Genomic DNA, 57,372 nt, shown 5'->3' with positions numbered 1-57,372 from the left:
GGCCCGGATCAACTCCGCGGGCGTCTTCATCGAGCTGATCGCCGCCGTCGCCCTGATCATCTTCCTCGCCGCCCACATCACCCGGGGACCCAGCACCGCCCTGACGGAGACGTACGGGCTGGGCAGCGGCACCGGCCTCGGCTACCTGGGCGCGTTCCTCACCGCCTCGCTGGCCTCCGCGTACGTCATGTACGGCTTCGACACCGCCTCCTCCCTCGGTGAGGAGTCGCACGACCCGGGCCGCAACGCGCCCCGCGCCATCCTGCGGGCGCTCATCGCCTCGTTCCTGATCGGCGCGTTCATCCTGCTCTTCGCGCTGCTCTCGGTGCCGGACCTGAAGGCGGAGGAGCTGTCGACGGGCGGACTGCAGTACGTGGTGCTGGCGACGCTCGGGGAGACCGTCGGGGAGATCTTCCTCTGGGCGGTGGTCGTCGCGATCACCGTCTGCGTCCTCGCCGTGCAGGCGGCCGGCATCCGGCTGATGTTCGCCATGGCCCGGGACAACAACCTGCCCGCCGGATCGAAGCTGGCCCGGGTCAGCCCCCGGTTCCGGACGCCGGTGGTGCCCGCCGTGGTGATCGGGGTGGTCGGCGTGGTGATCCTGGTGGTCAACATCAACCAGCCGCAGATCTTCTCGGTGATCACCAGCATCGCGATCATCATGATCTACGTGGCCTATCTGATGGTCACCGTGCCCATGCTGCTGCGCCGGCTGCGCGGCACCTGGCAGCCGCGCGAGGGCGCGTTCTCGCTGGGCCGCTGGGGGCTGCCGGTCAATGTGCTCGCGGTGCTCTGGGGCACGGCGATGGCCCTCAACCTGGCCTGGCCGCGTGCCGAGGTCTACAACGCCACGGGGCCGCAGCACTGGTATCTGCGGTGGGGCGCCTTCCTGTTCATCGGGGTCGTCGCGCTGGGCGGCTTCGCCTACTACTGGTTCGTCCAGCGCCACCGTACGGGCGTGCTCGCCGAGCACCGGTCCCAGCCGGCGGACCCCACCGTTCCGCCGTCCCGCCCCTGAGCCCCCGCTCCCCCGACCCGGCCCTCTCGACCCCGGCCCCTGAACCCTCCCCCTGGATCCCTGGAGACGCGATGCCCGAGGAGAGTCCTGTGCCCACCTACGACTACGTCGTGGTCGGCGGCGGTACGGCGGGTGCCGTCGTCGCCGCCCGGCTCAGCGAGGACCCGGACGTCACCGTCTGCGTCCTGGAGGCCGGGCCCTCGGACGTCGGGGACGACAGCGTCCTGCGGCTGGACCGCTGGATGGCGCTGCTGGAGTCCGGCTACGACTGGGACTATCCGGTCGAGCCGCAGGAGTACGGCAACAGCTTCATGCGCCACGCCCGCGCCAAGGTGCTCGGCGGCTGCTCCTCGCACAACTCGTGCATCGCCTTCTGGGCCCCGGCCGAGGATCTCGACGAGTGGGGCGCCCTGGGGTGCACGGGGTGGAGCGCGGCGGAGTGCTTCCCGCTCTACCGGCGGCTGGAGACCAACGACGCGCCCGGCGACCATCACGGCCGTTCCGGCCCGGTCACCATCCGCACGGTCCCGCCCGCCGACCCGTGCGGCCGGGCCCTGCTGGAGGCGTGCGCCGAGGCCGGCATCCCCACCACGCCGTTCAACACGGGCTCCACGGTGGTCAGGGGTGCGCACTGGTTCCAGATCAACGCCCGCGAGGACGGCACCCGGGCCTCGGCCTCGGTCTCGTATCTGCATCCCGTCCTGGGGAAGCGGCCCAACCTGGAGGTGCGGACGGGGCTCCAGGCGAAGCGGCTGCTCTTCGAGGGGGAGCGCTGCGCCGGAGTGGAGTACCTGGAGCCCGACACCGTCCACAGCGGCCGGGTGCGCGCCCGGCGCGAGGTGGTCGTGGCCTGCGGGGCGATCGACTCCCCCAAGCTGCTGATGCTCTCCGGGATCGGCCCGGCCGAGCACCTGCGGGAGAGCGGGGTGGAGGTCCGGGTGGACTCCCCCGGCGTCGGCTCGCACCTCCAGGACCACCCGGAGGGCGTGATCATGTGGGAGGCGAAGCGGCCGATGGTCACCGCCTCCACCCAGTGGTGGGAGATCGGCGTCTTCGCGGACACGGAACCGGGGCTGGACCGGCCGGACCTGATGTTCCACTACGGCTCGGTGCCGTTCGACCTCAACACCTACCGGCGCGGCTACCCCACCTCGGAGAACGCCTTCTGCCTCACCCCGAACGTCACCCGCGCCCGCTCCCGGGGCACGGTCCGCCTCCGCACCCGGGACTTCCGGGACAAGCCGCGGGTCGATCCGCGCTACTTCACCGACGAGCACGACGTACGGGTGATGACGTACGGGCTCCGGCTGGCGCGGGAGATCGTCGCGCGGCCCGCGATGGCCGACTGGGCGGGGACGGAGCTGGCCCCGGGCCCGGGCGCCACCACGGACGCGGAGCTGTTCGCGTACATCCGCGAGACCCACAACACCGTCTACCACCCGGCGGGGACGGTCCGGATGGGTCCGGCCGGCGACCCGGACTCGCCGCTCGACCCGCAGCTGCGGGTCAAGGGGGTCACCGGACTGCGGGTGGCGGACGCGTCGGTGATGCCGCTGCTGACCACGGCCAACCCCTGCATCACCACCATGATGATCGGCGAGAAGTGCGCCGATCTGATCAGGGGGAAGTGAGGGCGCGGGAGCGCCGATCCGGTGGCGGAGGGCCGAGGGCCCGCCCGGGGAGCGCGTGTTCGCACATGTGTGCGAAAAAGCGCTACGCTCGCCCCATGGCCCTTCATCTGCAGACCTCGCTCTTCGACCAGACGGACGAGGTCGCCGTCCGCCCCCTGGACGGGGTGCGCCGCGAGCAGCTGGGCGACGGCGCCTGGATCGACGTGTTCCCGCAGTGGCTCCAGGGGGCCGACACCCTGTTCGAGGCGCTGGTCCGCGATGTGGCCTGGCGCGCCGAGGAGCGGGTCATGTACGAGCGGGTGGTGGCGGTCCCCCGTCTGCTGGCCTTCTTCGGGCGGCGCGACCCCCTGCCGCACCCCGCGCTGGAGACCGTCCGCACGGCGCTGGGGGCGCACTACGGGGCCGAGCTCGGGGAGCCGTTCACCACGGCCGGGCTCTGCCTCTACCGGGACGGCCGGGACGGGGTCGCCTGGCACGGCGACACCGGCGGCCGGGGGTCCACGGAGGACACGATGGTCGCGATCCTCTCGCTGGGCGCCCCCCGCCATCTGGCGCTGCGGCCCCGCCGCCCGGGCCCCGTCCCCGTACGCCGGCCGCTCGGCCACGGCGACCTGATCGTCATGGGCGGCAGCTGCCAGCGCACCTGGGAGCACGCGGTCCCGAAGACGGCGCGGGCAGTGGGGCCCCGGATCAGCGTCCAGTTCCGCCCCGACGGGGTGCGCTGAACGCTCCGGCGTACGCCGGGCGTCGCACGGCCGACGGCAGGCCCGGGCCCCCTCGATCGGCCCCGGCGGGGGCGCACCGCAGTTGTGCCGACCCCCGGCAGGGCGGATTCTGAAGACCATGGACCAGGCCGGTGTGGCGCGGTGAGCGCGACCAGAGCGGCGGACGCCGCCGACTTCCGCGGCCCCCTGGACATCAGCAGGGCGGCCACGGTGGTCCTGGACGGCCGGGACACGGTCGTCGGGTGGAGTCCGGCCGCCACCGCGCTGCTCGGCTACAGCCCGCGGGAGGCCGCCGGACGGCCGCTGAGCGCGTTCCTCGGGCCCCCGCCGGCCGAGGGCACGCTCCCGGGCGTCTCGGACCGCCCGGCCGCGGCGGGCGCACCGGCCGCCTCGGGCTCCCCGGCGCGCCCCGGGCCCGGTCCGCCGCCCACCGGCCATGAGATCCGCGTCGCCCGTCACCGGGACGGCCACGAGCTGCTGGTGGTGACGGCCCTGTGCCCGCTGGCCGGTGCGGGGGACGGCGGGGCGCCGGGGCGGGTGCTCGTCGCGGCCGGGCTGGGCGGGCTGCGGCAGTGGGAGTCCCGGCTCGCGCTGCTCCAGGGGCTCGCCACCCAGTCGCCCGTCGGGCTGGCGATCTACGACACCGACCTCCGGCTGACCTGGAGCAACACCGCCTACGAGCGGGAGATCGGCAAGCCGCTCGCGGAGTACCTGGGGAAGCGGGCCGACGAGCTGTACTCCGGGGGCCGCTTCGTGACCCCGGGGTATCCCGCGACGCTCGACGCCGTGATGCACCACGTGATCGACACCGGTGAGCCCGTCCTCGACCTGCACTTCCAGGGCATTCCGCCGAGCGACCCGGGCACCGAGCACCTGTGGTCGTGCTCCTACTACCGGCTGGAGGACGCCCAGGGCCATGTCTTCGGGGTCTGCGAGGACTCCTTCGACATCTCCGACCGGCAGCGGGCCCAGCGGCGTCTGGCCCTGCTGGTGGAGGTCGGCCGCCGGATCGGGACCGTCCTGGACGTGGTCACCACGGCCGAGGAGATCGCCGAGGTGACCGTGCCGGAGTTCGCCGCCGCCGTACGGGTCGACGTCGCGCGGGTGACGGTGATGAGCGGGGAGCTGCCCGCGACCGGGGGTCCGGCGGCGATGGACCTCCTGCGGGTGGGCGAGCACTCCGTGGACCCGGCGGCGGCCGACGCGGCAAAACCGCTGCGTCCGGGGGCGCCGGGGAATCCGGCCGACCGCTACCCCCCGGTCGCCTATCCCCCGGGCTCTCCGCAGGACCGCAGTCTGGCCTCGGGCGGTCTGGTGCTCGACGACAACGTCCTGGTCGTGCCGTTGCGCGTCGGCGGCAGCGTGCTGGGGCTCGTCACCTTCGTCCGGAGTCCGCGCCCCCGGGTCTCCGGCCGGCCGCTCGCCCACGGCCCCGCCACCACCTTCGACAACGGCGAGGTCGCCCTGGCCGACGAGCTGGCCGGCCGGGCGGCGGTCTGCATCGACAACGCCCGCCGCTTCACCCGGGAACGCTCCGCCTCGCTCGCCCTCCAGCGCCAGTTGCTGCCCCACCATGTGCCGCCGCAGTCGGCGGTCGACATCGCCTACCGCTATCTGCCCTCGGACGATGTGACGGGGGTCGGCGGGGACTGGTTCGACGTGATCCCGCTCTCCGGCACCCGGGTCGGTCTGGTGGTCGGGGACGTGGTCGGCCACGGCCTCCAGGCGGCCGCCACCATGGGGCGGCTGCGCACGAGCGTGCGGGCCTTCGCCCAGCTGGACATGGCCCCGGACGAGCTGCTGACCCGGCTGGACGACCTGGTGGGGCAGCCGGGCGTGCCGCAGGGCCCGCCCTCGGACGCGTACGACGAACTGACCACGGGGGCGACCTGTCTGTACGCGGTCTACGACCCGGTCTCGCGGCGGTGCGTCATGGCGCGGGCCGGGCATCTGCCGCCCGCGGTGGTGCACCCGGACGGGCGGGTGACCTTCCCGGACCTGCCGGCCGGGCCGCCGCTGGGGCTCGGGGGGCTGCCCTTCGAGTCCCTGGAGATCGAGCTGCCGGTGGGGAGCCTGCTGGCGCTGTTCACGGACGGGCTGGTGGAGGCCCGGGACCATGACATCGACCAGGGGCTCGCCGCGCTGGGCCGGGTGCTCGGCACTCCGGCCGCCTCGCTGGACGAGCTGTGCGACCGGGCGGTCTCCGCGCTGGTGCCGGACGCCACGACCGCCGACGACACCGCCCTCCTGCTGGCCCGGACCCGGCAGCTGGACGGGAGCCGGGTCGCCGAGTGGGAGCTGCCCGCCGAGGCGGTGACGGTGGGCCGGGCGCGCGAACTGGCCACCGGGCGGCTCGCCGCGTGGGGGCTGGAGGAGCTGTCGTTCGCCACCGAGCTGGTCGTCAGCGAGCTGGTCACCAACGCGGTGCGGTACGGCGGCGGGCCGCTGCGGTTGCGGCTCATCCGGGACCGCACGCTGCTCTGCGAGGTCGCGGACACCGGCCACACCTCGCCGCATCTGCGGCACAGCGCGGAGGACGACGAGGGCGGGCGCGGGCTGTTCATCGTCGCCCAGCTCGTCCAGCGGTGGGGCACGCGCTACACCCCGGCCGGAAAGACCATCTGGACGGAACAGGCCTTCCCTCCCGCCGAGTTCGGCTGATTCCGGCCACTTTTCCCGGCCCTGGCGGACCCCTTTGTTGACAACATCAACTTCTTTGGACTTAGGTGTGCCTTACCTAAGTCGACTGGGTGTCCGTGGTTCTGGTTCCGATGCCGAGAAAGGTGCTCACCCGATGAGTGCTGTCCCCTCCACCCGTACCGTCGCCCGCACGGGCCTCGCCCTCTTCTCCGCCGCCGCCCTGGCGCTCACCCTCTCCTCCACCGCCGCCGCGGCGACCGGGACCCGCACGATCACCGACGGGGGCACCACCTACAACCTGTCGCTGACCGCCCCCGACACGGCGAACGCCGCCGGGCAGAACATCACCGTCACCGGCAGCGGTTACAACGGCTGGCAGGGCGTCTACGTCAGCCTCTGCGTGGTGGACGGGGCGCAGGGCGCCAACAAGCCCTCCCCGTGTCTCGGCGGCCAGGACGAGTCCGGCACCACCGGCGCCTCGCACTGGGTCTCCAACCTGGGCGGCGGCGTCCTGCCCAACAGCTCGGCCTTCGGCACCGGCGGCACCTTCAGCGTCCAGATCCACGTCAAGGCCGACCTCGGCGGCGGCAACATCTGCGGCGACACCGTCGAGTGCGCCATCGTGACCCGCGCCGACCACACCGACACCAACGACCGCAAGTACGACGTCCACGCACCGATCGACTTCGTGTAGGACACCAGCCATCGGCCCGGTCCCGGCGTCTCCGCCGGGGCCGGGCTCCCCGCGTCGTGACGAGGAATGACATGACACCCACTCCGGGCACCCCGCCGGCCGGCACCGGCCGGCCCCGCAGACCCGGCCGCCGGCTCTCCGCGGCCGCCGTCGCCGCCCTGCTCCTCGCGGCGGTCCCCGCGGGCGCCGCGGTCAGCGCCGACGCCTCCGCACCGAAGAGCGCGACCGGCCCCCGGGGCCAGAAGCTCACCGTCTCGGCCGGCACCGGGCTCGACCCGGCGGGCCAGAAGATCCGGGTGACCGGCGAGGGGTACGGCACGACCGCCGGGATCTACGTCGCGCTCTGCAAGGACAACGGGGCGAACCGGGTCCCCTCCCCCTGCCTCGGCGGCGCCGACATGAGCGGCGGCTCGAAGAACTCGCAGTGGATCGTGCCCCCGGGCGACCCGTACGAGGGTGAACTCGCCCTGCCCTTCGGCCCCGGCGGCACCTTCGACGTGGAGATCGAGATCAAGGCCAAGGGCGACGGGCTGGACTGCGCCGACGTGCCGTGCTCCGTCGTCACCCGGGCCGACCACCGGTCGAGCGGCGACCGGAGCCAGGACGTGCGGATACCGGTGGCCTTCGCGGGCCAGGAGCCGGGCGAAGGGGGCGGCGAGGGGGTCGACGTGCCCGCCGGGACCGTCTCGTACAAGCCGGCCGCGGAGTTCACCTCGGCGGGCAAGCCGCTGGACCTGCTGCTCCACCCCGAATCCAAGAAGCTGTACGTCGGTGCGGACAACCTCCCCGACACGGCCGACGTCGACGAGCGCGGCCTCTACGTGCTCGACCCCGCCGACGGCAAGGCCGAGAGCTGGATCAGCGACGCCCCCGGCTCGACCGGCGCCCTGCGCGCCTCGGCGGCGGCCCGGATCTCCGGCCCCCTGCCGGGCGACGGCGTGGTCTACAACTACCCGCTGCGGGGCGTCGGGAGCGCCAAGGCGGGTGACGCGGCGGCCTCGGGCGTCTGGCTCGCCGGGTCCACGATCACGGACATCGCCCCCGGTACGGCCGCGGGCACGGTGCTGGTCGCCCAGGGGAGCAAGCTCTCCGAGATCGAGACCGCGACCGGCGCTGCCACCCGGAGCCTCACGCTGCCGGGCGGCAACCAGTTCGCCGCCGACCACGAGCGGGACGCGGTCTGGTTCAGCGACTTCGCCGCCGGGAAGCTGCACCGGGTCGACCTCGACTCCTTCACCGTGACCGGCTCCTTCGACCTGCCGGGTGCCGACGGCATGACCGGGTTCACCGAGACGGACCCGGTGAGCGGGGCGGTCTGGGTCGGGGTCAACCGGTCCGTGCTGGTCTTCGACGCCACGGGCAAGCTGGTGAAGACGCTGGTCGGCAAGGACCTGGCCCGGGACGCCGCCTTCGACGCGGAGAGCGGGCGCGCCTTCGTCGTCCGGCAGGACGGCGGCGACCTCTCGGACCCGGCCAACGACAACAACGGCACGCTGACGGTGTACGGCACCGAGGACTTCGCCCCGGCGGCGGAGGAGCTGTCGCTGCCCGGCAACCACTCGCAGTCGGGCGCCGCCGCGGTCGCCGTCGAGCCGGGCGGGGCCACGGTCTTCGTCTCCAGCCCCGCCGAGGGGAAGGTCACCCGGCTCGTCCGGCAGGTCTCGCCCCTGGTCACCCAGGCGCCCGCCGACCGCTCGGTGAAGGACGGCGAGGAGGTGTCCCTGACCGCCCGCGCGGAGGGCACCCCGGAGCCCTCGGTCCGCTGGCAGGTGAGCACCGACGGCGCGCAGACCTGGCGGGAGGTGGAGGGGGCCGCCGAGCCGGTGCTCACGTTCACCGCGCGGACGGCCCAGGACGGCTACCGCTACCGCGCCGAGTTCCGCAACGACGTCGGCACCACGCGTACGGCCCCGGTCACGCTGACGGTCACAGCCGCCGCGGGCGGCACGGAAACGGGCGGCTCCGACGCCTCGGGCGGCTCCGGTGATGCCGCAAATGGTGGCGGAGACACGGGTGGTGACGGCTCGACAGGTGGCGACACCACCGGCGGCGGCACGGACGGCGGCTCGTCCGCGGGCGGTTCGGGCGGCGGGTCCGGCCCCGGCGGAGCATCCGGCTCCGGTGACTCCGCGGCCGGTGGGACCGGTTCGACCGTCGGCGGCGGCGGTGTCGCGGGCGGCTCGGGCGCACAGACGGCGTCCGGGGGCAGCCTCGCGGCGACCGGACTCACTGTGATCTCGGTAACTCTCCTTGCCGCCGCGCTCGTTGGCGGCGGCGCACTGCTCCATCACCGGGCCCGGAGGCGCGCGACCGGTCTCGCATGACCCCGTGGGCGCCCCCTTCCACCCCGGGTGGGCCGCCCACGGACCACGAACCCCCTGACTGCGCAGGTCGCGGCCAGGGGGTTTGTGATTTCACTCCGGCGCGCGCCGGAGTGAATGCTTCCGGCACCGACTGCCACTGGACGCGCCCCACAAGCGCTTGCCAGTCTGTTGACCCGTCAACAGGCACCCTGGGCAGGGGAGATCAGCGGGTTGCGGCAGAACGCGTGAGTCTGGGCCGAGCCGTCTGAACTTCACGAGAACTCCAGCGAAATGGCACGTGTGTGGATATCGTGCACCGAGCGAAGGCGCATCCGTCTGTCCATGGGATCGGCGGATGCGTCGCGTTTGTGGGGGTGCGACTGTGACTGGGGGGTTCATGGGGCATGTCGAGATACCGGAGACCGACATATCCGGGCCGGTGGGGATCCGGGGCGCACCACGCCCCCGTACCGCCGCCTCCCGGAATCGTACGGCGGCACTGGAGCAGCTGTGGAGGGCCCCGTCGGCCGAGCGCGGCCCGTCCGCGGGCCGGCCACCGGCCCGGCGGCGGCCGGTCCACCGCCCCGCGGTCGGCGTACTGACCGACCTGCTGGGGCTGGCCGGGCCCGCCTGGCTGCTGCTCCACCTGGGCGGGCAGCCCCGCCCCTGGGCGGCGGCGGCCGTCGCGGGCGTGGTGTGGACCGGGCTGCGCGGTGCGCGCGGGCGGTACGCGGACCCGTGGCGGGGCGAGCCCGGCGGTGCCTTCGGCGCCCTCGGCGACTGGCTGGCGCTGCTCGGGGTGCTGGCGGTGCTGCACGCGGCGGCGGGGGGGCCCGTCGACCCGGCGGCGGCCGTCCTGGCCGTGGTGCCGGGGCTGCTGGTCGCCACCGCCGTGGAGGGGGTACGGCGCCGGGCGCGCACCGGACGGCGGGGCCGGGGGGTCCGCCGGGTGCTCCTGGTGGGCGAGGCGGCGGGGATCGACCGGGCGGCGGTGCTGCTCAACTCCCGTACGGACCACGCCTATCAGCTGGTGGCGGCGGTGCCCGTCGGGCCCGGCCGGCCCGGGCAGGACTCCGTGCAGGTGCCGGGGCGGCTCGCCTCCAGCCCGGCGGACGACGATGTGACGACCGTGCTCGGCGGGGCCTACGCTCATGAGGCGGACCTCGTGCTGGTGGCTCCCGGGCCCCAGCTGACCGGGGACCGGCTGCGGCGGCTGGGCTGGGGGCTGCACGACGCGGGCGTCGCCCTGTGCGTGCTCTCCGAGCTCTCGGGCATCGGCGCCTCCCGGGTCCGCCCGGTGACGGCGGCCGGGCTCACCCTGCTGCACATCGCGCCCCCGCTGCGCGGCGGCCCGCAGGGGATCCTCAAGAGCGTGCTGGACCGGGCCGGCGCCCTGTTCGGGCTGCTGGTGCTCTCGCCGCTGCTGCTCGCGGTGGCGCTGAGCGTACGGGTCTCCTCGCGCGGCCCGGTCTTCCACCGGCAGATCCGCCAGGGCCAGCACAACCGGCCCTTCACCATGTGGAAGTTCCGCACGATGGTGGCGGACGCGGAGGCGCGCAAGGCCCAGCTGACCGAGGACAACGAGGTCGACGGGCCGCTCTTCAAGATGCGCCGGGACCCGCGGGTGACCCCCGTGGGGCGGACGCTCCGGCGGACCTCCATCGACGAACTGCCGCAGCTGTTCAATGTGCTGCTGGGGCAGATGTCGCTGGTGGGGCCCCGGCCGCCGCTGCCCGAGGAGGCCTCGCGCTACGACGAGCGGGAGCACCGCAGGCTGGCCGTGAAGCCGGGGCTCACCGGGCTCTGGCAGGTGAGCGGGCGCTCCGACCTCTCCTGGCAGGAGACCGTCGCCCTGGACCTCTGGTACGTCGACAACTGGTCGGTGGCCACGGACATGGGGCTCCTCGTCCGGACGGTGCGTGCCGTCACCGACGGCCGCGGGGCCTACTGAGAACGGCGGACGGTCCATGCGAGGAGTTCCGGTGCGCCACCGCGCGCCGCGTGCGCGCGGTGGCGGACGGTCAGGCCGCGGGCGGGAGTTGGCCCAGCCACCAGGCGTAGGTGCGGGCGATGCCGTCGCGGAGCGGGATCTGCGGCTTGAAGCCGAGGGAGGTCAGACGGGAGACGTCGAGCAGCTTGCGCGGGGTCCCGTCGGGCTTCGAGGTGTCCCAGCCGATCCGTCCCTGAAAGTCCGTCACCTCTGCTACGGTCTCGGCCAGTTCGCGGATGGTGAGGTCCTCGCCGCAGCCGATGTTGACCGGCTCGTCACCGTCGTACGCCTCCAGCAGGCGGACGCAGGCGGCGGCCAGGTCGTCGACGTGCAGGAACTCCCGGCGCGGCGAGCCGGAGCCCCAGAGGGTGACCTCGGGCAGCCCGTCGCGCTGGGCCTCGTGGAAGCGGCGGATCAGCGCGGGCAGGACGTGCGAGGTCTCCAGGTCGAAGTTGTCGCCGGGCCCGTAGAGGTTGGTGGGCATGGCGCTGATGTAGGAGGCGCCGTACTGCCGGCGGTAGGACTGGGTCTGGACGATGCCGGCGATCTTGGCCAGCGCGTACGCCTCGTTGGTGGGCTCCAGCTCGCCGGTGAGCAGCGACTCCTCGCGGATCGGCTGGGGGGCGAGGCGCGGGTAGATGCACGACGAGCCGAGGAAGAGCAGCCGCTCGGTCCCGGCCGCGTGCGCCCCGGCGATCACGCTGAGCTGGATGCGCAGGTTGTCCTCCAGGAACTGCACCGGGTAGGTGCTGTTGGCCATGATCCCGCCCACCTTGGCGGCGGCCAGCACCACGGCGTCCGGGCGGACGTCCCGCAGATACGCCTCGGTCCGCGTGCCGTCGCGCAGGTCGAGGAGGTCCCGGCCGCGGGTGAGGACCTCGTGGCCGTCGTCGGCGAGGCGGCGGGCCACCGCCGAGCCGACCAGGCCGCGGTGGCCCGCGACGAATATGCGGGAGCCGGGGCGCAGTAGGGGACGGGCGGATTCCTGGGGTGGGACGGGGAGTTCGGTCGTCATGGCTCGGATTGTGCCAGCAGTAACGGACTGCGGAGATGTTTTGCCGCAGAACGCTCCAATTCCGATATGTCGGTGACTTGTTCGTCGCACAGACGGACAGCAGAGAAGGGGGAAACGTGGCGAAGACCGCGCTCATCACGGGAGTGACCGGCCAGGACGGCTCGTACCTGGCGGAGTTGCTGCTCGACAAGGGGTACACGGTCCACGGCCTGATACGTCGCTCGTCGAGCTTCAACACCGAGCGGATCGACCACATCTACCAGGGCCCCGAGGAGCCGGAGCGCTCCTTCGTGCTGCACCACGCGGACCTCTCCGACGGGGTGGCGCTGGTGAACCTGCTGCGCGACATCCGGCCCGACGAGGTCTACAACCTGGGCGCCCAGTCCCATGTGCGCGTCTCCTTCGACGCCCCGCTCTACACCGGCGACGTCACCGGGCTCGGCACCATCCGGCTGCTGGAGGCGGTGCGGGCCAGCGGGATCGAGACCCGGATCTACCAGGCGTCGTCCTCCGAGATGTTCGGCGCCAGCCCGCCCCCGCAGAACGAGAAGACCCCGTTCCACCCGCGCAGCCCGTACAGCGTGGCGAAGGTCTACGCGTACTGGGCGACGGTCAACTACCGTGAGGCGTACGACATGTTCGCCGTCAACGGGATTCTCTTCAACCACGAGTCGCCGCGCCGCGGGGAGACCTTCGTGACCCGGAAGATCACCCGCGGGGTGGCCCGGATCAAGGCGGGGCTCCAGGACCGGCTGCATCTGGGCAACCTGGACGCCGTCCGGGACTGGGGGTACGCGCCGGAGTACGTGGACGCCATGTGGCGGATGCTCCAGTGCGACACCCCGGACGACTACGTGGTGGCGACCGGCGAGGGGGTCAGCGTCCGGCAGTTCCTGGAGTTCGCCTTCGAGCACGCGGGGCTCGACTGGACCGAGCACGTCCGCTACGACCCCAAGTACGAACGCCCCAGCGAGGTCGACGCGTTGATCGGTGACGCCTCCAAGGCAGAGGAACTGCTGGGCTGGAAGCCCGAGGTGAAGTCGAAGGAACTGGCCCGCATCATGGTCGACGCGGACATCCGCCTGCTCTCGGACCAGCTGACCGGTGCCGCCGTCCGGGTGGACAGGTGAGCGGGCCGGGACGCCGGGAGAGCGATCCCGCCCGGCCCCCGGCCACCCCGGCAGACCGGCGCGGCGGGCCCTTCACCGCCGTGACCGCACCGGCGGACGGGGTCCCCGCTCCGGCCGCCGCTCCGACCGCCCCGGCCGGCTCCGCCGCAGCCCGGACCGGGTGCGCGGTCGCCCACGACTCCCGGCCGGCGCCCAGCGCGTCCGAGCCGGGGAGCACCACCGGCGCAACCGCCGTTCCCACCGGTCACACCCGGTGGGGCTCACCGCGCCGGCATGGGACGGGGCTCTTCGCCCCGTCCACCCACTCGCCCCGACCGGCTCCGGGACTCGACGTCCCCGCGGCCGGGCGGGCGAGGCAGGATCCGCGGCCTCGGCCGCAGCTCGTTCTCACCTTCGGAGCTGAATGATGAACGGAAGTACGGGGCAAAGATTCGGGGGGCGCGGCCGTCTGCGGGCCGCTTCCGCCGCTCTCTGCCTGCTGACCGGAGCCCTGACCGCCACGGCGGCAGGGAGTTCCCCGGCAGCCGCACTGACCCCGCCGGTGGCTCTCACCGCGGACGACCAGTCGACCTGGCAGACCAACGGCATCGTCTGGGCGATGGCGGCCGGCAACGGTGTGGTCTACACGGGCGGCACCTTCTCCACCCTGCGGCCGCCGAAGGCCGCCCCCGGCACGAGTGAACAGCCCGCGGTGAACTTCGCCGCCTTCGACGCGGCGACCGGGGCGCCCACCGACTGCTCGCTGTCGTTCACCATCTCCTCGGGGACCGCGACCGTACGTTCGCTGGCGCTCTCCCCCGACGGGGGAACGCTGTACGCGGGCGGCCAGTTCGGTGCGGTGAACGGGATCGGGGTCAGTAACATCGCGGCGATCGACACCGCGACCTGCACCGTCCGCAACGACTTCAAGATCGCCGTCTCGGCCACCGTGCGGGCGCTCGCCGTCACGTCCGACACGGTCTACCTGGGCGGTGACTTCAACAGCGTCGGCGGCCAGAGCCGTACCCGGTTCGCGGCGGTCTCCACCGCGGGTGCCTCCCTGCTGCCGTTCACGGCCAACGCCGACGAGGTGGGCCGGGCGGTCGAGGTGACCCCCGACGGACAGAACGTCCTGCTCGGCGGGGACTTCTTCCGGATCAACGGCACCAACACCCACGCCCTGGCCGTGGTCGACGCCACCACCGGACAACTCACCAAGTCCTACCCGGGGTTCATCCACAACAACTCCACCGTGATGGACATCACCACCGACGCCTCCGGCTTCTACACCGCCAACGAGGGCACCGGGGGCGGGGTGTTCGACGGCCGGATCGCGCTGAACCTGAGCAACTTCGAACAGCGCTGGCGGGACACCTGCCTGGGCGCCACCCAGGCCGTGGCCGTCTACTCCGGCGTGCTCTACAGCGGCAGCCACGCCCACGACTGCTCCTCCATGGGCGCCTTCCCCGACCAGCCGCGCAAGCACCTGCTGGCCCAGTCGGTCAACGACCCGAAGCTGCTGCCGTGGTTCCCGGACACGAACGACGGCATCGGGGAGCCGGTCGGTCCGCGCGTCATGGCCCAGACCGGCAAGGACGGCCGCCACTACCTGTGGGTCGGCGGCGAGTTCACCACCGTCAACGGGTCGGCGCAGCAGGGGCTGACCCGGTTCTGGGACGGTCCGGACACCGGGGCGCCCTGGGTGCCCAACGTCAGCCTCTCCACGCTCAACCCGGGCACCATCGAGGTGAACTGGCAGACCAGCTTCGACACCGACGACGGTGAACTGACCTACCGGATCTACAAGGACGGGTCGAACACCCCCGTCCACACCACGACCGGCTACTCCGTCTTCTGGGACCGGCCGCAGCTGACCTGGACCGACACCGACGTCGTGCCGGGCCAGACCTACTCGTACCGGATCACCGCGAGCGACGGCACCAACACCAGCGCCAGGTCCCCGGCCCAGTCGGCGACCGTGGCGACCTCCACCCAGGCCTACCCGGCCCGGGTGAAGTCCGACGGAGCGATCCTCTACTGGCGCTTCGACGAGCCGAGCGCCACCTTCGCCCACGACAGCAGCGGCAACCTCAACAACGGCTTCCTGCGCAACGCCCCGGCCTACCGGCAGACCCCGGCGGCCATCACCGGCCCGTCCACCGCGATCGGGTTCAACGGCACCAACCAGTACGCCTACAGCAACCGGCAGCACAACGCGCCGGGCCGGTTCTCGATCGAGACCTGGATCAAGACCACCACCACCAGCGGCGGCAAGATCGTCGGCTTCGGGAACCTGACCCAGCAGAACAGCACCCGCCACGACAAGCACATCTACATGCGCAACGACGGCCGCCTGGTCTTCGGCGTCCACAACGGCTCCACCCAGACGGTGACCACCCCGGCCGCCTACAACGACGGCCAGTGGCACCATGTCGTCGCCACCCAGGGCCCCCTGTTCCAGGGGATGTCCCTGTACGTCGACGGGCAGCTGCGCGCGTCGAACGTCCTGGTCTCCGCCAACGAGAGCGGCGCCGGCTACTGGCGGATCGGCGGAGACAACCTCGCCGGCTGGCCGAGCCGTCCGACGAGCAACTTCTTCGCCGGGCAGATCGACGAGACAGCCGTCTATCCGACCACGCTGACCTCCTCGCAGGTCAGTGCGCACTACGCTCTGAGGAACAGCTGACCCCATGAGAAATCCGTTCCTGGCCGGTGCCGCCGTCGTCCTGACGGCGGCGGCGCTGGCCGCCTGCGGATCGTCCGCCGACGGGAACGGGCCGGAGGCCGCGGGCGCACAGCGCCCCGCGGCCTCCGGGCCCTCCGCCCCCGGCCCGTCCGCCACGACGTCCACCCCGCCCGAGACCACCGACACCCCCGGCACGCCCACGGCACCCGCCACCGAGGAGCCGGGGTCCGCCGGGCCCTCCGCCCCCGGCGCGTCCGCCCAGGGTCCCAGGACACCCGCCGGGGAGATCACCCCGGCCACCGGGACCTTCACCGAGAAGCAGAAGAAGTATCTGGAGGACCGGGTGCCCAAGGGCATGGACCCGGCCGCCGTGCTCCAGACCGGCCAGGAGACCTGCGACAAGCTGCGCTTCCTGGTCAAGGCCGACCGCGACACCGCCGTGGCCGCCGTCGCCACCGGTGAGATCAAGGACGCCCCGGCCGCGGTGGCCGGGCTCTGCCCCCAGCACCAGGACCTGGTCGACGAGGCCGCGTACGCGTATCCGGACGGCACCCACACCGGCAAGGCGCTGCGCCCCGGCGTCTACCGCTCCGCCTCCCCCACCCCGAACTGCTCCTGGCAGATCGAGGGCGCGGACGGCAAGGAGCTGGCCTCCGGGGCCTCCGGCACGGGCGAGTCGCGGAAGATCACGATCCCGAAGTCCGCCCGTACGTTCACCTCCACAGGCTGCTACGCCTGGCTGCCCGAAGGAGCCAAGGGATGACCGCCGGTACGACGAAGCTGCCCATAGCCGTGGCGATCCCCACGAAGAACGAGGGCCTCAACATCGCCGAGGCGGTGAAGTCGGTGCTCGGCCACTTCGAGGCGGTCGTCGTGGTGGACTCCCACAGCACCGACGACACCGCGAAGATCGCCGAGGAGTGCGGGGCCGAGGTGGTCACGTACACCTGGGACGGGGGCCACCCCCGCAAGAAGCAGTGGTGCCTGGAGAACGTCCGCACCGACCTGGACTGGATCCTGCTGCTCGACGGCGACGAGCGGCTGAGCCCGGGGCTGCTGGCCGAGCTGCGGGAGACCTTCTGCGACCGGTCGGCGCCGAAGCCCGCCGCGTACGACATCCCGCTCGGCTACTGGTTCTCCGGCAAGCGGCTGCGCCACGGATACACCATCCGCAAGCGGTCGTTGACCGACCGGACCCGCTGCCACTACCCGGAGGTCGGGGACCTGGACGCGCCGGGGATCGGGGAGGTGGAGGGCCACTACCAGCCGGTGGCGGCGACCGTGGGCACGCTCACCCACCCCATCGAGCACCAGGACCTCGACCCGGTCACCGCCTGGTTCGAGCGCCACAACCGGTACTCGGACTGGGAGGCCTGGCTGGAGCACCACCCCCGGGTGAAGGAGCAGGTGCGCCAGGTCAAGTCGCGCCAGGGGCAGTTGTTCCACAAGGCGCCGTTCAAGCCGGTGGTGTCGTTCGCCTACATGTACCTCTACAAGCGGGGGTTCCTGGACGGCCGCGCCGGGTTCGACTTCGCGCTGGCGATGAGCTTCTACCGCTGGCAGATCGCGCTCAAGTCCCGCGAGAAGCCGACCCGTTGACAGCTCGCTCGGTCACCCTCGCCTCCGGTGGACCACGTCCTCGTAGGTCCGCCGGAGGGTGGCGGTGACGGCCTCGATGGTGAACTGCTCGTTCACCAGCTCCCAGGCGGCCTTGCCCGCCTGCTCGGCGGCCTCCGGCTCCAGCAGCTCCAGGATGGCGTCGGCGACCTTGCGGGCGTTGGCCTCGTCCTCGCCGACCCGGCTGTCGATGACCCGGCCCGACCCCGCCGCCGCCACATCGGGGGCCTGGCCGCAGGTGCGGGTGATGACGACCGGGGTGCCGACCGACATCGCCTCCAGCACCGAGACCGGGAACGGCTCCTCGATCGCGGGGAGCACATACACATCGGCCTCGCGCCCGGCGGCCAGCACCTCGTCGTGCTCCAACGGGCCCACGTGGTCCAGGGATCCGGTCACACCGAGCTTCCGGGCGAGGGCGAGGGTGCCGGCCAGCGCGCCGGTGTCCGGACCGGCCAGCACGAAGCGGGCGTCGGGGTGGCGCGCGAGGACGTGCGGCATCGCGGCGATGAAGTCCTCGGGCCGCTTGCGCTCCTGGATCCGGGCGAGGTAGAGGATGGTGGGCGGACGGCCGGGCTCGCGGGCGGGCTTGCGCTCCTGCGGGCGGACGCCGTTGACCAGCCGTACGGTGCGGGTGAGCGGGACGGGGGCGGCGACGGCGTTCACATCGAGCCGCTCCATCTCGGTGAGGTGGAGCACGGCGTCGGCCTCGCGCAGCACCTTGCGGACCCCGAGGAGGTCGGTGAGCTGGGCGACCCTCTTCTCGGTGGGGTCGATCATGCCGTGGGTCTGGACGACCAGCGGTGTACGGGTCGCGAGGGCGAGGAGCGCCGCGGGCAGGGTCACCAGGTCCCGCATCAGATGGACGTGGACCAGGTCGGCGCCGCGCATCATGCGGCGGGCGGTGCGCAGCAGCCCGGCGGAGGTGATGCCGCTGACCTCGAACATCGGCAGGAGGTGGCGGGCCTGGAAGAGGTGGACCGGAACTCCCTCGACCCGGTCGGGGAGTTCACCGCCGGGGAAGCCGTCGCCGAGCGCCATGACCCGGGCGTCGTCGCCGTGTGCCCGCTGGACCTTGGAGAGGTTGAACGCCACCCGGGTCGGACCGCCGAAGGCGTGGTCCGGAGTGTGGAGCGTGACGACGTGCAGGATTTTCACCAGAGTTCCCCTCAACTAAGGCCAAGTATTTACAGGGTAGTCATCGGCCCTCCTCAAGTGGGCCGATTCGTTAGAGTGTTCAGCGGTTCACTGATCTCTGGGGGGCGCATGGCGTCGGTGCACACGTCGGCGCGGGGAGAGGCCGGCGGCGCGGTGGCGGGTCCGAAGGGGCCGGGGGCTCCGGGCGGTCCCCTGGAGCCGCCCGAGCGGCCGATCGCCTGGTCGATGCTGTCGCGGGCGCTCTCGGTGCCGCTCATCCTGGGGCTGGTCTGCTTCCTGCCCGCGGTGATCGCCGCCCAGCCCGGCAGCGGGGTACGGGACACGGCGTACTGGCTCCAGCTGGTGCTGACCTGCTACGCGGGGGCCCGGCTGGCGACGATGATCCTCTCGACCCGGCGGCGGCTGCTCCAGGGCGTCTTCTGGATGTTCGTGTACATCGCGATGGGCGTGGCGCCGTTCGCCCAGGTGGTGATCGGGCAGACGCCGACGCCGATGGTGGGGCCCCGCCAGGACCTGGTGACCGCGATCGCGATGATCCTGGTGGGGTGCGCCGCCTACGACCTGGGGGCGCTGCTGGCCTCGCGGCGGCCGCTGCGGCGCCGTACGCCGGCCGCGCGGGGCTCGGGCGGCGGGCCGGCGGTGGCCCATCCGGTGCGGCTGCGGCTGCTGGTGGTGCTGGCGTTCGCGGCGAGCGCGTTCTACGTGCTGAAGCTGGGCGGGCCCGCGGTCTTCTTCACCAGCCGCCAGGAGATCAACGAGACCGTCGCGGCGAGCGGGGTGGTGACGGAGGGCTCCAATGTGGGCTCGGCCTTCGTCAAGGGGTTCGGCCAGGTCCCGGCGCTGCTGGCGCTGCTCTTCTACACCCGCCGTCTGGCGACCTCCTACCGGGCCCGGCGCACCCCCTCGACGGTGCTGGTCTGGGTGGCGCTGGCGGGGCTGAACCTGGTCGTCAACAACCCGATCTCGAACGCCCGTTACTGGTTCCTGACGGTGCTGATGGCGTTCGTGTTCACCGCGATGCCGAGCAGCGCGGCGGTCTACCGGACGGTGCTGGCCACGGGGGTGGTGGGGGCGCTGGTGGTGTTCCCGTACGCGGACAAGTTCCGGTACGACGACGAGGGGCAGCGGCCCGCGCAGTCGGCCTCGGTCTTCGAGCCGCTGGTGACCAAGGACTACGACCAGATGGTGATGTTCGCCAACACCATCTCGTGGGTGGACACCCGGGGCCATACCTACGGCCGCCAACTGGCGGGCTCCGGGCTGTTCTTCGTGCCGCGCGCGGTGTGGAGCGGGAAGCCGGAGGACACCGGGGTCCGGGTCGGGCAGTGGATGGGGCTGCGGATGACCAACCTCTCGGCCCCGGTGTGGACCGAGTTCTGGGTCGACTTCGGCGCCACCGGCATGATCGGCGGGATGGCGCTGATCGGTTACGCGTCGGCGCGCACCGACCGCCGGTACGCCCTGGCCGTCACCCGGGCGGGTCCGGGCCCGGGAAGTGTGCTGGCCATCGCCGCGCCGCTGATCGCCGGGTACACGTTCATCCTGCTGCGCGGCCCGCTCCTCCAGGCGGCGGGGAAGCTGGCCATCGCGGCGCTCCTTCTGCTGGCGGTGGCCACGTTCAGGGAGCAGCGGGCAGCGCGTCGGCGGTGACGCCCTCGCGCGGGGCCGGGGGGCGGCGGCGCAGCCGGGAGACCCTGATCCAGGTGACGACGGCCTTGCAGAGCGAGCCGAGGAAGAGCCCCCAGGCGGCTCCCTGGACGCCCCCGAGGACGTAACCGCCCGCGAGGAACGCCACCGCGGTGAGCGAGAAGACCACCTGGATGGCGAGGGTGGTGCGGGGGTCGAGCATCCGCAGGGCCAGCAGCCCGCAGGTGCCGACGGCCATCGCCGCGTACTGGCTGCCGGTGGCGGGCAGCAGGTCGGCCGCCACGGACCAGGTGTCGCCCAGGAGTTGGCGTCCGGCGCGGTCGGGCAGCAGGGCGAGGGCGGTGGCCCAGAGGGCGGCCGTGGCGGCGAGGACGGCGGCCAGGACGGCGGTGGCCCGGACGCGGCGCCGCTCGTCGGTGATGCGGCCGAGCAGAGGGGGGCCGAAGGAGGTGGCGGAGGTGAAGAGCACGTTGAGCGGGCCGAAGAGGGTGGTGGCCCCGCGCAGGGCGCCGACCAGGAGCGGGTTGCCGACGGCGGAGAGGCCGAGGACGGAGAGCTGGCTGGTGGCGTTGCCGACCCCGAACTCGACGGTGAACCGCTGCCCGAGGTGGCCGCGCCGGAGCAGGGGGCGCAGGGCCGTCGGGGCCCCGGCGGTGGCGCGGTGGAGCAGGGCGGCGGAGAGCAGCAGCGCGGGCAGGGCGGAGAGGCCCCAGAGGGCGATCAGGCGGGCGGGCGGGGCCCCGTACACCTGGGTGCCGAGCGCGCCGAGGACGCAGGCGAGGCGCACCAGGTCCGAGAGCAGGGCGAGATGGGGCTGCTGGAGGGTGGAGAAGGCGTACCGTACGGCGTCCTGGCCGAGGACCACCGGCAGCACCAGGCCGAGCATCATCAGCGCCCGTGCGGTGTCCCCGGGGACGAGGAAGCAGACGGCGGCCAGCAGCGCGCCGAGCGAGGCGGCGGCGAGGAGGGTGAAGGCGACGGCCGAACGGCAGGCGCCCCGGGTCTCCACGCCTCCGCCGCGCTTGAGGACGAGGGGCTGTCCGGTGTACGCGCCCGAGACGCCGAGCAGCACCGTGAAGACCAGGTAGACCGCGGAGAAGCGGGCGAAGTCGGCCACGGTGGAGAGCCGGGCGGCGGCCACCAGCACCAGGATGTTGGTGAGCGCCGCCACGCCCTGGTCCGCCACCGAGCTGAGGACGGCCCAGCGGGCTCTCACCGCCGGACCGCCGGAAGGGTCAGCGAGCGCAGACCGAGGGTCTCGGTGGGGTCCCCGGTGATCTCGGGACCTGCCGGACCGCCGGTGGAGCCGGGTCCCCCGTCTCCGGTGCGGCGCCGGGCGGACGCCGGGCGCCGCACCGGCCGGAGCCGCCGCCGGCCGGGGTGGAGCAGGGCGCCGAGGACGGAGCCCCCGGAGGCGCCGATGATCTCGCGGATGCGCTCCAGGTCGCTGCGGTGGACCTCGCGCGGGTCGCAGACGATCATGACGCCCTCCACCCGGTCCAGCAGGGCGACCGCGTCCGCGTAGGAGAGGACCGGCGGGGCGAGCACGATGACGACGCTGCCGGGCCGGTCGGCCTCCGCGACGATGCGGCCGACCGGGGTGGAGGTGAGGGCGCGCGGGACGTTGTCGACGGTGGTGCCGGGGACCAGGGCGAAGGCACCGGAGCCGGGGACGTCCACATTGGCGCGGGCCCCGGTCGGCCAGCTGCCGTCGCCCTCCTCGGCGGCCCAGCGCGGCGGCCGGACCTCGTGCGCGGCGGAGCCCAGGGCGCGGGCGAGGGAGGGCGTACGGAGGTCGGCCTCGACCAGGAGGACGTCCCGGCCCATCTCGGCGAAGGCGGCGGCCAGGTTGGCGGCGGCCGCCGCGGCCTCCTGGTTGTCGCCGCGCGGGGAGGTGACCAGCAGCCTGCGGCGCTCGGCGAACTCGGGGTCGTAGGCGAGCCGGAAGGCGACGGCGCGGTACTCCTCCGCGAGCCGGGAGCCGCCGCGGCCGATGGCCAGCACCGTCCCGGTGGCCGCGCGTTCGCGGGGCAGGGTGCCGAGCAGCGGGCCGCCGAGCGAGCGGACCAGCTCGCGGGTGGAGCGTACGGCGGGGTCGAAGACGAGCCGCACCCAGGAGAGCAGCAGCCCGAGCGCGAGGCCGACGACCCCGCCGAGCCCGAGCAGCAGGGGCAGACCGGGGCCGGTGGGCGAGGTGGGGGCGACCGGCTTCTTGTTGAGGTAGCCGGGGGTGGTGTCCAGGGCCTTCAGCTCGGAGATCTTCCGGCTCAGCTCGGAGATGGAGACGATGATGTTGGCGCGGGCGCTGGTGACGTCGTTGTCCGCACCCGCTCCTATCTGCTTCTCCAGCAGGTCGCGCTTCTCCTCCAGCGGGCCGAGCTGGGCCCGGTAGCCGGCGGACATGTTCTTGATGCTGTCCTCGGTGCGCGCCTTGCGGTGGGTCAGATAGGCGTTCGCCAGGGCTTCGGCGCGGGCGCGGGCCTGCTCGGGGGTGGCCCCGGTGTAGGCGAAGCGGAGGGTGAGGGTGTTGGGCGGGTTGGTGACCTGGATCCCGGCGAGGAGGTCGCGGGCGGTGACGTCGTCGCCCGCCTTGAGGAGCGTGGCGGCGGCCAGGGTGCCGACGGTGTCGCTGACGGCGGTCTGGCGCTCGGAGCCGATGTTGATGCCCTTGTCGGCGCTGGCCCCGGCGGCGAAGGGGTCGGAGATGGCGGAGCGGACGAGCACTTCGCCGGTGGCGGTGTAGGTGTCCTCGCCGCTGAGGGCGAGGAAGCCGCCGCCGAACAGGCCGATGACGACTCCGGCCGCCAGCAGGGCGCGGTAGCGCAGGAGCTGGCGGAACTGATCGCGCAGGAGTGCCGGTTCGTCCTGGTCGTCCGGGACTCGGTTGGCTGGGGTCATCGGCGGGTGCTCCCTCGTCCGTCCAGGGCCTCGGACAGCAGGTCGTCGAAGCGGGCGAGCCCCGCTTCCCGGCTCAGATGGCGCGCCACGTACGCCGGGCCCCCGGCCCCCAGCTCGCCCGCGGCGACGGGGTCGGCGGCCAGTTTCCGTACGGTCTCCAGCAGCGCGGCCGGGTCCTCGGGGGCGACGAGCACCCCGGCCCCGGAGCGGCGCACCTCGTCGGCGGTGCCGCCCTCGTCGGCGACGGAGGCGACGACCGGGCGGCCGGAGACGAAGTAGGAGGTGAGCTTGGAGGGGACGCTCATGTCGAGGACGGAGGCCCGCTGGGTGACCGCGAGGACATCGGCGGCGGCGAGGACGTCGGTGAACTCCCCCGCCCCCGCGGGCTCCAGGAAGTCCACGTTGGGCAGCCCCTCGGCGCGGGCGCGCAGGGCGTCGCGCTGGTTTCCGTCGCCCATCAGGACGACCCGGAGGTCGGGGGCGAGGCGGGCGGTGTCCACCAGGACCTCCAGGCCCTGCTTGAGGCCCATGTTGCCGGAGTGGAGGAGGACGGGGGTGGCGGGGTCCCAGCCGAGCCGGGCGCGGGTGGCGGCCCGGTCGGCCGTGGGGCCCTGAACATGGGTCCAGTTGGGGACGGTGCGGATGCGGCCGGGGTCGACGCCGAGGGCGGTGACGCGGGGGACGAAGCTCTCGTGGATGACGCCGACCAGGGTCGCGCGGCCCAGCGCGTACCGCTCGGCCGCCGCCGCGAGCGCCGCCGCCCGGTCCCCGCCCCGGATGCCGCTCTGCGCGGCGGCGGCGCCCATCAGGTCCTGGACGACGGGTATGTAGGGCACGCGGTGGCGGCGGGCGATACGGGCGCCGATGACCCCGCCGGCCAGGCTGGGCATCTGCGAGACCACCGCGTCCGGCCGTCCCGGTGGCGGCGCGAGGAGCCCGGTGGCGAGGACGGAGGCCTCGAACGCGGCCCGTCGCAGGGCGCTCTGACGGGACGGCACGTAGTGGCGCCGCCGGTGGACCCCGACGCCGCCGCGCACCTCCACGGTCCGCCAGACGCTCCGGTACGCCTCGTCGAGCTGCCAGGACGGGTAGTGCGGCATCCCGGTGAGCGCCCGCACCCGGGCGCCCGACTGCGCCCAGTGCTCGGCGAGTTGAGTGGCGTACGGGCCGATGCCCGTGACCTCGGGTGCGTAGTTCGTCGATACCACCAGAAGGCGGCGGTCCTCAAACGGCCTGTGCCGTTCGCCATCGGACATCGGTCGGTCGTCCTTCCCCCCACAACAGCCGCCGCCCCTGCGCGGGAGCGGCTCCTGTCGAGCTTATCCGTTCACGGCCTGCACAAGTGTTCTTCACAGTAAGGTCGTTGGCACATCACCGGATCATGTCGACCGTGGGGGGAGAGATACGGATGGTGCAGCACAGGGTGGGGTACGCACCAGGGGTGTACGACCTGTTCCACGTGGGTCACCTCAACATCCTGCGGCACGCCCGCAGTCAGTGCGACTACCTGGTCGCCGGGGTCGTCTCGGACGAGATGGCCGCCCTCGCCAAGGGGCACACACCCGTGATCCCGTTGCGCGAGCGGCTGGAGATCGTCCGCAGTGTGCGGTTCGTCGACGCCGCGTTCGTGGAGACCGTGCCGGACAAGGTCGAGACCTGGCAGCAGGTCCGGTTCGACGTGATCTTCAAGGGCGACGACTGGCGGGGCACGGAGAAGGGGAGGAAGCTGGAGCGCGACTTCGCCGAGGTCGGCGTGGAGGTCGTCTACTTCCCGTACACCGTGCACACGTCCAGCACCCAGCTGCGCCGGGCGCTGGACGTGCTCGTCAGCCGGGACGGAGCGCTCTCAGCTCCCTGAACCACTTGGCGAGGAAGGCCGCCAGGAAGAGCGTGTGGACCACCGCGAGCGCGGCGTACCCGGCCAGGAAGGCGCCGGGTGCGCCGAGCAGCAGGAAGACCAGGCAGAACACCCCGTAGTCGGCGGGGAGCAGGGCGACGGCCCGCACCCGGGAGACCGGGGCGGCGGGAGCCGTCGCCGCCTGCCCGGCGGCCGCCGCCTTGCCGAGGTGTTCGCGCAGCAGCCCCGCGCAGAAGGTCACCACGGCGGCCAGCTGGAAGCCCAGCGGCAGCAGCAGCCAGCCGTCCGACGGCAGTTCGCCGAAGCGGTAGAAGGAGATCAGCACGGCGGCGTGGACGAGCAGCAGCTTGCCGCAGTCGACCACATGGTCCAGCCACTCCCCCGCGGGCCCGCCGCGGCCGGTGAGCCGGGCGAGCTGGCCGTCGGCCGAGTCGAAGGCGAAGCCGATGACGAGGCCCGCCCAGACCACCAGGCCCAGCGTCCAGGACGGCTCGACGAGCGCCACCGCCGCGATGGCGGCGTAGGTGAACAGGCCGCTGATCAGGGTGACCTGATTGGGCGTCAGCCCGGCCCGATAGGCTCCCGCGGCGAGCACCCGCCCGGCCGGGCGGTTCACGTACCGCGAGTAGAGCGAGACGCCCTTGGCGCTCTTCTGTGCACCGCGCAGTTCGCGCAGCACTGTGCCCGTGCTTCCCATACGCCCCCCAGCGTCCGGCATTGCCCGCATCATGGCATGCGGACACCGGGGGCGTGGGGTGATCGCCGGAGCCGGAACAGTTCCGTGATCATCCGAGGAGGCGGGCTACTTCTTGTTGCCGTCGGTGAGCTGCTCGTCGAGTTCGTCGAAGAGCAGCTCGTCGTGGTCGACCTGCCCGGTGCGGTAGGCGGAACGGGCGACCAGGTGGGAGGCGACCGGGCTGGTGAGCATCTGGAAGAAGCCGATGAGCGCGAGGGTGGCCAGGTCCATGCCGGTGCGCAGCCGCAGGGCCACCCCCGCCAGCACCAGGATCATGCCGAGCGTCTGGGGCTTGGTCGCGGCGTGGCTGCGGGAGAGGACGTCGGGGAGCCGGAGCATGCCGATCACCCCGAGGAGGCAGATCGCCGCACCGAGGAGGACGAGCACGGCACCGGCCGTGTCGAGGAACTGGAGCCAGGCGTTCACTGCGCATCCTTCTTGGTCTCGCCGGCCGCGGGAGCCGGGGCCGTGACGGCGGGCCTGTCCCGTACGGCGATGAAGCGGGCGATGCCCACGGAGCCGGTGAAGCCGAGGAAGGCCAGCACCAGCATGACCGGGAAGTAGAACCCGTCGCGCGCGAAGGCCGACTTGGCACCGAGACCGGCGATGATCAGGGCGGCGATCACGTCCAGCGAGATCGCCCGGTCCAGCATGGAGGGACCGCGCCAGATCCGGACCAGCAGCAGGAGGCCCGCCACCAGCACCAGGACGACGGCGGCCGTGAGCAGAATGCGGTCGATCTGTTCGAAAACGCTCATGGTGCGAGCCTCCCGGCGTCGAGCTGCGGGGGTGGGGGCGGTTCGGCGACGCGCGCGATCTCGTCGGGGGTACCGAAGGCGCGCACCGTCAGCTCCTCCAGCCGCCAGACCTGGTGCCGGGCCGCCTCCAGCTGCTCGGGCCGGTCGGCGTCCAGGACGTGCAGGAAGACGGTGGCGGTGGCCCGGCGCACCTCGATGACGGAGCCGCCCGGCACGTTGGAGACGGCCACGGCGACGGCGGCGAGCATCAGATCGCTGCGGCAGCGCAGGGGTACGCCGATCACGGCAGCCTGGTGGGGCAGGCCGGTGAAGATCTGCCGGGTGACCTTCACCCCCGAGGTGTACATGTCGTAGATCAGGTACCCCGCGAGCCGGATGATGCCCCAGGGGTGGAGCCGCAGGCCGAGGTCGACCGGGGGCAGCGGGAAGGCCAGGCAGACGACGGTCGCGACGACGGCGCCCGTGATGATGTTGGCCAGGTTGAAGGTGGACCAGAGCAGCACCCAGATGAGGGTGAGCCAGGCGATCAGCGGCAGGTCCAGCACCCGGCCGCGACGACCGATCTTGCAGCTCATCGGCGGCAGGTCGGCGTTGCGGTACGAGAACCGCAGGAAACGGCTCACCGGCCCAGCACCTCCTCGATGTAGGGCGTGCGTTCGAGCAGTTCGACGGCCGAGCGGTCGGTGAAGGCCGTGAGCGGCCCGGCCAGGACCGTGAAGGACAGGGCCAGCGCGATGGTCGCGGCGGTGGCCGCCGTCATCGGCCAGGGCAGCCGGCTGGTGGTGGTGACGGACTTCTCGCGCAGCTTCGCCGCGACGGGCCCGCCGGACGGGACCGGGGCCACGCCCTCGTCACCGGTGCCGGGGAGGCCGTCGGGGCCCTCGTCGGCGTCGTCGTCGCTGTCGTCCCCGGACTCCAGGACCGTGCCGGTCTCGGCCTGGCCGGGCGGGGCGGCCCGCCAGAAGGCCAGGTTCCAGACCTTGGCGACGACGTACAGCGTCAGCAGGCTGGTGACCACCGAGCCGGCGACCAGGATCCAGGCCCAGGTGGAGCCGTCCGCGACGCCCGCGCGCATCAGTCCGAGCTTGCCGATGAATCCGGAGAGCGGGGGGATGCCCGCGAGGTTCATGGCGGGGACGAAGAAGAGGAGCGCGAGCACCGGCGCGGCCTTGGCCAGCCCGCCGAGCCGGGTCAGCTCCGTGGTGCCGCCCCGGCGTTCGATCAGCCCCGCGACCAGGAACAGGGTGGTCTGGACGGTGATGTGGTGGACGACGTAGACGATGGCTCCGCCGTACGCCTCCCGGGTGGCGAGGCCGATCCCGAAGACCATGAAGCCGATGTGGCTGATCAGGGTGAAGGAGAGCAGCCTCTTGAGGTCGGTCTGGGCGACCGCGCCGAGGATGCCGATGACCATCGAGGCGAGCGCCACGGCCATCAGGAGGTCACCGATCCGGTTGCCCGGGAAGAGCAGCGTCTCGGTGCGGAGCATGCAGTAGACGCCGACCTTGGTGAGCAGTCCGGCGAAGACGGCGGTGACGGGCGCCGGTGCCGTCGGGTAGGAGTCGGGCAGCCAGGCGGCGAGCGGGAAGACCGCCGCCTTGATCGCGAACACGGTGATCAGCATCGCCTGGATCAGCGTCTGCACCCCGACGGACAGGTCGGGCAGCCCCTCGGCGAGCTGGGCGAAGTTCACGGTGCCCAGGGCCGCGTAGGTCATCGCGATGGCGATGAGGAAGAGCATCGACGAGAGCAGCGAGATGATCACGTACGTGGAACCGGCCCGCATACGGGGTCCGGTGCCGCCGAGGGTGAGCAGCACGAAGCTGGCCACCAGCATGATCTCGAAGCTGACGAAGAGGTTGACGAGGTCGCCCGCGAGGAAGGTGCAGGAGACCCCGGCGACCAGGATCAGATAGGCCGGGTGGAAGACGGCGAGCGGGGTCTCCCGGTCCCGGTCGGTCATGCCCTGGCCGAGGGAGTAGATCAGCACGCAGAGCGTGACGGCCGAGGAGACCGTGAGCATCAGCCCGGAGAGCCGGTCGGCGACCAGGGTGATGCCGAGCGGCGGGGCGAAGTCCCCGAGGTGGACCGAGAGCGGGCCCTGCCGGTCGGCGGCGATCATCAGGGTGATCGACAGGCCGAGGACCGCCGTGAGCACGGCGACGCTGATGAAGCGCTGGAAGCGCTGCATCCGGGTGCCGAAGGTGAGGCTGAGTCCGGTGGCGCAGAGCGGCAGGAGCACCGGCAGCGGGACGAGCGCGTTCATCCGGCGGCTCCTCTTTCGTCTCGGGGGTAGCGGTCGTCGGCCTTGGCGTCGCCGTCGCGTTCGTAGTCCTCGGGGTCGGCGCCGATGACGTCGTTCCAGAGGTCGCCCGACGCGTCGCGGCCGCGGGCCTGGCGGGCGCGGTCGGCGCGGAGCCGGTCGCGGAGTCTGCGGCGCTCCTCCCGGTAGCGCTCGCGCTCGTCCGCGGTGGGTTCGGCGCCCGAGCGGAACTCCTCGCGGAGCTGCGCGCGCTCGCCGAGCACTTCGGCGCGGAGCACGATGCGGCGGTCCTCCAGGTCGTCGTGCACCTCGTCGGTGCCGGTGATCTGGTGGCTGCGGTAGGCCATGGCGAGCAGGAACGCGGTGGTGCCGAGGGTGATCACGATCGCGGTGAGCGCGATGGCCTGCGGCAGCGGGTCGGTGACCAGGTCCAGGTCGACGCCGTAGAGCAGGGGGGCCGCTCCGGCCCGGCCCGTCGCGGCGAGGATCAGCAGGTTGACCCCGTTGCTCAGGATCACGGCGCCGAGCAGGATGCGGGTCAGCGGCCGGGTGAGCATCAGGATGCCGCCCACCGCGCAGAGCACCACGGCGGTGGCGAGGAGTGAGGCGCTGACGGTCATCGGGCGTCCCCTCCGGCCGCGGGGGCGGCGGGGGCGTTGAGGGCGCCCGCCGCCCGTTCGATCTGCCGGTCGATCTTGGCGCCGAGGGCCCGGACGATGTCCAGGACGACGCCGAGGACCAGCAGGTAGACGCCGAAGTCGAAGAGGAGCGGCGTACTCATGTGGAACTCTCCGAAGATCGGCAGATGGCCGTGGTAGGTGAAGGCGTGCAGCACGGTGCCGTCCACGAGGCCGAGCAGCCCCACCCCGGTCGAGATGAAGAGGCCGAGGCCGGTGAAGAACCCGGGTTGCAGGGGTGCGGCCTGGGCCAGTTCGAAGCGGCCGCCCGCGAGGTAGCGGGTGATGAAGGCCACCCCGGCGACCAGTCCGGCGACGAAACCGCCGCCCGGCATGTTCTCGGCGCAGAACAGCAGGTAGACCGAGAGGATCAGGATCGGGTGGAAGATCAGCCGGGCCAGGACCTCGAAGACGATGGACCGGTGCTCGGGGGCGAGGGTGGAGCCGGCCGCCAGCCAGCTGCGCTCGGGGGCCACGTCGTCGCCCTGCGGCAGCCGGATGGTGTGCTGGGCGGCGAGCGACCAGGCGGTGCGCCCCTTCAGCTCCTCCGGCGGCGTCGGGCCGTCGCTGCGGCGGTGCAGGTAGATGAGGCTGGTGACGCCGATCGCGGCGGCGGCCAGCACGGCGGACTCGCCCATGGTGTCCCAGGCGCGCAGGTCCACCAGGATCGTGGCGACCACGTCCTTGTACCCGTGGTCCGCGACCTCCTTGACCATGGCGGCACCGGCGGGGTCCGCGACCCGGGCGGCGGCGGCCACCCAGACGGCGACACCGACGGTGGCGGCCGCGACCAGGGCCACCGGGATGCGGACCGCGCGCCGCCAGGGCGAGACGGTCTCCTCGAAGTGGACCGGCATCCGGCGCAGCACCAGGACGAAGACGATCATCGCCACGGTCTCGACGCAGAACTGGGTGAGCGCCAGGTCCGGCGCGCCCTGGACGACGAAGAGCAGGGCGGTCCCGTAACCGATCAGGCCGCTGAGGACGACCGCCTTCATGCGGCGCCGTACGGTCAGGCAGAGCAGGGCCGCGATGCAGGTGAGCACGGCCACGCCGCCCTGGAGCCAGTTGTCCCAGAGCCGGGGGGCGGGGGCGTCCTGCCACGGGGTGTCGGTGACGAGCACGGCGAGCTGGCCGCCGACCATCACCAGCAGCGTGGTCGCCAGGTAGACCGAGAGGGAACCACGCTGGACGAAGCCGGTGACCTGGAGGGCGAGCCGTTCCTGACCGAGCAGCAGATGGCCGAAGACGCTGTCGGCGGTGGGCCAGGCGACGCGGCGGGAGAGCTTGGTGACGGTGTTCCGGGCGAGGAAGAGGCCCGTACCGGCGGCCCAGGCGACGGCGGACAGGAGCAGCGCGAGGCCGAACCCGTGCCAGAGCGCCAGGTGGTAGGGGTCCTCGGCGGGCGGATAGGTGTCGGCGTACGCGGAGAGCAGCCGGTCCGTCAGGCCGACGGCGGGGCCGAGGACCAGGCCGAGGACGGCGAGCAGGGCGGGCGGGGCGAGGAAGGCCCAGCCCACGCGGTGCACGGGGGTGTCGGGGACGCCGGGCTTGCGGGCGAAGGCGCCCCAGACGAAGCGCAGGGTGTACGCGGTGGTCAGCGCCGAGCCCACGACGACGACGGCCAGCGCCCACCGGTCGGCGGTGGAGCCGTGCAGCAGCGCCTCGAACGCGGCTTCCTTGGCGGCGAAGCCGAGGAGTGGCGGCAGGGCGGCCATGGAGGCGGCGGCGAGGACGGCGACCCCGGCGACGTACGGCAGGGAGCGGCCGACGCCGGAGAGTCTGCGCAGGTCGCGGGTGCCGGTGGCGTGGTCGACGATGCCGGTGACGAGGAAGAGCGGCGCCTTGAAGAGGGCGTGGCCGAGGATCATCGCGACGGCGGCGAGCGCGGCGTTCCGGTTGCCGGTGCCGGCGAGCAGGGTGAGGAAGCCGAGCTGGCTGACGGTGCCGTAGGCCAGGACCAGCTTGAGGTCGTTGAGGCGCAGGGCACGCCAGCCGCCGAGCAGCATGGTGGCGCCGCCGAGCACCAGGACGACCGGCTTCCAGACGGGTACGTCGGCGAAGGCCGGGGAGAGCCGGGCGACCAGGTAGACACCGGCCTTCACCATCGCGGCGGCGTGCAGATAGGCGCTGACCGGGGTGGGGGCGGCCATGGCGTTCGGCAGCCACATGGAGAACGGCCAGATCGCGGACTTCGACAGGGCGCCGCTCAGGATCAGGACGAGGGCGACGGAGAGGGCGAGGGTCGTCTCCGGCGGGTCGGCCACGATCGCGGAGATCTGGTATGTCCCGGCGGCGTGACCGACGATCAGGAAGCCCACCAGCATGGCGAGGCCGCCGAGCGTGGTGACCGTCAGGGCCTGGAGGGCGGAGCGGCGGCTGTGCCGGTGCTCGCTGCCGTGGCCGATCAGCAGATAGGAGAAGACCGTGGTCAGCTCCCAGAACACGTAGAGCGTGATCAGGTCGTCGGCGAGGACCAGGGCGAGCATCGCGCCCGCGAAGGCCAGCAGATTCCCGGCGAACCGCGCCAATTGGGGCGTGTCGTCGCGGAAGTAGGAGGCGCAGTAGACCAGGACGAGCGCGCCGACCCCGGTGGCCAGCAGGACCATCAGCTCGGAGAGCGCGTCCAGGCGGAGGTCGAGCCCGACCTGGTAGTCCGGGATCCACTGCCAGGACCAGGTGACCGCGTCACCGGAGGCGGTGGTGTTCCACTGGGTCAGCGCCCAGCCCGCGGCGGCCGCCGGGGGCAGGGCGAGCACGACGAAGGCACGCCGGCCGAACCGGTGCACCAGGGGGCCCGCGCAGGCCGCCAGTGCGAAGTGGAAGAGGATGAGCGCGATCACAGGGCGGCGTCCGGGTCAGGCGGCGAAACGGCCGAGATGGGGACAACCAGGATAGGAGGCACCGAATACAGATATATCGCCCCAGCGGATTCACCGGACCGGCACGCCGCGCGCGCTCCGGCCCGCCTGGGCCGGGGACGGTTGCGAGGTGCCGTCAGCCTGGGGCGCAGGGGCCGCTGTGATTGCCGTTGGAGGTGTTCCATGTGGTGCCGCACCCCGAGAGCCTAACGTGACCTTCTTGACGGTTTCTTTACGGGGTCGTTGTTTCGGCATTTCCACCCGGAGTCCGGACCGTGACCCGGCCCCGGCGTCGGGACCTGGAGTCGGGACCTGGAGTCCGGACCGCCGCCCGGCCCCGGCGGACACGGCGGGGCCGGGCGGCGACCGCCTCAGGGCAGTACGGCGATCCCGTCGATCTCGACCATCGCCTGTTCGTCCCAGAGCCGGGCCACCCCGATGACCGCCATCGCCGGGTAGTCCCGCCCCGCGAGCCTGCGCCAGATCCGGCCCAGTTCGGGGGCGTGGGCGCGGTAGTCGGCGACGTCGGTGGCGTACACGGTGACGCGGGCCAGGTCGGCGGGGGCGCCGCCCGCGGCCTGGAGGGCGGTGAGCAGATTGGTGAGCGCGGTGGCGAACTGGTCGGGCAGGGTGGCGCCGACGACCTTGCCGTCCGCGTCGAGGGCGGTCTGCCCGGCCAGGAAGACCAGATGGCCCCCGGTGGCGACGACGGCGTGCGAGAAGCCGGTGGGCGGGGAGAGTTCGGCCGGGTTGATCCGGTGGGACGGGCTCATGCGGTCGGCTCCTCGGGCTCCTGGGTACGGGGGTCGGCCGCGGACTCCTGGACGGGGGCCCGCCGGGCCTCCGCCGTGTACAGCTCCTTGGCGATGATGGCGCGCTGCACCTCGCTGGCCCCCTCGTAGATCCGGGGCGCGCGGACCTCGCGGTAGAGGTGTTCGAGCAGATGGCCGCGGCGCAGGGCCCGGGCGCCGTGCAGCTGGACGGCGGTGTCGACGACGTACTGCGCGGTCTCGGTGGCGTACAGCTTGGCCATCGCGGCGCGGCGCGGCACCCCGCTCTCCCCCGCGTCGTACGCCGCCGCCGCCGCGAACACCAGGAGGCGGGCGGCCTCGGTGCGGGTGGCCATCTCGGCCACCTGGTGGGAGACGGCCTGGAGGTCGCCGAGAGGGCCGCCGAACGCGGTGCGGCGGGCCGTGTGGGCGACGGTGGCGTCCAGGGCGGCACGGGCCATCCCCACGGCGAAGGCGCCGACGCTGGGGCGGAAGAGGTTGAGGGTGTCCATGGCGACCCGGAAGCCCCGGTCGGGCTCACCGAGGACGTCGTCGGCGGTGACCGGTACGCCGTCGAACTCCAGGGTGCCGATGGGGTGCGGGGAGAGCATGTCGAGGGGCTGGCCGGTGAGTCCGGGGCGGTCGGCGGGGACCAGGAAGGCGGTGATGCCGCGCGATCCGGCGCCCGGGGTGGTGCGGGCGAAGACGGTGGCGAAGTCGGCCTCGGGGGCGTTGGAGATCCAGCACTTCTCGCCGGTGAGCCGCCAGCCGCCGGGGGTGGGCTCGGCGGCCAGGGAGAGCGCCCCGGCGTCCGAGCCCGCGCCCGGCTCGCTCAGGGCGAAGGCGGCGACGGCCCGGCCCGCCCGGACGTCCGGGAGCCAGCGCTCGCGCTGGGCGGGGGTGCCGGCCCGGAGGACCGGTGTGGTGCCGAGCCCCTGGAGGGCCAGCGCGGTCTCGGCCTCGGTGCACCCCCGGGCCAGCGACTCCCGCAGCAGGCACAGCTCCAGCGCGCCGGAACCGAACATCCGGTCCAGCAGGCCCAGCTCGCCGAGGGCGGCCAGCAGCGGGCGGTTGACTCGTCCGGGCTCCCCCTTCTCCGCCAGCGGACGGAGCCGTTCCTCGGCGAGGGTGCGCAGCTCCTCGCACCAGGCGGTCTGTTCCGGTTCGAGGGAGAATGCCGTCATGGCGGCGCCTCTCTTGTCGCTTCTCTGGTCATTTCGCGTCTGCGTCCTGTCGCGTCCACGTCTTGCCGCGGAACCGTCTTATCGCGGACCGTTGACTACCGTCACCCAAACGATACGCTCCAGAAGCGACAAGGGGGCGATCCTTCATGGAGCCGAATTCCTCGAGCACGCCGGAGAGCACGCCGCACACGCCCGCCGCCGCCGACGCGTCCGTACGCGTCCCCGGCGCGCACACCGACACGTTCACGCGCGACCACCTGCCACCGCCGGACCAGTGGCCACGGCTCCTCCTCGGCCCGCCTGGGCCGCAGTACCCCGATCGGCTCAACTGCGGTCATGAGCTGCTCGACCGCACGGTCGAGGAGCGGGGGCCCGACCGCCCCGCGCTGCACGCGGGCGACGGGAGCGTCTGGAGCTACGGGGAGCTGCGGGAGACCGTGGACCGCGTCGCGCACGTCCTGACCGGCGAACTGGGCGTGGTGCCCGGCAACCGGGTGCTGCTGCGCGGGCCCACCACCCCGTGGCTGGCCGCCTGCTGGCTCGCCGTCATGAAGGCGGGCGCGGTCGCCGTGACCGTCCTGGCGCAGGCCCGGGCGGGCGAACTGGCCACCATCTGCTCCCTCGCCCGGGTGAGTCACGCCCTGTGCGACGCGCGGTCGGCCGCAGATCTGGCCGAGGCGGACGTGAAGGGGATGCGGACCACGTTGTACGGCGGCGAGGACCCCGGGGACCTGACCCGGCTGGCGGCCGCGCACGCGGGCTCCGGCCCGTACCGGGCGGTCGACACGGCCGCCGACGAGGTCGCCCTGATCGCGTTCACCTCGGGGACCACCGGGCAGCCCAAGGGCTGCATGCATCTGCACCGGGATCTGCTGGCCGTCGCGGACACCTTCTCCCGCGAGATCCTGCGGCCCGTCCCCGACGACGTGTTCGCGGGCAGCCCGCCGCTCGGCTTCACCTTCGGCCTCGGCGGGCTGCTGGTCTTCCCGCTGCGGGCCGGGGCCTCGACGCTGCTGCTGGAACAGGCCGGGCCGCGGCAGCTGCTGCCCGCGCTGGAACGCCACCGGGTCTCGGTCCTCTTCACGGCACCGACCGCCTACCGCACGATGCTCGGTGAGCTGGACGGCCACGACCTCTCCGCGCTGCGCCGCTGCGTCTCGGCCGGGGAGAACCTGCCGGCCGCCACCTGGCACGCCTGGCAGGAGGCGACCGGGCTGCGCATCATCAACGGCATCGGCGCCACCGAACTGCTGCACATCTTCATCTCCGCCGCCGACGACGCCATCCGCCCCGGCACCGTGGGCCTCCCCGTCCCCGGCTGGCAGGCCAGGGTGGTCGACGAACAGGGCGAGGAGCTGCCCGACGGCGAACCGGGGCTGCTCGCCGTGCGCGGACCGGTCGGCTGCCGCTATCTCTCCGACCCCCGGCAGACGCAGTACGTCCGGCACGGCTGGAATCTGACGGGCGACACCTTCGTCCGCGAACCGGACGGCTACTTCCGTTACGTGGCCCGCGCCGATGACATGATCATCTCCTCGGGCTACAACATCGCGGGCCCCGAGGTGGAGGACGCCCTGCTGCGCCATCCGGAGGTCGCGGAGGCGGCGGTGGTCGGCCGGTCGGACGAACTCCGCGGGGAGATCGTGGTGGCGCACGTGGTGCTGGCGGAGGGCTCGGAGCAGACCGCGGACTCGCTGCGCGCCCATATGAAGGCCAGTCTGGCCCCGCACAAATGCCCGCGCGCCTTCGTCTTCGAACAGTCGCTCCCCCGCACCGCGACCGGCAAACTCCAGCGCTTCCTGCTCCGGGAGGACTCCCCCTAGGGCCTGTCGTCAAACTGTCGCCTGCCGTGCGACGCCCGGCACGCACGCTCGCGGCGTTGCCGAGATGCCCTGGTAGCTCCGCTACAAGACCATCCCGGCGCCTTGCGATCGCACGCACCGGACGCCGCACGGCCGCCCTTCGGGCGACGACGGCAGTTTGACGACAGGCCCTAGAGTGATCACGTGGCCGAGCTGCGCACCCCCCGTTCCCTGATCGTCACGCTCTACGGCGCCTACGGTCGGCCGGCCGACCACGCCCCGTTCCCGGTGTCGGAGCTGATCCGCCTGCTCCACGCCGTGGGCGTCGACGCCCCTTCCGTACGCTCCTGCGTCTCGCGGCTGAAGCGGCGCGGGCTGCTGGTCGCGGCGCGGGCGGCGGACGGCTCGGCGGGGTACGCCCTGTCGCCGGACGCCCGTCAGCTGCTCGACGACGGGGACGGGCGGATCTACGACCGTCCGGCGCACCGGCTGGCCGACGGGTGGGTGCTGGCGGTCTTCTCGGTGCCCGAGGCCGAGCGGAGCAAGCGCCATCTGCTGCGCTCCCGGCTGGCCCGGCTCGGCTTCGGCACGGCGGCCCCGGGGGTGTGGATCGCCCCGGCCGGGCTCTACGAGGAGACCCGGCACACCCTGGAACGGCTGGAGCTGGCCCCGTACGTGGATCTGTTCCGCGGCGACCATCTGGGGTTCGCCGCGACCCGGGAGTCGGTGGCCCGCTGGTGGGACCTGGACGCGGTGGCCCGGCTCCACCGGGACTTCCTGGAGTTGCACGAGCCGGTACTGAGGGAGTGGGAGGCGGCCCCCGCCACCGAGGAGGGCCCGCGCCCGCAGGACGCCTACCGGGACTACCTGCTGGCCCTGGACTCCTGGCGCCAGCTCCCCTACGCCGACCCGGGGCTGCCGGAGGAACTGCTGCCGGAGGGGTGGCCGGGCGGGCGGGCGGCGGAGGTCTTCGGCAAGCTGCACGAGCGGCTGCGGGACGCCGGGGAGCGGTTCGTCCGGTCGTGAGCGCACCGCCGGTGCGGTGCCCGGCCTGGGGCGCGGGACGGACGGGGCGGTCGCCATGGTGTGACGGGCCCGGGGTCCCTGGCGGGCGCACCCGGGCGCGTCACCCCAGCCTGAGCCGGGGCTTCGGGGCGTCCGTGCGGCCGGTCGGCGGGGTGCGGCTGCCCGCGCCGTACGGGAGGGGCCAGCGGGCGCCCGGGCCGGTGTAGCCCTGTTCGGCCGCCGCGTGGAGGGTCCAGTGGGGGTCGTAGAGGTGCGGGCGGGCCAGGGCGCAGAGGTCGGCGCGGCCCGCGAGGAGCAGGGAGTTGACGTCGTCCCAGGAGGAGATGGCGCCGACGGCGATGACGGGGACGCCGACGGTGTTGCGGATCCGGTCGGCGTACGGGGTCTGGTACGAGCGGCCGTACTCGGGGCGCTCCTCGGGCACCACCTGGCCGGTGGAGACGTCGATGGCGTCGGCCCCGTGGGCGGCGAAGGCGCGGGCGGTCTCCACTGCGTCGGCCGCGTCCGTGCCGCCCTCGGCCCAGTCCGTGGCGGAGATGCGGACGGTCATCGGCCGCTCGGCGGGCCAGACCTCGCGGACCGCGTCGAAGACTTCGAGGGGGAAGCGGAGCCGGTTGGCCGGCGAGCCGCCGTAGCCGTCGGTGCGGTGGTTGGTGAGCGGGGAGAGGAAGCCGGAGAGCAGGTAGCCGTGTGCGCAGTGGAGTTCGAGGAGGTCGAACCCGGCGGTGGCCGCTCGGCGGGCCGCCTGGACGAACTGGTCACGGATGGCCGCCAGTTCAGCCTGGTCCAGCTCGCGCGGGACCTGGTTGACGCCCGGCCGGTAAGGGAGCGGGGAGGCGGCCGACACGGGCCAGTTGCCGGTCTCCAGGGGCTGGTCGATGCCCTCCCACATGAGCCTGGTGGAGCCCTTGCGGCCGGAGTGGCCGAGCTGGACGCCGATGGCCGCGCCGGGGGCGGAGGTGTGGACGAAGTCGGTGATCCGCCGCCAGGCGGTGGCCTGTTCGTCGGTCCACAGGCCGGTGCAGCCGGGGGTGATGCGGCCCTCGGGGCTGACGCAGACCATCTCGGTCATGGTGAGCCCGGCGCCGCCGAGGGCGCGGGCGCCGAGGTGGACCAGATGGAAGTCCGCGGGGAGCCCGTCGGTGGCCGAGTACATGTCCATGGGCGAGACGACGACCCGGTTGCGCAGCTCCAGACCGCGCAGCCGGAAGGGGGTGAACATCGGCGGGGTGCCGGGCGGGCAGCCGAACTCCTCCTCCACGGCGGCGGTGAACGAGGCGTCGCGCAGCCGCAGGTTGTCGTGGGTGACCCGGCGGCTGCGGGTGAGGAGGTTGAACGCGAAGCGCCGGGGCGACTGGTCGACGTAGGTGGCCAGCTCCTCGAACCAGCGCAGACTGGCCGCCGCCGCCCGCTGGGTGGAGGCGACGACCGGGCGGCGCTCGGCCTCGTACGCCGTCAACGCGGTCGTCAGGTCCGGCTGTTCCTCGATGCAGGCGGCGAGCGCGAGGGCGTCCTCGACGGCGAGTTTGGTGCCGGAGCCGATGGAGAAGTGCGCGGTGTGGGCGGCGTCTCCGATGAGGACCGTGTTCCCGTGCGACCAGCGGGAGTTGGTGACCGTACGGAAGGCGATCCAGCTGGACCTGTTGGAGCGCAGGGGCCGGCCGTCCAGGGCCTCGGTGAAGAACTTGGCGCAGCGGGCGGTGGATTCGGCCGGGTCGCGGCTGTCGAGTCCGGCGGCCCGCCAGACCTCCTCGCGCATCTCGACGATGACGGTGGAGGCGTCGTCGGCGTAGGGATAGCCGTGCAACTGCATGACGCCGTAGGGGGTTTCGGCGATCTCGAAGCGGAAGGCGTCGAGGGCGAAGTCGGCGGCGAGCCAGATGTAGCGGTTGCGGTGCTCGGTGAGGGAGGGGCCGAAGACATCGGCGTGGGCCCGGCGGGTCACGCTGTTGACCCCGTCGGCGGCGATCACCAGGTCGTGGCCGGCGGCCAGCTCGGCGGCGGGCGGGGCCTCGGCGCGGAAGCGGAGGTCGACGCCGAGGGCGGTGCAGCGCTCGTGCAGGATCTCCAGCAGCCGGCGGCGGCCCAGGGCGGCGAAGCCGTGGCCGCCGGAGGTGTGGGTCCGGGAGCGGTGGACGATGTCGATGGTGTCCCAGCGGACGAACTCACGGCTGAGGGCGCGGTAGACCTCCGGGTCGGCGTGCTCGATGCCGCCGAGGGTCTCGTCGGAGAGGACGACGCCGAAGCCGAAGGTGTCGTCGGGGGCGTTGCGCTCGTACACCGTGACCGTGCGGGCCGGGTCGAGCCGCTTGAGGAGGGCGGCGGCGTAGAGCCCGCCGGGTCCGCCGCCGATGACCGCGATGCGCCGCACGGACGATCCGCTGCCCGCCACGGCTACCTCCCCCGCCATTTCGGGGGCCGCTTCTCGGTGAAGGCGGCGTGGAACTCCGCGTAGTCCTCGCCGTGCATGAGGAGCGCCTGGGTGTTGGCGTCCAGCTCGACGGAGGCGGCGAGCGGCATGTCCAGCTCGGCGGTGAGCAGCGCCTTGGTCTGGGCGAGGGCGAGCGCGGGGCCGTCCGCGAGGCGGCGGGCCAGCTCGGCGGCGCGGGCGTCGGCCCGCCCCTCCTCGGTCAGCTCGCTGATGAGCCCGATCCGCTCGGCCTCGGGGGCCCGGACGGCGTCCCCGAGCATCAGCAGCCGGGTGGCGTGGCCGAGGCCGACGACCCGGGGCAGCAGATAGGCCGCGCCCATGTCGCCGCCGGAGAGGCCGACCCGGGTGAAGAGGAAGGCGAAGCGGGCGGTGGGGTCGGCGACCCTGAAGTCGGCGGCGAGGGCCAGCACGGCTCCGGCCCCGGCGGCGGCCCCGTGGAGGGCCGCGACGACGGGGAAGGGGCATTCGCGCAGGGCCCGTACGACCTGGCCGGTCATCCGGTTGAACTCCAGGATCGCGGCGGTGTCCATGGCGAGGGTGGCGCCGATGATCTCGTCCACGTCGCCGCCGGAGCAGAAGCCGCGCCCCTCACCGGCGAGGACGAGGGCACGGGCGGAGCGTTCCCGGGTCAGCTCGGCGAGGAGGTCGCGGAGATCGGCGTAGGCACCGAAGGTGAGGGCGTTGAGCTTCTCGGGCCGGTCCAGTGTGACGGTCACCACACCGTCGTCCCGGATGACCCGGATGTGGCGCCACTCCTCCACGCGCGGGGCGGAGCTGGGATACGAACTCATGAAGGGGTTCCCTTCAGCATTCGGGCGGGTTGCCGACCGGGCGCGGGGCGCGTTCCACCACCGAAGTTATCACTCGTACGTGACTGTCGTCACGAGGTCGCAATAGACAAGCCGTGAGACCGTTGTGGCGAAAGTCCTGTTTGCACCGGCCGACCGGCTCTATGGCCGGGGCGGTGCGGTTCGTAAGGTTGACCCCAGGAAGTCCCCAGGAAGTCTCGATACGCGATGCCGATGAGTCGAGAAACCCCGACACCAGGCCGTCGGAGCCCGACGCCGAGCCGGGAGACCCCGATGACCGGTCGAGTGACCCCGATGACGAGTCGAGTGACCCCGATGAGTCGAGAAGTCCCGCTACAAGGAAGACCAGCTCCCGAACGGAACCCCGCCGTGCCGCCCGATCCCCCCGCTCCCGCCTCCTGGCGCATCGCCCTGCCGCACTCCACGGCAGCCGTGCCGATCGCCCGCGCCCTGGTGCGTACCGCCCTGTCGGACATCGACGCCCCGGCGGACAGCGACACCGCCGAGCTGCTGACGGCCGAGCTGGTGGCCAACGCGGTCGAGCACACGGTGAGCAGCGAGCCGATCGAGCTGGTCGTGGAGCTGCTGCCGACCGGCTGCCAGGTCGAGGTGCACGACCACGACCCGGCGCCGCCCGGCGACCTCTCCCGGCCCCGGCCGGGGTTCGAGGTGGACCCCTGGCAGGAGCACGGGCGCGGTCTGCTGCTGATCCGGACCCTCAGCTCCGCCTGCGGTCACCGCACCACGGAGCACGGCAAGGCCGTCTGGTTCACGCTTCCGGCGATACCGTCCCAGCCGGGGCCGTCGCCGGAGAGCTGACCAGCCGGGACCGCTTGCGCCCGTAGCAGGTGTAGAGCAGCGATCCGGCGGCGAGGAAGACCGCGAACTGGAGCCAGGTCGTCCAGCCGGTCCCGTACATCAGGTACAGGCAGAACGCGACGCCGAGCACCGGGCTCACCGGGTACAGCGGCACCCGGAAGGTCCGCTCCAGCTCCGGGTTGCGGCGGCGCAGCACCACGACGGCCACGTTGACCGCGACCATGGTCGCGAGGGTGCCGATGGTCGTCAGGTTGACGACGACGTCCAGCGAGGCGAAGGCGGCCGGTACGGCGAAGACGCAGGCCACGATCCAGGTGTTGGCGACCGGGGTGTGGGTCCGGGGCGACACCCGCTCGAAGACCCGCGGAATCAGCCCGTCGCGGGACATCGACATCAGGATGCGGGTCTGCCCGTACATCACGGCGAGCACCACCGAGGCGATGGCGACGACCGCGCCGAAGGCGATGATGCCCCCGCCCACGGCGGAGTCGGTGACCTGGTTGACGACCAGCGAGAGGGCCGCGGGCCTGTCCGAGACGGCGTCCGCGCCGAGTGCGCCGATGGCGGAGAGCGCCACCGCGCAGTAGAGCAGCGTGACGACGCCGATGCAGATCAGAATGGCGACGGGGATGTTCCGGCGGGGGTTCTTGACCTCCTCGCCGGCGGTGGTGATGGCGTCGAAGCCGATGTACGAGAAGAACGCCAGCGAGGCACCGGCCGTGATCCCGCCGAGCCCGTGACCGGCGAACGGCACCAGGTTGTCGTCCTGGAACGCGGTGAAGGCGATCGCGCAGAACGCCAGCAGGATGCCGATCTTCAGGACCGCCATGGCGGCGGTCGCGCCCGCGCTCTCCCGGACGCCGCGCACCAGCAGGGCGGCGGCCATGGCGATCACGACGACCGCCGGGAGGTTGATCACCCCGCCGTCGCCGGGACCGGCGGAGACGGCGGCGGGCAGCTGCCAGCCGATCAGGCTGTTCAGCAGCTCGTTGACGTACTGGCTCCACCCCACCGCGACGGCGGAGACCGAGACGCCGTACTCCAGCATCAGGCACCAGCCGACGAGGAACGCCGTGCGCTCGCCGAGGGCCGCGTACGCGAAGGAGTACGAGCTTCCGGAGACCGGGATCGCGCTGCCCAGCTCCGCGAAGGAGAAGGCGGTGAAGATGCAGGTGATCGCGGCCAGGACGAACGAGATGACGACGGCGGGCCCGGCCTCGGAGACGGTGTCCGAGAGGCCGACGAAGATGCCGGTGCCGACGATGGCCCCGACGCCGAAGCAGACGAGCTGGAAGAGGCCCATCGTCCGCTTGAGGCCGTGGCCCTCCAGGTCGCCGCCGGACTCGGCGATGAGCCGGGCGGGGCTCTTGCGGCGCGGACCGGTCGGGGAGGGGCCGGTGCGCTTCGGGGTGCCGGAGTTCGGCAGGCCGGGGCTCATACGGGACGTTCTCTTCTCTGGTGGTGCAGTGGGGGGACGGCCCCGTCCGCGCGGAGGCGGCACGGGAAAGGGGTCCGGGCGCCAGAGCCCGAACCCCACCAAGAGGCGACATGGTAGCCACCTCCGCGCATGTTCACCCAATCGGGTGTATGAGCATGCGAATCCCCGCCGTGTACCGGTGTGGCTACGGGCCCGCCAGCGTGGCCACCAGGACGGCCTTGATCGTGTGCATCCGGTTCTCGGCCTGGTCGAAGACGACGGAGTGCGCCGACTCGAAGACCTCGTCGGTGACCTCCAGCTCGGTGAGGCCGTGGGCGGCGTGGACGTCCCGGCCGACCTGGGTGCCGAGGTCGTGGAAGGCGGGCAGGCAGTGCAGGAACTTGACGTCCGGGTTGCCGGTGGCCCGCAGGACGTCCATCGTCACCGCGTACGGGGCGAGGGCGGCGATGCGCTCGTCCCAGACCTCCTTGGGTTCCCCCATCGAGACCCAGACGTCCGTGGCGACGAAGTCGGCGCCCCGGACCCCCTCGGTGACGTCGGTGGTGAGCGTGACCTTCGCCCCGCTGACGGCGGCGAGCTTCTCCGCCTGGGCGACGACGGAGGGGGCCGGCCAGTACATCTCGGGGGCGACGATCCGGATGTCCAGGCCGAGCAGGGCGCCGGTGATCAGGTAGGAGTTGCCCATGTTGAAGCGGGCGTCCCCGAGGTAGGCGAAGGCCAGTCCGGCGACGGGCTTCCCGCTGTGCTCGGTCATGGTCAGCACGTCGGCCAGCATCTGGGTGGGGTGCCAGTCGTCGGTGAGCCCGTTGAAGACCGGGACCCCGCCGTACGCGGCCAGCTCCTCGACCACCTGCTGGCTGTCGCCCCGGTACTCGATGCCGTCGTACATCCGGCCGAGCACCCGGGCGGTGTCCTTCACCGACTCCTTGTGGCCCATCTGGGAGCCGGAGGGGTCCAGGTAGGTGGTGGAGGCGCCCTGGTCGGCGGCGGCGACCTCGAACGCGCAGCGCGTCCGGGTCGAGGTCTTCTCGAAGATCAGCGCGACGTTCTTCCCGCGCAGCCGCTGCACCTCGGCCCCGGCCTTCTTGGCCGCCTTCAGCTCACCGGCCAGCGCGACCAGGCCGAGGAACTCCTCGGCGGTGAAGTCCAGCTCCTTGAGGAAGGGGCGGCCGGTGAGGTCGATGGCCATGGTGACTGCTCCAGGGGTGGGACGGGGATGTCCGCGGGATCCACGGGTCCGCGGATCCTCCGGGGGGCGGCGGACAGCATTGGAAGTCTATACGATCACCTGCATCAATATACAGCCCTCTCGGTCCGGAAATCGCCGCCCTCTGTCCCGAAAGCGCCGGTGCTACACAGGGTCCCGCACGACCGGACAGCTCATGCAGCGCGGTCCGCCCCTCCCCCGGCCCAGCTCGCTGCCCCGGATCTCGATGACCTCGATGCCCTCCTTGCGCAGATAGGTGTTGGTGGTCGCGTTCCGCTCGTACGCGACGACGACGCCCGGCTCGACCGCCAGCACGTTGCAGCCGTCGTCCCACTGCTCGCGCTCGGCCGCGTGCACGTCCTGGATGGCGGTGAGGACCCGGATGGAGTCGAGGCCGAGGGCGGCGGCGATGGCCCGGTGCATGTGCTCGGGCGGATGGTCGGTGACCTTCAGCTCCCGGGGGCCGCTGCCCGGCTCGATCGTGTACGAGCGGAGCATTCCAAGCCCCGCGTACTGGGTGAAGGTGTCGCCGTCGACCATCGTCATCACCGTGTCCAGGTGCATGAAGGCCCGGGCCTTGGGCATGTCGAGCGCCACGATCGTGCGCGCGGAACCGGCGTCGAAGAGACCGCGCGCCAGCATCTCCACCGCCTGCGGGGTGGTGCGCTCGCTCATCCCGATGAGGACGGCCCCCTGTCCGATGACGAGGACGTCACCGCCCTCGATCGTGGACGGGTAGTCGTCCTGCCCCTCCGACCAGTGGTGGAAGACCCCGGCCTCCGGGCCGGTGAAGAGCGGGTGGTGGCGGTAGATCGCCTCGAAGTGCACGGTCTCGCGCTGCCGGGCGGGCCAGCGCATCGCGTTGATGGAGACCCCGTCGTAGATCCAGGCGGAGGTGTCCCGGGTGAAGAGGTGGTTGGGCAGCGGGCCGAGCAGGAAGTCGTCCAGGTCCATCACATGGAAGCGGACGGAGGTCGGCTCGCTGTGCCGCTCCAGGAACTCCCGCTTGGTCATCCCGCCGACCAGCGCCTCCGCCAGCTCCGCCGAGGGCAGCTCCTCGAAGGCGGCGCGCAGATGCTCGGTGGCGAGCGGCCCGTACTCCTTCTCGTCGAAGACCCGGTCGAGCACGAGCCGCCTCGCGACGGGGATGTCCAGGGACTCCTGGAGGAGGTCGCCGAAGAGGTGCACCTCCACCCCCCGGTCGCGCAGGACGTCGGCGAACCCGTCGTGCTCCTGCCGGGCCCGGCGCACCCAGAGCACGTCGTCGAAGAGGAGCGCGTCCTTGTTGCGGGGGGTCAGCCGCTTCAGTTCCAGATCGGGGCGGTGCAGTATGACGCGGCGCAGCCGCCCGGCTTCGGAGTCGACATGGAATCCCATGACTTCATCCTCACCGGGCGGAGCACCATTCAGACCCGCGAACCGCCCACGGGTTGGCGCGGCTCTCAGAGCCGGGGGTCGACCGGCTCCGATTCCAGGGCCAGGACGGCGAAGACCGCCTCGTGGACCCGCCACAGCGGCTCCCCTTCCGCCAGCCGGTCCAGCGCCTCCAGGCCGAGCGCGTACTCCCGCAGCGCCAGCGAGCGCTTGTGGCCGAGGAAGCGGGAGCGCAGCCGCTCCAGATTCTCCGGGCGGGTGTACTCGGGGCCATAGATGATCCGCAGGTACTCCCGGCCGCGCACCTTGACGCCCGGCTGGACGAGCCGGCCCTTGGCGTCCCGGACCAGGGCGCCGAGCGGCTTGACGACCATGCCCTCGCCGCCGCGCCCGGTCAGCTCCAGCCACCAGTCGGTGCCCGCGCGGACGGACGCCTCGTCGGCCGGGTCCACGACGAGCCGGCGGGTGGTCCGGAGCAGCCCGGTCGGGTCGTGCTCGACCAGGCGGTCCAGCCAGGCCAGCTGCTCGTCATGGGGGACGGCGGCCAGCGAGCGGCCCTGGACGGCGAGGATCTGGAACGGGGCGATCCGGACCCCGTCCAGCCCTTCGGTGGTCCAGCAGTAGCGCCGGTACGCCTCCGTGAACGCGGCCGCGTCCGTCGCCCGGCCCTGCTGCCGTCCGGCCAGCTCCCCGAGGTCGACGCCGCGCGCGGCGGCCGTCTCCAGGGCGGCGAGCGCGGGCGGGAAGACCGCGCCGGAGGCCGCGCCGACCGCCGCGTACTGCGAGCGCAGCAGCCCACCGGCCTTGAGCGACCAGGGCATCAGCTCGGCGTCGAGCAGCACCCAGTCGGTCCCCCACTCCTCCCAGAGCCCGGCGGCGGTGACCGCCGCACGGAGCCGGTCCAGGACGCCTCCGGTCAGGGCCTGGTCGTCGAGGAAGGGGCGGCCGGTGCGGGTGTAGAGGGCGCCGGCCGGGCCGTCCGTGCCGAAGCGGGCGGTGGCGGCGGCCGCGTCCCGGCAGACCAGGGCGACGGCCCGGGAGCCCATGTGCTTCTCCTCGCACACGACCCGCTCGACGCCGTCCGCCGCGTACTGCGCGAACGCCTCGGCCGGGTGCTCCAGGAAGCCGTCCTCGCGGGAGGTAGCGGTGGGCGCCATGGTGGGCGGGAGGTACGGCAGGAGCCGCGGGTCGACGGCGAACCGGCTCATCACTTCGAGCGCGGCGGCCGCGTTCTCCTCGCGCACGGCGATCCGGCCCATGTGCCGGGTCTCCACGACCCTGCGGCCCCGCACGTCCGCGAGGTCCAGCGGCCTGCCCTCCCGGCCTCCGGGCGCCTCGGTCGACAGCGGCCTGGCGGGCTCGTACCAGACCTTCTCGGCCGGTACGTCGACGAGTTCGCGCTCCGGCCAGCGCAGCGCGGTCATCCTCCCGCCGAAGACGACGCCGGTGTCCAGGCAGATGGTGTTGTTGATCCAGGAGGTGGCGGGCACGGGGGTGTGGCCGTAGACCACGGCGGCGCGGCCCCGGTACTCCTCGGCCCACGGGTAGCGCACGGGCAGGCCGAACTCGTCGGTCTCGCCGGTGGTGTCCCCGTACAGCGCGTGCGAGCGGACCCGGCCGGAGGTGCGGCCGTGGTACTTCTCGGGCAGCCCGGCGTGGCAGACCACCAGGTCGCCGCCGTCCAGGACGTAGTGGCTGACCAGACCGTCGATGAACTCCCGGACCCGCTGCCGGAACTCGGGGTGCTCGGCGTCCTCCCGCTCCAGCTGCTCGATGGTCTCCGCCAGGCCGTGGGTCCGCTGGACCTTGCGGCCCGCGAGATAACGGCCCAGCTTGTTCTCGTGGTTGCCGGGGACGCAGAGGGCGGTGCCCGCCGCCACCATGGACATCACGCGGCGCAGCACTCCCGGGCTGTCCGGGCCCCGGTCGACCAGGTCACCGACGAAGACGGCCGTACGCCCCTCGGGGTGGGCGCCGTCCACGTAGCCCAGCTTGCCGAGCAGGGTGTCCAGCTCGGAGCGGCAGCCGTGGATGTCACCGATGATGTCGAAGGGGCCGGTGAGGTGGCGCAGGTCGTTGTAGCGGCGCTCCAGGACCACTTCGGCGCTCTCGGCCTCCTCCTCGGTGCGCAGGATGTGCACCTTGCGGAAGCCCTCGCGCTCCAGGCCGCGCAGGGAGCGGCGCAGCTCACGGCGGTGGCGCTGGACGACATGGCGGGGCATGTCCGCGCGGTCGGGGCGGGCGGCGTTGCGGGCGAGGCAGACCTCCTCGGGGAGGTCGAGGACGACGGCGACGGGCAGCACGTCGTGCTCGCGGGCCAGCCGGACGAGCTGCTTGCGGCTCTCGGACTGGACGCTGGTGGCGTCGACGACGGTGAGCCGCCCGGCGGCCAGGCGCTTGCCCGCGATGTAGTGCAGCACGTCGAAGGCGTCGCCGCTGGCGCTCTGGTCGTTCTCGTCGTCGGCGACCAGGCCCCGGCAGAAGTCCGAGGAGACGATCTCGGTGGGCTTGAAGTGCCTGCGGGCGAAGGTGGACTTGCCCGATCCGCTGGCGCCGACGAGGACGACGAGGGAGAGGTCGGGCACGGGCAGGGTGCGGGGGGCGGCGCCGGCGGCGGTGCTGGTGTCGCTGTCGTGGTTGTTCGTCATGCGGCTTCCGCCTCCTTCTTCTTCTCGGTCGTCCGGTCGTGCGAGGTGTCGGTCAGGGTGAAGACGGCCAGCTGGGTGGGCGGACCGACCTCCGGGTCGTCCGGGCCGACGGGCAGCTGCGCGACGGTGTAGCCGTGGCGCTCGGCCACCTTCCCGGCCCAGGCGCGGAACTCGGCCCTGGTCCACTCGAACCGGTGGTCGCCGTGGCGCGCGTGCCCGGCCGGGAGGGTCTCCCAGCGGACGTTGTACTCGACGTTGGGCGTGGTCACGAGGACCGTGCGCGGGCGGGCCGAGCCGAAGACCGCGTACTCCAGGGCGGGCAGCCGGTCCAGGTCGACGTGCTCGATCACCTCGCTGAGCACGGCGGCGTCGTACCCCTTGAGCCGCTTGTCCGTATAGGTGAGGGAGCCCTGCCGGAGCGTGACCCGGGCCGCCTGGCGCTCCCCCATCCGGTCCAGCTTCAGCCGGCGCGAGGCGATGGTCAGGGCGCGCATGGAGACGTCGACGCCCACGATCTCGGTGAACTCCACGTCCTTGAGGAGCGCCTGCACCAACTGGCCCTGGCCGCAGCCCAGGTCGAGCACCCGGCGGGCACCGGCCGTGCGCAGCTCTTCGAGGATCGCGGTGCGGCGGTGCTCGGCGAGCGGAACCGGCTTCTCCTCGGTGTCGGTGCTCTCGTCCACCGCGTTGTCGACACTCTCCACGTCCAGGTCGTCCGACTCCGCGAGCCGGACCAGCTCCAGGGCCTGGTCGGCCTGGCGGGTCAGCCCCCAGCGGTGGGAGAGGTAGCGCCGGGTGATCAGGGGCCGCTCGGGGTGGTCGGCCAGCCAGCCCTCCCCGGCCCGCAGCAGCTTGTCCACCTCGTCGGGCGCGACCCAGTAGTGCTTGGCGTCGTCGAGCACCGGCAGCAGGACGTAGAGCTGGCGCAGGGCGTCGGCCAGCCGCAACTCCCCCTCCAGCACCAGCCGTACGTAACGCGAGTCGCCCCACGCGGGGAACTGTTCGTCCAGCGGTACGGCCGTGGCGTCGACCAGCTCCCAGCCGAGCGGCACGAACAGCTTGCGCACCAGCTCCGCACCGCCCCGGGCGGGGAGCGCGGGCACCTCGATCCTCAGCGGCAGCGGAGCTTCGGCCCGCTCGGGCAGAGCCCGGCAGACTCCGGCCAGCGCGGACTTGAAGACGGCGGACAGGGCGACCGAGAGCAGCGAGGAGGCCGCGTAGGGGCGGTCGTTGACGTACTGCGCGAGCGCCGCGTCGGGCGCCCCGCCCCGGCCCTTGCCCTTGCCGCGCCGCACCAGCGCCACCGGATCCACCTCCAGCAGGAGTGCGGCCGTGCAGCGCTCGGCGGACGCCTCGGGGTAGAAGACGTGCGCGGTGCCGTGCGAGGTGGAGAACGTCTGCGCCCGGTCGGGATGCTTGTGCAGCAGGAAGCCGAGGTCCGTGGCGGGACGTTCTGGGGTGCCGGTCGTACTGATCGTCAGGAACACCTGTCCGAGTATGGTCCTCACCTCCCGTCCCCCACCAGGCAATTTCGACTCCGCCGGGCCCCACACCACGCCCTCGGCGGCCCCGCCACTCTCTCTCCGCGCGCCGGGCGCCGGGCGCCGGTTCAGGAGCCCGGCGCCCGGCGTCCGGCGTCCGGTCGGCACCGTGCCCGTCAGCCGGCCCGGCCCCCGGCCCCTGCGCCCAGCAGCGCCGCCAGTTCCCCGATCCGGTCCGGGCCCACCCGGCAGCAGCCGCCGACCAGCCGCGCCCCGGCCCCCGTCCAGGCCCGCACCCGCTCCGGGGCGAAGGTGGACCGCCCCGTCCACCCCCGGCCCGCCGCGTCCCAGCCCTCCCCGCTGTTCGGGTAGACCACGACCGGCTTGCCGGTCACCTCCGCCGCCACCCGCACCGCCTCCTCCGCCTCGGCCGGGTCGCAGCAGTTGACCCCGACTGCCACCGCCCGGTCCCGCCCGGCGGCCACCGCGAACGCCTCCTCCAACGGCTGCCCGGCCCGGGTCCGGCCGCCCGCCACGCTGTACGAGAGCCAGTACGGCAGACCGGTCTCCTCAGCCACCCGCACCACCGCCTCGGCCTCGTCGACGTCCGGCACCGTCTCCAGCGCCAGCACGTCCGGCCCCGCCTCCGCGAACGCCGCCATCCGGGGGCGGTGGAACCGCTCCAGCTCCCGGACGGAGAGCCCGTACCGCCCCCGGTACTCGCTGCCGTCCGCGAGCATCGCCCCGTACGGCCCGACCGAGGCGGCGACCCACACCTCCCTCCCGGGACCGGCCCGGCGGGAGGCACCGGCCGCCCGCCGGGCCAGCTCCACGCTGCGGGCGAGCAGCGCCCGGGCCCGCTCCGGCCCGATCCCCCGGTGCGCGAACCCCTCGAACGTGGCCTGGTAGCCGGAGGTGATGAGCACCTGTGCGCCGGCCCGCAGATACGCCAGGTGGGCGGCCTCGATCTGTTCCGGTGCGTCGGCCAGCAGCCGGGCCGACCAGAGCGCGTCGGAGAGGTCGCACCCCTGGGCCTCCAGCTGGTTGGAGAGCCCGCCGTCCAGCAGGACGGGTCCCTCCGCCAGCGCTTCGGCCACCGTACGGCCGGAACTCATGTCGCCTCCTCCTCATCCCTTCCCGGGGCCGGACGCGGTGCCGGTCCGGCCGGGAGCGGTCTCAGTTCAGCTGGGACTGGATCTGCGAGGAGATCAGCTCCAGGTGGTCCAGGTCGGCCAGGTCGAGGACCTGGAGGTAGATCCGGGACGAGCCGATCTCCGCGTACCGGCCGATCTTGTCGACCACCTCGGCGGGCGACCCGGCCAGCCCGTTGGCCTTCAGCTCCTCCACGTCCCGGCCGATGGCCGCCGCCCGCCGGGCCACCTCCGCGTCGTCCTTGCCGGTGCAGACGACCAGGGCGTTGGAGTACACCAGGTCGTCCGGCTCGCGTCCGAACGCCTTGGCCGCCGCCCGGACCCGGCCGAACTGCTTCTCGCTGTCCTCCAGCGAGGCGAAGGGGATGTTGAACTCGTCCGCGTACTGTGCGGCGAGGCGCGGCGTGCGGGTCGCGCCGTGGCCGCCGATCAGGATGGGCACCTTGGGCTGGGCCGGCTTCGGGAGCGCGGGCGAGTCGGTGAGCTGGTAGTAGGTGCCGTCGTAGCTGAAGGTCCTGCCGATCTCCGTCGCCCAGAGACCGGTGACGATCGCCAGCTGCTCCTCCAACCGGCCGAACTTCTCCTTCGGGAACGGGATGCCGTAGGCCTTGTGCTCCTCCTCGAACCAGCCCGCGCCCAGGCCCAGTTCGACCCGGCCGCCGGACATCCGGTCCACCTGTGCCACCTGGATGGCGAGCACGCCGGGCAGTCGGAAGGTGCCCGCCGTCATCAGGGTGCCGAGCCGGATCCGCTTGGTCTCACGGGCGAGACCGGCCAGGGTGATCCAGGCGTCGGTCGGTCCGGGCAGGCCGTCGCCGGAGCCCATGCGGAGATAGTGGTCGGAGCGGTAGAAGGCGTCGAAGCCGAGGTCCTCGGTGGCCTTGGCGACGGTCAGCAGGGTGTCGTAGTCGGCCCCTTGCTGGGGCTCGGTGAAGATGCGAAGATCCATGCCCCCCATCCTGCCCCTTTCGGTGGCGCCCCTCCCTCAGGACCCCGCCGCCGACGGGGCCGGGCCGCGTATCCCGCCGTAGGGGCCGTCGCGCTCCCTCTCCCGCTCGCCCAGCCGTCTGAGCAGCCCGTGCACCCGGTCCAGCGACTCGTCGGCGGCGTCCATGGCCTCGATGCACTGCCAGTAGAGACCGTCCTCCCCCGTGTCGCAGGCCACCGAGACGAGCGCGATGCCCGCCTCCCCGAGGAGCAGCGCCAGGCCCGTCAGGGCCGCCCGCACATCGGTGATCCCGGAGAGCTGCGCCGCCCGGGCGCCCCGGCCGAGGGCCGCCGGATGGTCCGGCGCCGCGCACCCGCCGTCGATCTCGCCGAGGGCCCGCGCCTCCCCCCGTAACTCCATCGGGCCGAGCAGCGCCAGCCGGCTGCCGACCGTCCGCGCGAGGGCCTGTGCCTGCCAGGCCTCCGCCATGACCTCCAGCGCGCCCCGGCTCTCCGCCAGGGCCCGCCGCCCGCTCTCGATGAGTCGCTCCGCTTCCATGCCAGGTCTCCCCCGTCGTGCCGGCCGTCACACAACCCTGCTCTCCTCTTTCATTACCCACAGTGAGGTAGATGGCACCGGAAGGCCAGAGGAAATCGGAAATCTGTGGACACAAAATCGATTGTGGATAACTTGATCACTCCGAAGAGTGACGATCCCGGGTATCCGGAGGGTCCGGGACCGGGTCCGGAGCGGAGGCCGGAGCGGCGCCCGGGACGGGGAAGCGCTCCTCGTTCCGTTCGATCTTGGCGGCCAGCGCCCGCAGCGGGTCGATGCCCAACTCCGCGCAGAACTGAAGGAGATAGGCGAGCACATCGGCGACCTCGTCGGTCACGCGATGCGCCGCCCCGGGCTCGTCCATGATCCGCGCGGACTGTTCGGGCGTCAGCCACTGGAAGATCTCCAGCAGTTCGGAGGCTTCGACGCTCAGGGCCGCCGCCAGGTTCTTCGGGGTGTGGTACTGCCCCCAGTCCCGGGCCGCCGCGAACGCGACCAGCCGGCGCTGGAGTTCTGTCACATCGAGTTCCGTCACGGCCCCAGGTCTACCACCGCCGCCCCGGACGCCCGCAGGGGCGTCCGGGGCGGGGCCACGGCGGTCGGGGGCCGCAGAGCGGGGAGCCCGGCGCTACGCCTGGGTGAGGCCCGCGGGCGTGACCCCTTCGACCTCCATGCCCTCCGGGGCCAGGAGGAAGACGTTCCGGTCGACGCGGTGCATACCGCTGCCGAGCCCGAAGACCACACCGCTGCTGAAGTCGAGAATCCGCTTGGCCACGTCCGTCTCCGCCGCCGTCAGGTCCAGCAGCACCGGCACCTGGGCGACCAGGTACTCCGCGACCTCGCGGGCGTCCGCGAAGACCTGCACCCGCAGCACCACCAGGCGGCGCTGCTCGGCCGCGCGTTCGTCCGGGACCGTGCGGTGGTCGATCCGGGACGGCCACTCGTCACGGCCGCGCAGGGGTACGACCTGGGCCAGCCCCTCCCACTGTTCGTCGGTGGCGTCATATCTGTCGTACCTGTCATACCTGCTCACAGGGCCACCCCGTCGTCGAGCCGGGCGGGTCCGCGCCGGCTGCACTCACTGTTCATCGGTCAATCCTCTCCTCCCTCACCCGTTCGGCGTACCAGCGACACGGCGAAGGGCCGGATCGGGTCGCTCCCGCACCGGACCGCGGGCCGCGCTCACACCGTCACGACCTGGACCCCCGCCTCACCGAGCCGTTCCTTCGCGGCCGCCGGGACACGGGAGTCGGTGACCAGGACGTCGATCCGCCCGAAGTCGCAGACCCGGGCGAAGGCACGCCTGCCGATCTTCGAGGAGTCGGCCGCCACCACCACGCGCTGGGCCCGTTCCGCGAGAAGCCGGTTGACGCTCGCCTCGCCCTCGTGGTGGACGTAGGCGCCGCGTTCGAGGTCGATGGCGTTGACCCCGAGGACGGCGATGTCGAGCGTGATCTCGTTCATCACCCCGACGGCGAGCGGACCGGTCAGTTCGTACGACTGCGGCCTGGCGACCCCGCCCGTGACGACCATCTTGATCTGCGGCCGGATCGCCAGCTCGCTCGCGATGTTCAGCGCGTTGGTCACGACGGTGAGCGTCGGCGGCCCGCCCGCGCCCGCCGTCTCACCGACGACATCGGGGCGGACCGCCAGCGCCCGGGCCACCTCGGTCACCGTCGTACCGCCGGTCAGGCCGACCACCTCGCCGACGGCGACGAGTTCGGAGACCGCGCGGCCGATCGCCTGCTTCTCGGGGGCGTGGCGGCCGGTCTTGTAGCGGAGCGCCAGCTCGTACGAGACCCCGTGCGCGACCGCCCCGCCCCGGGTGCGGGTGAGCAGGTGCTGCTCCGCGAGCTGGTCCAGGTCGCGGCGGATGGTCGCGGCCGACACGGCGAGCGCGGCCGCCGCCTCCTCGACCTCCACCCTGCCGTGCCTGCCGACCAGTTCCAGCAGCGCGTCCCACCGGGCGTCCCTGGCCACGTGCCTCTCCTCATCCGTCCGGCGCCGGGCTCCGCGCTTCCCGGGAACGCGGTCGCCGGCGGCGTGCCGGACCGCCGCCAGCCTCGCACAGCCGCCCCGGGAAACGGCTCCGCGCCCCCGTCACCGGCCCCGGTCGGCGGTGCCCGGTCACGGCTGGGAGAGGATGGCGGCAGGACGCGGCCAATCCCCTCCGCGCGCCCCCGCCCCGAGCGCCGCACACCCCGAGCGCCCCATGCCCCCCACGCCGGAGAGCCCATGCACCTCGCACTGTCAGCCGTCGCCGCCGCAGAGGGGCCCCAGGGAGGCATCGCGGGGTGGGCCACCGGGCTGGTCGAGACGTTCGGCGGGCCGGGGGCGGGGTTCGCCATCGCCCTGGAGAACCTGTTCCCGCCGCTGCCGAGCGAGATCATCCTGCCGCTGACCGGGTTCGCCGTGGCGCAGGGGGTGCTCGGCCTGGCCTCCGCGCTGTTCTGGACGACGCTCGGCTCGGTCGTGGGGGCGGTCGCGCTGTACGGGCTCGGGGCCGTGTTCGGCCGGGAGCGGATGCACGCCCTGTGGGCCAAGCTGCCGCTGGTCAAGGCCTCCGATCTGGTGCGTACGGAGGAGTGGTTCGCGCGGCACGGCACCAAGGCGGTCCTGCTGGGCCGCATGGTGCCGGTCTTCCGGAGCCTGATCTCCGTACCCGCGGGTGTCGAGCGCATGCCGCTGCCGGTGTTCGTGGCACTGACGACGGTGGGCAGCCTGGTGTGGAACACCGTGCTGGTGCTGGCGGGTTACTGGCTCGGGGACAGCTGGGACGTGGTCGGGACGTACGTCGGTGTCATGTCCAAGATCGTGCTCGGCGTGGCGGTGCTGGCCCTGGCCTGGTACGTGGTGACGCGCCTCCGGGGCCGCAACGGCTCCCGGCGCGGCGAGGAGTGACGGCCCGGGCTCCGGCACGTCCCGGCCGCCCGGCCGGCGCGGCCCGTCGCGTCCGGCTCCGCGCACCCCACCGCCCCGCACGGCGTCGCGCGCACCGTCGCGTACGGGATCGGGGCACCCCGTCCCGTACGGCGTCACGCGGCCCGGTCGCCCGCACCCGCGCGCCCCGGAGCACCACCCCCGGCCCAGGGGCGGCGGCCGGGGTGCGGCGGTCGGGTCAGGACTCCTCGAAGTAGGCGTCCAGGGCGGCGTCCAGCTCGGCCGGCCACTCCTTGAGCTGGGCCCGGCTCGCCGCCTCGACCTCGGCGTTGAACCAGCGCCGGGTCGACAGGTGCACGGTCACGGTGAACCGGCGGCCGAAGCGGGCCGGGTGCATCTCCACCGCGCCGATCTCGGCCCAGTCGAACTCGGCCTCCTGGTCGTCCAGCGTGAACCGGACGCCTTCCCGGGCCACCCGGATCGAACCGCGGCGGTCGCTGACCTCGAAGACCGGACCGTCCCCGGCGGCCTCCGCCTCCGACCCGGATTCCGACACCGACTCCCCTTCCGCTTCCGCTTCCGGTGTCGGCTCCACCTCCGCGTCCGCTCCACCGTCGGCTTCGGCAGCCGCCTCCGGCGTCTCCTCCGGCTCCGGCCCGGACTCCGCCTTCGGGTCGGCCTCCGCTTCCGGTTCGGCCTTCCGGGACGCGGCGGGTGCCGCCAGGCCGGGGAGGGGGATGAACGCCGGGTCGGTGCCTGCGGCGAACTCGGGCTTCTTGTTCGAATCTATGCTCTGCTCCACGGCGGGCAGTATGGTCGACGAACCTGTACGTGACCAGTCGTCACCGTCTCCGGCGCCCCGATCCGGGCCCCGTCTCCGCGCTCCGCGGCCGAACTCCCTTGATACGGAACGAAGAAGCCGGGGAGAAGCCCTGTCCGTCCACATCAATATAAGGTTAGCCTTACCTAATCACGACAGTCTGTCTGTAATAGCGGCAGAGCTGTGCCGAGGTATGCCAGAAGGAGGCGCGTGCGGATGGACCACGACGACGGCCCGCAGCGGGAGCCGGAACAGACCGCGGGGAAGAGCGGGGCGACGGCGGACCGGGCGAAAGCCGAAGCGCGCGCCGCGCGGGCCGCGCTCTCCTCGATGCTCGCGCCGGTCCGGGCCCGCACCCGCCTCGCCATGGGCCTCCAGATCGTCGGTGCGGCGGCGACGGTCGTCCCGTACATCGCCATCGCGGAGCTGGCGAAGGCGCTCCTCACCCCCGGTCCCGTCGACGCAGGCGAGGTGCGCGGGGCCGTCATGATCGCGGTGATCGGGCTCTCCGTACGGGCGCTGTTCGGCGGGGTCGCCCTCGCCCTCACCCACTTCGCGGACGTGGCGCTCCAGGCGTCGCTGCGCCGCCGGATCGTGGAGCGGCTGGGGCGGGCCCCGCTGGGCTGGTTCACCGCCAACTCCTCGGCCACCGTCCGCAAGGCGGCCCAGAACGACGTCCACGACCTGCACTACCTGGTGGCCCACAGCGCGGTGGAGATGACGGCGGCGGTGACCCTGCCCGTCGCGGGGCTCGGCTACCTCCTCTGGCTGGACTGGCGGCTCGCCCTGCTGGCCCTGGTCACGGTGCCGGTCTACGCGGGGGCGTACGCGTACATGATGAAGGACTTCGGTCCGCAGATGGGCAGGCTGAACGCGGGGATCGCGGCGATCAACAAGGCCATCGTCGAGTTCGTGACCGGCATCGGCGTCGTGAAGACCTTCGGGCGGGCGGGCGAGGCGCACGCCGGGTACCGGGAGGCGGCGACGCGGTTCGGTGAGCACTACAGCGGCTGGGTGCGGCCGATGCTGAAGCTGGAGGTCTTCGCCTCGATGGCGGTCTCGCCACCGACGGTGCTGCTGGTGAACCTGGCGGGCGGGATCTGGTTCGTCCACGCGGGCTGGGTCTCCCCCGTCGACGTCCTCACCGCCTCCATGGTCGCGCTGGTCATCCCCAGCGTCTTCGTCACCCTCGGTTTCGGGGCACAGGCCCGGCGCGAGGCGACGGCGGCGGCGCAGCGGATCGCCGCCGTCCTGGAGACGCCCGTCCTGCCCGAGGCGGTCCGTCCCCGGGAGCCCGAGGGGCACGAAGTGGTGCTGGAGGACGTGTCGTTCAGCTACGACGGTGCCACCGACGTCCTCAAGGGCATCGATCTGCGCCTCACGCCCGGATCGGTGACCGCGCTGGTCGGGCCCTCCGGCTCCGGGAAGTCGACGCTGGCCTCGCTGGTGACCCGGTTCCACGACGTGACCGGCGGGCGGATCACGATCGGCGGCGTCGACGTCCGCGAGATCGCCTCCGAACGGCTCTACCGGCAGATCGGGTTCGTTCTCCAGGACGTGCAACTGCTGCGCACCAGCGTCCGCGACAACATCCGGCTCGGCCGGCCGGACGCGAGCGACGAGGAGGTACGGGAGGCGGCCGGGGCAGCCAGGATCGACCGGCGGATCGAGGCACTGCCGCGCGGTTACGACTCCGTCGTGGGCGAGGAGGCCGTCCTCTCCGGCGGCGAGGCGCAGCGGGTCTCCATCGCGCGCGCCCTCCTCG

At 72.9% G+C, this 57,372-nt stretch carries 46 protein-coding genes (2 of these 46 running past the window's edge); 18 read left to right on the top strand and 28 right to left on the bottom strand.

From position 1 onward, the window contains the following. The 7 genes from ACQ9ZG_RS27050 to ACQ9ZG_RS27020 form a co-directional block, all read left to right on the top strand. Positions 1–1,018, top strand: partial view of an APC family permease gene (locus ACQ9ZG_RS27050; protein ID WP_032755846.1) — the 3' portion only. Its footprint begins 575 nt before the window's first position; the window shows 1,018 of its 1,593 coding nt (coding positions 576–1,593); the start codon falls outside the window, past its left edge; it ends in the stop codon at positions 1,016–1,018. Between the two features lie 71 nt (positions 1,019–1,089). Next, positions 1,090–2,649 (top strand): GMC family oxidoreductase, encoded by a 1,560-nt coding sequence (locus tag ACQ9ZG_RS27045; protein ID WP_028418062.1) that lies wholly within the window; start codon positions 1,090–1,092, stop codon positions 2,647–2,649. A gap of 95 nt (positions 2,650–2,744) precedes the next feature. Then, the gene (locus ACQ9ZG_RS27040; RefSeq protein WP_109916141.1) at positions 2,745–3,374 is read left to right on the top strand and encodes an alpha-ketoglutarate-dependent dioxygenase AlkB; all 630 of its coding nucleotides are present in this window, start codon (positions 2,745–2,747) and stop codon (positions 3,372–3,374) included. Between the two features lie 141 nt (positions 3,375–3,515). Next, positions 3,516–6,035, top strand: a complete 2,520-nt coding sequence (locus ACQ9ZG_RS27035) for a SpoIIE family protein phosphatase (RefSeq protein ID WP_499281312.1) — start codon at positions 3,516–3,518, stop codon at positions 6,033–6,035. Positions 6,036–6,168: 133 nt separating this feature from the next. Beyond that, positions 6,169–6,708 carry a hypothetical protein gene (locus tag ACQ9ZG_RS27030; RefSeq protein ID WP_109914606.1) on the top strand — a complete coding sequence of 180 codons (540 nt, stop codon included), beginning with the start codon at positions 6,169–6,171 and terminating at the stop codon, positions 6,706–6,708. 71 nt (positions 6,709–6,779) lie between these two features. After that, positions 6,780–9,032 (top strand): hypothetical protein, encoded by a 2,253-nt coding sequence (locus ACQ9ZG_RS27025; RefSeq protein ID WP_499281311.1) that lies wholly within the window; start codon positions 6,780–6,782, stop codon positions 9,030–9,032. Between the two features lie 376 nt (positions 9,033–9,408). Further along, positions 9,409–10,962 (top strand): sugar transferase, encoded by a 1,554-nt coding sequence (locus tag ACQ9ZG_RS27020; protein ID WP_499281310.1) that lies wholly within the window; start codon positions 9,409–9,411, stop codon positions 10,960–10,962. A gap of 70 nt (positions 10,963–11,032) precedes the next feature. On the opposite strand, the gene ACQ9ZG_RS27015 is transcribed toward ACQ9ZG_RS27020, so the two are convergent. Next, the gene (locus tag ACQ9ZG_RS27015) at positions 11,033–12,016 is read right to left on the bottom strand and encodes a GDP-L-fucose synthase family protein (protein WP_109917138.1); all 984 of its coding nucleotides are present in this window, start codon (positions 12,014–12,016) and stop codon (positions 11,033–11,035) included. A 116-nt stretch (positions 12,017–12,132) separates the two neighbouring features. Here ACQ9ZG_RS27015 and gmd point away from each other — a divergent pair, with 116 nt between their 5' ends. The 4 genes from gmd to ACQ9ZG_RS26995 all read left to right on the top strand — a co-directional run bounded on the left by gmd (position 12,133) and on the right by ACQ9ZG_RS26995 (position 17,410). Further along, on the top strand, positions 12,133–13,146 hold the full coding sequence (gmd, locus tag ACQ9ZG_RS27010; RefSeq protein WP_018491732.1) for a GDP-mannose 4,6-dehydratase: 1,014 nt from the start codon (positions 12,133–12,135) through the stop codon (positions 13,144–13,146). Positions 13,147–13,549: 403 nt separating this feature from the next. Beyond that, entirely contained in the window at positions 13,550–15,811 is a 2,262-nt protein-coding gene (locus ACQ9ZG_RS27005) for a LamG-like jellyroll fold domain-containing protein (protein ID WP_109917467.1), read from the top strand. A gap of 4 nt (positions 15,812–15,815) precedes the next feature. Then, positions 15,816–16,574 carry an Rv1352/Rv1906c domain-containing protein gene (locus ACQ9ZG_RS27000; protein WP_499281309.1) on the top strand — a complete coding sequence of 253 codons (759 nt, stop codon included), beginning with the start codon at positions 15,816–15,818 and terminating at the stop codon, positions 16,572–16,574. After that, positions 16,571–17,410 carry a glycosyltransferase family 2 protein gene (locus ACQ9ZG_RS26995; RefSeq protein ID WP_109917186.1) on the top strand — a complete coding sequence of 280 codons (840 nt, stop codon included), beginning with the start codon at positions 16,571–16,573 and terminating at the stop codon, positions 17,408–17,410. Before ACQ9ZG_RS27000 ends, ACQ9ZG_RS26995 begins: the two co-directional genes overlap by 4 nt. A gap of 12 nt (positions 17,411–17,422) precedes the next feature. Here ACQ9ZG_RS26995 and ACQ9ZG_RS26990 read toward each other — a convergent pair whose 3' ends face one another. After that, complete coding sequence (locus ACQ9ZG_RS26990) at positions 17,423–18,586, bottom strand: glycosyltransferase (RefSeq protein ID WP_084991547.1); 1,164 nt, start codon at positions 18,584–18,586, stop codon at positions 17,423–17,425. Positions 18,587–18,694: 108 nt separating this feature from the next. Here ACQ9ZG_RS26990 and ACQ9ZG_RS26985 point away from each other — a divergent pair, with 108 nt between their 5' ends. Beyond that, a complete protein-coding gene (locus tag ACQ9ZG_RS26985; protein WP_084991549.1) occupies positions 18,695–20,236 on the top strand; it encodes a hypothetical protein in 1,542 nt (513 codons plus the stop codon). On the opposite strand, the gene ACQ9ZG_RS26980 is transcribed toward ACQ9ZG_RS26985, so the two are convergent. The 3 genes from ACQ9ZG_RS26980 to ACQ9ZG_RS26970 are packed head-to-tail and all read right to left on the bottom strand — an operon-like array spanning position 20,205 to position 24,387. Next, positions 20,205–21,449, bottom strand: coding sequence for an MATE family efflux transporter (locus ACQ9ZG_RS26980; protein WP_499281308.1), 1,245 nt, complete (start codon positions 21,447–21,449; stop codon positions 20,205–20,207). The two genes, ACQ9ZG_RS26985 and ACQ9ZG_RS26980, sit on opposite strands and share 32 nt — an antisense overlap. Beyond that, a complete protein-coding gene (locus ACQ9ZG_RS26975) occupies positions 21,446–23,131 on the bottom strand; it encodes a P-loop NTPase family protein (RefSeq protein WP_499281307.1) in 1,686 nt (561 codons plus the stop codon). The genes ACQ9ZG_RS26980 and ACQ9ZG_RS26975 overlap by 4 nt, the downstream gene beginning before the upstream one ends. After that, positions 23,128–24,387 (bottom strand): glycosyltransferase, encoded by a 1,260-nt coding sequence (locus ACQ9ZG_RS26970; protein WP_386697842.1) that lies wholly within the window; start codon positions 24,385–24,387, stop codon positions 23,128–23,130. The genes ACQ9ZG_RS26975 and ACQ9ZG_RS26970 overlap by 4 nt, the downstream gene beginning before the upstream one ends. A gap of 152 nt (positions 24,388–24,539) precedes the next feature. Here ACQ9ZG_RS26970 and ACQ9ZG_RS26965 point away from each other — a divergent pair, with 152 nt between their 5' ends. Next, entirely contained in the window at positions 24,540–24,989 is a 450-nt protein-coding gene (locus tag ACQ9ZG_RS26965; protein WP_026238179.1) for an FAD synthase family protein, read from the top strand. Here the strand turns inward: ACQ9ZG_RS26965 and ACQ9ZG_RS26960 are convergent. From ACQ9ZG_RS26960 to ACQ9ZG_RS26920, 9 genes are all read right to left on the bottom strand, one after another. After that, a complete protein-coding gene (locus tag ACQ9ZG_RS26960; RefSeq protein ID WP_026238180.1) occupies positions 24,958–25,686 on the bottom strand; it encodes a CDP-alcohol phosphatidyltransferase family protein in 729 nt (242 codons plus the stop codon). The two genes, ACQ9ZG_RS26965 and ACQ9ZG_RS26960, sit on opposite strands and share 32 nt — an antisense overlap. A 105-nt stretch (positions 25,687–25,791) precedes the next feature. Then, complete coding sequence (mnhG, locus tag ACQ9ZG_RS26955) at positions 25,792–26,151, bottom strand: monovalent cation/H(+) antiporter subunit G (protein ID WP_018491743.1); 360 nt, start codon at positions 26,149–26,151, stop codon at positions 25,792–25,794. Further along, positions 26,148–26,483 (bottom strand): MrpF/PhaF family protein, encoded by a 336-nt coding sequence (locus tag ACQ9ZG_RS26950; RefSeq protein ID WP_109914687.1) that lies wholly within the window; start codon positions 26,481–26,483, stop codon positions 26,148–26,150. The genes mnhG and ACQ9ZG_RS26950 overlap by 4 nt, the downstream gene beginning before the upstream one ends. Beyond that, positions 26,480–27,106 (bottom strand): Na+/H+ antiporter subunit E, encoded by a 627-nt coding sequence (locus tag ACQ9ZG_RS26945; protein WP_018491745.1) that lies wholly within the window; start codon positions 27,104–27,106, stop codon positions 26,480–26,482. Before ACQ9ZG_RS26945 ends, ACQ9ZG_RS26950 begins: the two co-directional genes overlap by 4 nt. Next, complete coding sequence (locus tag ACQ9ZG_RS26940) at positions 27,103–28,749, bottom strand: Na+/H+ antiporter subunit D (RefSeq protein WP_109914686.1); 1,647 nt, start codon at positions 28,747–28,749, stop codon at positions 27,103–27,105. Before ACQ9ZG_RS26940 ends, ACQ9ZG_RS26945 begins: the two co-directional genes overlap by 4 nt. Beyond that, the gene (locus tag ACQ9ZG_RS26935) at positions 28,746–29,366 is read right to left on the bottom strand and encodes a Na(+)/H(+) antiporter subunit C (protein ID WP_109914685.1); all 621 of its coding nucleotides are present in this window, start codon (positions 29,364–29,366) and stop codon (positions 28,746–28,748) included. The genes ACQ9ZG_RS26940 and ACQ9ZG_RS26935 overlap by 4 nt, the downstream gene beginning before the upstream one ends. Further along, positions 29,363–32,266, bottom strand: a complete 2,904-nt coding sequence (locus ACQ9ZG_RS26930) for a Na+/H+ antiporter subunit A (RefSeq protein ID WP_109914684.1) — start codon at positions 32,264–32,266, stop codon at positions 29,363–29,365. The genes ACQ9ZG_RS26935 and ACQ9ZG_RS26930 overlap by 4 nt, the downstream gene beginning before the upstream one ends. 389 nt (positions 32,267–32,655) lie before the next feature. Then, positions 32,656–33,057 (bottom strand): RidA family protein, encoded by a 402-nt coding sequence (locus ACQ9ZG_RS26925; protein WP_018491749.1) that lies wholly within the window; start codon positions 33,055–33,057, stop codon positions 32,656–32,658. Continuing rightward, positions 33,054–34,238, bottom strand: a complete 1,185-nt coding sequence (locus ACQ9ZG_RS26920) for an acyl-CoA dehydrogenase family protein (protein ID WP_499281306.1) — start codon at positions 34,236–34,238, stop codon at positions 33,054–33,056. Before ACQ9ZG_RS26920 ends, ACQ9ZG_RS26925 begins: the two co-directional genes overlap by 4 nt. A gap of 146 nt (positions 34,239–34,384) precedes the next feature. Between ACQ9ZG_RS26920 and ACQ9ZG_RS26915 the strand changes: the two genes are divergently transcribed. After that, positions 34,385–36,061 (top strand): AMP-binding protein, encoded by a 1,677-nt coding sequence (locus ACQ9ZG_RS26915; RefSeq protein ID WP_109917200.1) that lies wholly within the window; start codon positions 34,385–34,387, stop codon positions 36,059–36,061. Positions 36,062–36,244: 183 nt separating this feature from the next. Next, positions 36,245–37,066, top strand: a complete 822-nt coding sequence (locus ACQ9ZG_RS26910) for a PaaX family transcriptional regulator (RefSeq protein ID WP_028418039.1) — start codon at positions 36,245–36,247, stop codon at positions 37,064–37,066. 100 nt (positions 37,067–37,166) lie between these two features. Here the strand turns inward: ACQ9ZG_RS26910 and ACQ9ZG_RS26905 are convergent, their stop codons facing one another. Then, positions 37,167–39,476, bottom strand: a complete 2,310-nt coding sequence (locus ACQ9ZG_RS26905; protein WP_499281305.1) for a bifunctional salicylyl-CoA 5-hydroxylase/oxidoreductase — start codon at positions 39,474–39,476, stop codon at positions 37,167–37,169. Further along, entirely contained in the window at positions 39,461–40,288 is an 828-nt protein-coding gene (locus ACQ9ZG_RS26900) for an enoyl-CoA hydratase family protein (RefSeq protein ID WP_499281304.1), read from the bottom strand. Before ACQ9ZG_RS26900 ends, ACQ9ZG_RS26905 begins: the two co-directional genes overlap by 16 nt. Before the next feature lie 387 nt (positions 40,289–40,675). Here ACQ9ZG_RS26900 and ACQ9ZG_RS26895 point away from each other — a divergent pair, with 387 nt between their 5' ends. Further along, positions 40,676–41,125 carry an ATP-binding protein gene (locus tag ACQ9ZG_RS26895; RefSeq protein ID WP_018491756.1) on the top strand — a complete coding sequence of 150 codons (450 nt, stop codon included), beginning with the start codon at positions 40,676–40,678 and terminating at the stop codon, positions 41,123–41,125. Here the strand turns inward: ACQ9ZG_RS26895 and ACQ9ZG_RS26890 are convergent. The 11 genes from ACQ9ZG_RS26890 to ACQ9ZG_RS26840 form a co-directional block, all read right to left on the bottom strand. Continuing rightward, complete coding sequence (locus ACQ9ZG_RS26890) at positions 41,076–42,563, bottom strand: amino acid permease (protein WP_109915939.1); 1,488 nt, start codon at positions 42,561–42,563, stop codon at positions 41,076–41,078. The genes ACQ9ZG_RS26895 and ACQ9ZG_RS26890 overlap by 50 nt on opposite strands. Before the next feature lie 184 nt (positions 42,564–42,747). Continuing rightward, complete coding sequence (gene argF, locus ACQ9ZG_RS26885; RefSeq protein ID WP_109915941.1) at positions 42,748–43,752, bottom strand: ornithine carbamoyltransferase; 1,005 nt, start codon at positions 43,750–43,752, stop codon at positions 42,748–42,750. 162 nt (positions 43,753–43,914) lie between these two features. Continuing rightward, complete coding sequence (locus tag ACQ9ZG_RS26880) at positions 43,915–45,147, bottom strand: arginine deiminase (protein WP_109915943.1); 1,233 nt, start codon at positions 45,145–45,147, stop codon at positions 43,915–43,917. A gap of 65 nt (positions 45,148–45,212) precedes the next feature. Further along, entirely contained in the window at positions 45,213–47,792 is a 2,580-nt protein-coding gene (locus ACQ9ZG_RS26875; protein ID WP_499281303.1) for a polynucleotide kinase-phosphatase, read from the bottom strand. Then, positions 47,789–49,279, bottom strand: coding sequence for a 3' terminal RNA ribose 2'-O-methyltransferase Hen1 (locus ACQ9ZG_RS26870; protein WP_109917063.1), 1,491 nt, complete (start codon positions 49,277–49,279; stop codon positions 47,789–47,791). Before ACQ9ZG_RS26870 ends, ACQ9ZG_RS26875 begins: the two co-directional genes overlap by 4 nt. Positions 49,280–49,449: 170 nt before the next feature. Continuing rightward, positions 49,450–50,388: a homocysteine S-methyltransferase gene (mmuM, locus tag ACQ9ZG_RS26865; RefSeq protein ID WP_018491763.1), complete on the bottom strand. Its 939-nt coding sequence runs from the start codon at positions 50,386–50,388 to the stop codon at positions 49,450–49,452. A 61-nt stretch (positions 50,389–50,449) separates the two neighbouring features. After that, positions 50,450–51,373 (bottom strand): LLM class F420-dependent oxidoreductase, encoded by a 924-nt coding sequence (locus tag ACQ9ZG_RS26860; protein ID WP_109914051.1) that lies wholly within the window; start codon positions 51,371–51,373, stop codon positions 50,450–50,452. Between the two features lie 36 nt (positions 51,374–51,409). Continuing rightward, complete coding sequence (locus tag ACQ9ZG_RS26855; RefSeq protein WP_028418029.1) at positions 51,410–51,910, bottom strand: DUF6099 family protein; 501 nt, start codon at positions 51,908–51,910, stop codon at positions 51,410–51,412. A gap of 136 nt (positions 51,911–52,046) precedes the next feature. Beyond that, a complete protein-coding gene (locus ACQ9ZG_RS26850) occupies positions 52,047–52,442 on the bottom strand; it encodes a nucleotide pyrophosphohydrolase (protein WP_109914002.1) in 396 nt (131 codons plus the stop codon). A 93-nt stretch (positions 52,443–52,535) separates the two neighbouring features. After that, on the bottom strand, positions 52,536–52,940 hold the full coding sequence (locus ACQ9ZG_RS26845) for a cell division protein SepF (protein WP_018491767.1): 405 nt from the start codon (positions 52,938–52,940) through the stop codon (positions 52,536–52,538). A 149-nt stretch (positions 52,941–53,089) separates the two neighbouring features. Further along, positions 53,090–53,887: a DeoR/GlpR family DNA-binding transcription regulator gene (locus ACQ9ZG_RS26840; protein WP_028418027.1), complete on the bottom strand. Its 798-nt coding sequence runs from the start codon at positions 53,885–53,887 to the stop codon at positions 53,090–53,092. A 255-nt stretch (positions 53,888–54,142) separates the two neighbouring features. Here ACQ9ZG_RS26840 and ACQ9ZG_RS26835 point away from each other — a divergent pair, with 255 nt between their 5' ends. Then, positions 54,143–54,808 (top strand): DedA family protein, encoded by a 666-nt coding sequence (locus ACQ9ZG_RS26835; protein ID WP_018491769.1) that lies wholly within the window; start codon positions 54,143–54,145, stop codon positions 54,806–54,808. Positions 54,809–55,025: 217 nt separating this feature from the next. Here ACQ9ZG_RS26835 and ACQ9ZG_RS26830 read toward each other — a convergent pair whose 3' ends face one another. Next, a complete protein-coding gene (locus ACQ9ZG_RS26830) occupies positions 55,026–55,589 on the bottom strand; it encodes a hypothetical protein (RefSeq protein WP_109916121.1) in 564 nt (187 codons plus the stop codon). 234 nt (positions 55,590–55,823) lie between these two features. Here ACQ9ZG_RS26830 and ACQ9ZG_RS26825 point away from each other — a divergent pair, with 234 nt between their 5' ends. Further along, a protein-coding gene (locus ACQ9ZG_RS26825; protein ID WP_109916122.1) for an ABC transporter ATP-binding protein crosses the window boundary here: on the top strand, positions 55,824–57,372 show its 5' portion. The gene runs 266 nt beyond the window's last position; 1,549 of the gene's 1,815 nt are visible here — the first part of the coding sequence; its start codon is at positions 55,824–55,826; its stop codon lies off the right edge, out of view.

This window comes from Streptomyces araujoniae, from assembly GCF_050871195.1.
In the GTDB taxonomy this organism is placed as follows: domain Bacteria; phylum Actinomycetota; class Actinomycetes; order Streptomycetales; family Streptomycetaceae; genus Streptomyces; species Streptomyces bacillaris.
Note: the sequence above shows the minus strand (reverse complement) of the source record. Positions and strands in the feature narration are given on the sequence as shown.

Bases quoted from the DNA above. Each gene is read 5' to 3' on its own strand.
- ACQ9ZG_RS26940 (WP_109914686.1), bottom strand. From the start codon at position 28,749: ATGAACGCGCTCGTCCCGCTGCCGGTGCTCCTGCCGCTCTGCGCCACC.
- ACQ9ZG_RS27045 (WP_028418062.1), top strand. From the start codon at position 1,090: ATGCCCGAGGAGAGTCCTGTGCCCACCTACGACTACGTCGTGGTCGGC.
- ACQ9ZG_RS27015 (WP_109917138.1), bottom strand. From the start codon at position 12,016: ATGACGACCGAACTCCCCGTCCCACCCCAGGAATCCGCCCGTCCCCTA.
- ACQ9ZG_RS26860 (WP_109914051.1), bottom strand. From the start codon at position 51,373: ATGGATCTTCGCATCTTCACCGAGCCCCAGCAAGGGGCCGACTACGAC.
- ACQ9ZG_RS27020 (WP_499281310.1), top strand. From the start codon at position 9,409: ATGGGGCATGTCGAGATACCGGAGACCGACATATCCGGGCCGGTGGGG.
- argF (WP_109915941.1), bottom strand. From the start codon at position 43,752: ATGGCCATCGACCTCACCGGCCGCCCCTTCCTCAAGGAGCTGGACTTC.
- ACQ9ZG_RS26920 (WP_499281306.1), bottom strand. From the start codon at position 34,238: ATGACGGCATTCTCCCTCGAACCGGAACAGACCGCCTGGTGCGAGGAG.
- ACQ9ZG_RS27000 (WP_499281309.1), top strand. From the start codon at position 15,816: ATGAGAAATCCGTTCCTGGCCGGTGCCGCCGTCGTCCTGACGGCGGCG.
- ACQ9ZG_RS27030 (WP_109914606.1), top strand. From the start codon at position 6,169: ATGAGTGCTGTCCCCTCCACCCGTACCGTCGCCCGCACGGGCCTCGCC.
- ACQ9ZG_RS26975 (WP_499281307.1), bottom strand. From the start codon at position 23,131: ATGACCCCAGCCAACCGAGTCCCGGACGACCAGGACGAACCGGCACTC.
- ACQ9ZG_RS26965 (WP_026238179.1), top strand. From the start codon at position 24,540: ATGGTGCAGCACAGGGTGGGGTACGCACCAGGGGTGTACGACCTGTTC.
- ACQ9ZG_RS27025 (WP_499281311.1), top strand. From the start codon at position 6,780: ATGACACCCACTCCGGGCACCCCGCCGGCCGGCACCGGCCGGCCCCGC.
- ACQ9ZG_RS26935 (WP_109914685.1), bottom strand. From the start codon at position 29,366: ATGACCGTCAGCGCCTCACTCCTCGCCACCGCCGTGGTGCTCTGCGCG.
- ACQ9ZG_RS26960 (WP_026238180.1), bottom strand. From the start codon at position 25,686: ATGGGAAGCACGGGCACAGTGCTGCGCGAACTGCGCGGTGCACAGAAG.
- ACQ9ZG_RS26880 (WP_109915943.1), bottom strand. From the start codon at position 45,147: ATGGGATTCCATGTCGACTCCGAAGCCGGGCGGCTGCGCCGCGTCATA.
- ACQ9ZG_RS26890 (WP_109915939.1), bottom strand. From the start codon at position 42,563: ATGAGCCCCGGCCTGCCGAACTCCGGCACCCCGAAGCGCACCGGCCCC.
- ACQ9ZG_RS26950 (WP_109914687.1), bottom strand. From the start codon at position 26,483: ATGAGCGTTTTCGAACAGATCGACCGCATTCTGCTCACGGCCGCCGTC.
- ACQ9ZG_RS26835 (WP_018491769.1), top strand. From the start codon at position 54,143: ATGCACCTCGCACTGTCAGCCGTCGCCGCCGCAGAGGGGCCCCAGGGA.
- ACQ9ZG_RS26900 (WP_499281304.1), bottom strand. From the start codon at position 40,288: ATGAGTTCGTATCCCAGCTCCGCCCCGCGCGTGGAGGAGTGGCGCCAC.
- ACQ9ZG_RS27005 (WP_109917467.1), top strand. From the start codon at position 13,550: ATGATGAACGGAAGTACGGGGCAAAGATTCGGGGGGCGCGGCCGTCTG.
- ACQ9ZG_RS26925 (WP_018491749.1), bottom strand. From the start codon at position 33,057: ATGAGCCCGTCCCACCGGATCAACCCGGCCGAACTCTCCCCGCCCACC.
- ACQ9ZG_RS26985 (WP_084991549.1), top strand. From the start codon at position 18,695: ATGGCGTCGGTGCACACGTCGGCGCGGGGAGAGGCCGGCGGCGCGGTG.
- ACQ9ZG_RS26970 (WP_386697842.1), bottom strand. From the start codon at position 24,387: ATGTCCGATGGCGAACGGCACAGGCCGTTTGAGGACCGCCGCCTTCTG.
- ACQ9ZG_RS26875 (WP_499281303.1), bottom strand. From the start codon at position 47,792: ATGACGAACAACCACGACAGCGACACCAGCACCGCCGCCGGCGCCGCC.
- ACQ9ZG_RS26905 (WP_499281305.1), bottom strand. From the start codon at position 39,476: ATGGCGGGGGAGGTAGCCGTGGCGGGCAGCGGATCGTCCGTGCGGCGC.
- mmuM (WP_018491763.1), bottom strand. From the start codon at position 50,388: ATGAGTTCCGGCCGTACGGTGGCCGAAGCGCTGGCGGAGGGACCCGTC.
- ACQ9ZG_RS26855 (WP_028418029.1), bottom strand. From the start codon at position 51,910: ATGGAAGCGGAGCGACTCATCGAGAGCGGGCGGCGGGCCCTGGCGGAG.
- ACQ9ZG_RS26915 (WP_109917200.1), top strand. From the start codon at position 34,385: ATGGAGCCGAATTCCTCGAGCACGCCGGAGAGCACGCCGCACACGCCC.
- ACQ9ZG_RS26995 (WP_109917186.1), top strand. From the start codon at position 16,571: ATGACCGCCGGTACGACGAAGCTGCCCATAGCCGTGGCGATCCCCACG.
- ACQ9ZG_RS27040 (WP_109916141.1), top strand. From the start codon at position 2,745: ATGGCCCTTCATCTGCAGACCTCGCTCTTCGACCAGACGGACGAGGTC.